Origin of the sequence: Saccharopolyspora elongata, assembly GCF_004348985.1 — a bacterium.
GTDB classification, from domain to species: Bacteria; Actinomycetota; Actinomycetes; order Mycobacteriales; family Pseudonocardiaceae; genus Saccharopolyspora; species Saccharopolyspora elongata.
In genome coordinates this window covers 1-57,287 of the sequence record NZ_SMKW01000029.1, presented here as the reverse complement: position 1 = coordinate 57,287, position 57,287 = coordinate 1, and the positions used below count along the sequence as shown (strand labels likewise).

The window sequence follows — 57,287 nt, the reverse complement described above, 5'->3', positions numbered from 1 at the left end:
CCGCCGACAACGCCCGCGGGTTCGGTGGAGACCCGGACCGGCTGCTGATCGCCGGCGACAGCGCGGGCGGGAACCTCGCCGCTGCCGCCTGCCTGATGGCCCGGGACAACGGAGGGCCAGCGGTGGCCGGCCAAGTGCTGATCTACCCCGTGCTCGACCCGTCGTGCGACACCGGCAGCTACCGCGAGTACGGCACCGGTTACGGGAACACCAGGGCCGCCATGGAGTGGTACTGGCGCCAGTACCTGCCGGCGGACGGCGTGGCCGGGCCCCGGCACCAGGTCGTCCCGCCCGCCGCGCACACCTTGCGCGGCCTGCCGCCCGCCGTCGTCGTCACCGCGGGCCTGGACCCGCTGTCCGACGAGGGAAGGGCGTACGCGGCCGCGCTGGCCCGGGACGGAGTTCCGGTGACGCACCGGCACTATCCGGGCCTGTTCCACGGGTTCCTGACCATCATGTCCCTGCGGGCCGCCCGGTCGGCCCGCGATCTGCTGTGGCACGACCTGTGCGCAGCTACGGAGCAAGGAGCAACGTCTTGACCATCGGAGCTCACAGCGCGGTGCGCGACGTCCTGGTCGTCGGCGCCGGATTCGCCGGTCTGTACGCCGTGCACGCGTTCCGGCGAGCCGGATTCGACGTGATCTGCCTCGAAGCAGGCGAGGACGTCGGCGGCACGTGGTTCTTCAACCGCTATCCCGGCGCCCGCTGCGACGTGGAGAGCATCGACTACTCCTACTCGTTCGACGAAGACCTGCAGCGCGACTGGGTGTGGACCGAGCGCTACGCGACCCAGCCGGAGATCCTCTCCTACATCCGCCACGTCGCGGACCGGTTCGACCTGCGCTCGCACGTCGAGTTGAACAAGCGGGTCGTGGCCGCGGACTTCGACGAGAGCGCGTCGCGGTGGGCGGTGCGCACCGAGGACGGGGACGAGCACCTCGCGCGGTACGTCCTGTTCGCCACCGGTTCGCTGTCGGCCCCGAACAAGCCGGACATCCCCGGCGCCGACACCTTCGCCGGCGAGACGTACTTCACCGCGCGCTGGCCGGAGCCCGGCCCGTCTCTGCGGGGCAAGCGCGTCGGCATCATCGGCACGGGCTCGTCGTCGGTCCAGTCGGTGCCGATCCTCGCCGGGGAGGCCGACTCGCTCACCGTTTTCCAGCGCACGCCGAACTACAGCGTGCCCGCGCTGAACCGGCAGCTCACCGACGCCGACCAGCGCCGCATCCGCGAGGAATACCCGGCGCGGCGGGCGAAGGCGCGCATGAGCGGCGGCGGATCGCCGCACCAGCCGCACCCGAAGCGCGCGGCCGAATGCACCCCGGAAGAGCGCGAGGCCGCGCTGGAGGCGGGGTGGCGCAACGGTGGTGTGCTGTTCGGCAAGACCTTCCCCGACCAGTTCACCGACATCGAGGCGAACGACTTCGCGCGCGAGTTCGCGGAGCGGAAGATCCGGCAGATCGTTGCGGACCCGCGCACCGCCGAGGACCTGATCCCCACCGACCACCCCATCGGGACCAAGCGGATCTGCACCGACTCCGGGTACTTCGAGACGTTCAACCTGGACAAGGTCGCGCTGGTCAACCTGCGCCGGGAACCCATCACGCGGATCACCGGCGCGGGCATCGAGACCAGCGCGGGATTCCACGAGCTGGACGTGCTGGTCTACGCCACCGGGTTCGACGCGATGACAGGCGCGCTCACGCGGATCGACATCACCGGCCCGCGCGGCGACCGGATCCAGGACGCGTGGGCCGAGGGGCCGGTCACCTACCTCGGCGTGCAGATTCCCGGCTTCCCCAACCTCTTCACCGTCAACGGCCCCGGCGCGCCATCGGTGCTGTCCAACATGGTGCTGACCGCGGAGCAGCAGGTCGACTGGCTGGCCGAGCTGATCCGGCACGCCGACGAGACCGGGGCCGCCCAGGTGGAAGTGCGCGACGACGCCGCGGTGAAGTGGACCGATCACGTCCAGCAGGCGGCGGACGCCACGCTGTTCCCCCGGGCCAACTCCTGGTACCTCGGCGCGAACATCGAGGGCAAGCCGCGCCGGTTCATGCCCTACGTGGCAGGGCTGGGCGCCTACCGCGAGCGCTGCGAGGCGATCAAGGCCGACGGCTACGAGGGATTCGTGTTCACGGCTCGCTGACGGTGGAGCGGCGGGGGCGACCCCGCCGCTCGCGCGGCCTACGGGACAACGAGGTACCGGCAGATGGCCCCTCCGGCGCTGCGGACGCGCGCCACCCGACCGCAATTTCAATGGAAATCGGACCTTCGATTTCCATTGAAATTGCGGGAGTTGTCCACAGGCGTCGGCGTGTCGTGGCCCGCCGAAGGTCTGGAAGGTCAGCAGGGCCGGGCCGTCTTCCTGTTGGTTCCGGCCTTCGAGGTCTGTGGGGGGTGGGGCAACTCGGCTTCGCCGTGCGCGTCTCGCCGGACGATTTCGTCGTTGCTGACCGGGTTTCGCGCCAATTTGCGAATCGGTGCTCGCCGCTGCTGTCGCGGCGAGCACCGATTTTCGTGTCAGGCCGCGGTGATCGCCGCGAGGACGCGGGCGCGGTGGGTCGCCGTGGTGCCCCAGGCAGCGACCAGGGCGCGCACCTTCGTGATCCACAGACCGAGATCGTGCTCCAGCGTGTAGCCGATCGCGCCGTGCACCTGCAGCGCCGTGCGGGCAGCGAGGTAGGCCGCATCGGAGGCGGCGACCTTGGCCGCCGACACGTCCCGCGCGGCATCGGCCGACCCCACCGACACCGCCGCGCCGTGCAGCAGCGGCCGGGCGAAGTCGAGCGCCACGCGGACATCGGCGAGCGCGTGCTTGAGGGCCTGGAACTCGCCGATCGCCCGGCCGAACTGACGCCGGTTCTTGGCGTACTCCACGGCTTCCTCGAGCAGGCGCTCGCCGGCGCCCAGCAGCTGGGCCGAGCAGGCGAGCGCGGCAGCGTCAAGAGCGGCGGCGACCGCGCCGGTCGGCAGCGCGGCGAGCCGGTCCTTCGCCGTCACCTCGAAGAGCCTGCGGGTGCTGTCCACGGAACGCCGCAGCGATCCCGCTTCCGCGAGGTTCAGCTCGTCGCCGTCGACCAGCAGGACGCGGTCGGCGACATCGGCGTCGAGTGCGAAGGGCGTGCCGGGCGGCGCGGCGAGTGTGACCACCCGGCTTCCGGCGGCCAGCTCCGCGAGCGATTCCGGGTCGGTCGCCTGCAGCAGCGCGGGCGCGACGACGACGGACTCGATGTAGGGCCCGGGCACGAGGTGGCGGCCGATCTGCTCGAACGCGACGACCAGGTCGATCGGCGACGCCCCGAGCCCGCCGGCATCCTCCGGGACGCACAGGGCGTGCACGCCGAGATCGGCCAGGCGCTGCCAGATCTTCCGCCCGGACGCCGCATCGCCCTCGCCCCACGCGCGGGCCGCGCCCGGCACTTCCGCGGTGCCGAGGAAGTCGTCCAGCGACCGGGAGAAGGCGAGCTGTTCGTCGTTCAATGCGAACCTCATCGGGCGCGGCCCTCCTTCGGCAGGCCGAGCAAGCGCTCGGCCACGATGTTGCGCTGGATCTCGTTCGTCCCCGCGTAGATGGGCCCCGACAGCGAGAACAGGTAACCGTCCAACCACGCGCCGTCGGCCGCCGCGTCCGGGCCGCGCAGCTCGGACTCCGGGCCGAGGAGATCCAGTGCGGTCTCGTGCAGCGCGACGTCGAGTTGGGACCAGAACAGCTTGTTCACGCTGCCGTGCGCGCCGATGTCGCCGCCGCCGGAAAGCCGCGTGACCGTGCCCCACGTGTAGAGCCGGTAGGCCTGCGCCGCGATCCACGAGTCGACCACGCGGTCGCGCAGGTGCGGCTGGTCCGCGCCGCGCTCGCGCCACAGCGCCACCAACCGGTCGGCTGCCGCGCAGAACCGGCCCGGTGAGCGCAACGACAGGCCGCGCTCGTTGCCCGCGGTGCTCATGGCCACCCGCCAGCCGTCGCCCGGCGCGCCGAGCACGTCGGCATCGGGCACGAACACGTCGTCGAAGAAGATCTCCGCGAAGCCGGGGTGCCCGTCCAGCTGCGGGATCGGCCGGATGGTGATGCCATCGGCGTTCAACGGGAACAGGAAGTAGGTCAGCCCGCGGTGCCTTTCGGCGTCCGGGTCCGAGCGGAACAGGCCGAACCCGCGGTCGGCGAAGGGCGCCCGCGAGCTCCAAGTCTTCTGCCCGTTGAGCACCCAGCCGCCGCGTGCGTCGTCGCGCGTGGCCGTGCTGCGGATCGACGCGAGGTCGCTGCCGGCCTCGGGCTCCGACCACGCCTGGGCCCAGATCTCGGTGCCGTCCGCCATCGACGGCAGGTACCGGTCCCGCTGTTCCCGGGTGCCGTGCCCGAAGATGATCGGGGCGAGCAACGAGATCCCGTTCTGCGCGACGCGCACCGGCGCGCCGCTGCGGTAGTACTCCTCTTCGAAGAGGACCCACTCGATCATCGAGGCGTCCCGGCCGCGGTACTCCGCCGGCCACGAGACGACCGACCAGCGGGCCTCGGCGAGGGTGGCCTCCCATTCCCGGCGGGCCGCGAACCCCTCGGCGGAATCCAGCGGCGGCAGCGGCTTCGCCGGGACGTGGTCGTGCAGCCAGGCCCGGGCTTCGTCGCGGAAGGCCAGCTCCTGCGCGGTGAAGTCGATGTTCATGCGTCCTTGTCTTTCCGCTCGGCCGCGTCGCGCATCTTGCGCGCGTCCATCCCGGCCAGGGAGTCGCCGCCGACCTCCGCGTTGTGCGCGTGCGCGGCGTGGTGCAGGCCGAACACCGAGTCCATGCCGGCCCGCATGCCCTGCAGGTCCTCCGCCTGGTTGATCGCCTTCTTGGTCAGGGCGAGACCGAAGCCCGGCATCGCGCCGATGCGGCCGGCGAGGTCGAGGGTGAAGGATTCCAGCTCGGCCCGCTCCACGACGTGGTTGACCATGCCCAGCTCGTGCGCGCGCTGCGCGGGCATGCGGTCGCCGGTGTAGAGGAACTCCTTGGCGGCGCGCGGGTTCATGACCCACGGGTGGGCGAAGTACTCGACGCCCGGGATGCCCATCTTCACCACCGGGTCGGCGAAGAACGCGTCGTCGGAGGCGACGATGAAGTCGCACGACCAGGCGAGCATCAGCCCGCCGGCCACGCACGCGCCGTGCACCATCGCGATCATCGGCTTCGGGATCTCCCGCCACCGGCGGCACATGCCGAGGTAGACCTCCGACTCGCGCGCGAAGCGGCGGTCCACGCCCTCCCGGCCGGTGTGGTCCCACCAGATCACGGCCTTGCGGTCGAAGCTCTGGTCGGCGTCGCGCTCCGGCGTGCCGATGTCGTGCCCTGCGCAGAAGTGCTTGCCGTTGCCAGCGAGCACGATCACCTTGACCTCGTCGTCGTCCACGGCGCGGCTGAACGCTGCATCGAGCGCGTAGGTCATCTTCGAGTTCTGCGCGTTGCGGTACTCGGGCCGGTTCAGGGTCACGAGGGCGACCGCGCCTCGGCGTTCGTAGGTGACCACCGAGTCGTCGCTGGTACTGGGCATGCTCCTTCACGTCCTTTCCCAAACAAGTGCTTGGTTTGCTACCCTACGGGAGATCGCCGGTCCTTGGCCAGGACCCGCGGTCATCCGCTCACAGCAATCGGTTCGGGAGCCGCAGTGACGTCGTCGAAGAAGGAACAGCCCACGCCGGAATGCCCGCCGGCCCACCGCCTGCTCGAAGGCAGGACCGTCGTGGTCACCGCCGCCGCGGGGGCCGGGATCGGGGCCGCCGCCGCCCGCCGGTGCCTCGAAGAGGGCGCCAAGGCCGTCGTCATCGGCGACACGCACGAGCGGCGCCTCGCCGAGTCGGAGAAGGCGCTGGCCGGCGAGTTCGGCGGCGACCGGGTCGCCGCGGTCGTGTGCGACGTGACCGACGAGGCGCAGATCGACGCGTTGTTCGACGCGGCCGAGGCGTTCGGCGGCGCGGACGTGGTGATCAACAATGCCGGTCTTGGCGGCACTGCATCCGTGCTGGAGATGACCGACGAGCAGTGGCACAAGGTCCTCGACGTGACGCTGACCGGCACGTTCCGCTGCGTCCGGGCGGCCGGCAAGCGCATGGTCGAAGCAGGCAAGAAGGGCGTCATCGTCAACAACGCCTCGGTGGTGGGCTGGCGCGCGCAGGAGGGGCAGGCCCACTATGCGGCGGCGAAGGCCGGCGTGATGGCGCTGACCCGATGCGCCGCGATGGACCTGGCTCCGCACGGCATCCGGGTCAACGCGGTCTCGCCCAGCCTGGCCATGCACCCGTTCCTGGCGAAGGTCACCAGCGACGAGTTGCTCGCCGAGCTCAAGGGCCGGGAGGCGTTCGGCCGCGCGGCCGAACCGTGGGAGATCGCCAACGTGATGGTCTTCCTCGCCAGCGACTACGCGTCGTACCTCACCGGCGAGGTCCTGTCCGCCAGCAGCCAGCACGCCTGAGCGCCCGCCGCCGAACGCCTTTCCGGCATCGGTAGCGGGCGTTGCGCGGGCGAGCCGAGCGGCATCGCCGCTTCGAGGGCCAAGGGGCCGTTTCGGCAGGGACGCGGGTACGTGTGAGGCCTGGTCGCCTGGAGCGCTGGGCGCCGGTTTCGCGCGAAAACGGCATTCCGCGTGAGGGTGGGTGCCGGTTTCGCGCGAAAACGCCACCACGGCACCTTCGGGGTGAGCCTGCCCCGAGCTTTTCCGGAATCGCCCCAAGACCGGGGCCGGGTTCGAGAACCGGCGCCAAGACACTTCGATCCGAGGAGAACTCCGTGACCGAGGCCTACATCGTCGACGCCGTCCGCACTCCCGTCGGGCGGCGCGGGGGAGCGCTCGCCGGGATGCACTCGGCGGACCTCGGCGCGCACGCCATCCGCGCGCTCGTGGATCGCACCGGGGTGGACCCCGGCGCGGTCGACGACGTCATCTTCGGCTGCTGCGACACGATCGGTTCCCAGGCCGGGGACGTCGCGCGGACCGCGTGGCTGGTGGCCGGCCTGCCCGACCACGTGCCGGGCGTGACCGTCGACCGGCAGTGCGGGTCGAGCCAGCAGGCCGTCCACTTCGCGGCGCAGGGCGTGCTCTCCGGCACCGCCGACCTCATCGTGGCGGGTGGGGTGCAGAACATGTCCGCCATCCCGATCTCGGCCGCGATGATCGTCGGCCGGCAGTACGGCTTCAGCACGCCCTTCGCCGAGTCGCCCGGCTGGCTCAAGCGCTACGGCGACCAGGAGGTGTCGCAGTTCCGCTCGGCCGAGATGATCGCCGAGCGCTGGAACATCTCGCGGGCCGACATGGAGGCCTACGCCTACGAGAGCCACCAGCGGGCAATCGCCGCGATCGACGGGGGCCGGTTCGCCGCGGAGATCGCGCCGGTCGACGACTTCGACACCGACGAGGGACCCCGGCGCGACACCAGTCTCGAGAAGATGGCGGGCCTGCAGCCCGTCGCGGGCGGTGAGCGGATCACGGCGGCGGTCGCGTCGCAGATCAGCGACGCCTCGGCCGCGGTCCTGATCGCCTCGCCGCGCGCGGTCGAAGAGCACGGCCTGACTCCGCGTGCGCGCATCCACCACATCTCGGTGCGCGGCGCCGACCCGGTCTGGATGCTGACCGGCCCCATCCCGGCGACCAGGCACGCGCTGGAGCGGACCGGGATGGCGATCGGCGACTTCGACCTGTTCGAGGTCAACGAGGCGTTCGCGTCCGTCGTGCTGGCGTGGGCGAAGGAGACCGGCGCGGACCTGGCCAGGACGAACGTCAACGGCGGCGGGATCGCGCTCGGCCATCCGATCGGGGCGACGGGCGCCCGGTTGATGACGACGATGCTGCACGAGCTGGAGCGCCGCGGCGGGCGGTTCGCGTTGCAGACGATGTGCGAGGGCGGCGGCCAGGCCAACGTCACGATCATCGAACGCCTCTAGCACCTGTTCGAGAACTCGTTCTGCACATCGGCACAGGTGCCGTCGTTTCCGTGGCTGATCGCCTGGGCTGGGGGATTCCGGGCTGGCGCACTCCCGGCGGCACGCGTCGCCGGGGCCGTCCTCGTTCGCCGGTTCGGCGGCCGATGGCCTGTTCTCCGCAATTTCAATGGAAATCGGAGGTCTGATTTCCATTGAAATTGCGGACCACCCCGGCGGTGGGGGTGCCGCCGGCCTGAACTCCTGAAGTGGTAGCCGCGGTCGAGGGATCCCGTGGGGCGCTTTCTCGATCGCGTTGCGCGGGCCGGGGCTGCGCCGGTCAGGTGCTTGAACCAAGCGCTTGCTTGTTATCGGGATCGTGTGGTTATCTGGGCGCATGACGGAGCACGACGGGCCGACGGCCGGCATCTGCGCGGGACGGGTCGCCATCATCACCGGTGCCGGGCAGGGCCTCGGCCGGGCGCACGCCCTCGAATTCGCGCGCCACGGCGCCAAGGTCGTCCTCAACGACATGTCCCCGTCCGTCGAGGACGTCGCCGCGGAGGTGCGGGCCGCGGGAGGCGAGGCGGTCGCGGTCGTGGCCGACATCGCCGACTGGGCGGCCGCCGAGGGCGTGATCGACCTCGCCGTGAGCACGTTCGGCAGGCTCGACACCCTCGTCAACAACGCGGGCATCAACCGGGACCGGATGCTGGTCAACATGAGCGAGTCCGAGTGGGACCAGGTCATGACCGTCAACCTCAAGGGGCATTTCGCCCCGCTGCGCCACGCGGTCGCGTGGTGGCGGGACCAGGCCAAGGCGGGCAACCGGATCGCCGCCCGGGTGGTCAACACGTCGTCCGGGGCCGGGCTGATGGGCAGCGTCGGCCAGGGGAACTACGGCGCGAGCAAGGCAGGCATCGCCGCGCTGACCCAGGTCGCCGCGGTCGAGTTCGCCCGCTACGGCGTGGTCGTCAACGCCATCGCCCCGTCGGCGCGGACCCCGATGACGGAGGCGGTCTTCGCGGAGAAGATGGCCAAGCCCGCCGACGGCTTCGACGCGATGGACCCGGCGAACGTTTCCAGCCTCGTGGTGTGGTTGGGCAGCGACGAGGCCACCACGACCGGCCGGGTCTTCGAGATCGAAGGCGGCGAGGTCTCCCTCGCCGACGGGTGGCGGCACGGCCCGCCCGCGGTGAAGGACGGCCGGTGGGAGCCGCGGGAGCTGACGGCGGTCATCGCCGACCTGGTCGCGAAGGCCGAACCGCCGACACCCGTGTACGGGGCCTGACGATGACCAACGGTGATGAGGAATTCCGCGCCGAGGTGCGCGAATGGCTGGCCGACGAGCTGACCGGCGAGTTCGCCGACGTCGTCGGTCTCGGCGGTTCGGGCCGGGAGGACGAGGCGCTCGACCGCAGGCTGGCGTGGGAACGCCGGCTCGGTTCGGGCGGCTGGATCGGCCTCGGCTGGCCCGTCGAGCACGGCGGCCGCGGTGCTTCCCTGGCGCAGCAGGTGATCTTCCACGAGGAGTACGCGAGGGCAGGTGGGCCCGGGCGTTTGCTGCACATGAGCGAGCAGCTCGTCGGCCCGACGATCCTCGCGTTCGGCTCCGACGAGCAGAAGCGGCGCTTCCTGCCCGGAATCCTGTCGGGCGAGGCGCTCTGGTGCCAGGGCTACTCCGAGCCGGGTGCGGGATCCGACCTCGCAGGTGTCCGCACGCGCGCGGTGCGCGAGGGGGACGAGTACGTCCTGAACGGGCAGAAGGTGTGGACCTCGCTCGCGCACGTCGCCGACTGGTGCTTCGTGCTCGCGCGCACCGATCCGGGGTCGAGCCGGCATGCGGGCCTGTCCTACCTGCTGGTCCCGATGGACCAGCCCGGCGTCGAGGTGCGGCCGATCCAGCAGATCACCGGCACCAGCGAGTTCAACGAGGTGTTCTTCGACGACGCCCGGACGCCGGTGGCCAACCGGGTCGGCGACGAGGGCGACGGCTGGCGGGTCGCGATGGGCACGCTCGGCTTCGAACGCGGCGTCGCCACGCTCGGCCAGCAGATCGGCTTCCAGCGCGAGTTCGACCACGTCGTCGAGCTCGCCAGGGCAGGCGGCACGCTGGCCGATCCGGAGCTGCGCCAGCGCATTGTGCAATCGTGGATCGACCTGCGGGTCATGCGCTACACCGCGGTGTCGACGCTGCGGTCGGCCGGCAGTTCGGTGTCCGGGTTCGAGGCGTCGCTGTCCAAGCTGCAGTGGGCCACGTGGCACCGGGACCTGGGGGAGCTGGCCGTCGATGTCGTCGGGTCGGCGGCGCTCACCGTCGACGAGCCCTACGACCTCTCGCCCGAGCAGACGGCATTCCTGTTCAGCCGGTCGGACACGATCTACGGCGGCTCGAACGAGATCCAGCGCAACATCATCGCCGAGCGCGTTCTCGGGCTGCCTCGCGGATGAAACGGAGTACCCGGTGAGCGAGAACGAAGACCTGCGCGAAGAGATGCGCAAGGCGGTCGCCGACTTCCTCCGCGCCGAGTCGGACCGGCGGGCGGCGATGGACGGCGACGACGGCTACGACCGGGCGCTTTTCAGGCGCGGCGTAGCGGACCTGGGGCTCGGCGGGCTCCCGGTGCCGGAGCGGTTCGGCGGCCTGGGGCTCGGGTTCGCCGAGGCCGCTGTGGTGATCGAGGAATTCGGGCGCGCCGTCGCGCCATCACCGCTGCCGGACACGCTGATCGCCGGGACGCTGCTGGGCGAGTCGGCCAACGTGGGGTCGCTGGGTGAACCCGGCGTGGCCTTGCTCGAGAGGCTCGCCGAGGAGCCGGTCGCGATCGCCGTGGCCGGCCTCACCGAGACACCCGGTCGCGGGCCGGTCGTGGCGGCCGGCGGAGGGCTGTCGGGCGTGGTCGGTGCGGTCCCGCACGGCGCGGCGGCGGACGTGTTGCTGGTGATCAGCGGCGAAGGGGACGACGCCGCTGTCCATCTCGTGTCCCCGGAGCAGCCGGGAGTGACCCGCACGCCGCGCCGGGCGCTGGACCACACGCGCCGGCTCGCGGACGTCGAACTCGCCGGTGCTCGCGCGGACCGCCTGTCGCCCGAGGGCGATGGCGGGGCCCTCGCACGCCGGCTGATCGCCCTCGCCCGGATAGCGTTGGCCGCCGAGTCCGCCGCCGCGGCGCAGGCATGCCTCGACGAGACCGTGGGCTACCTCAAGGTGCGGGAGCAGTTCGGGCGGGCGATCGGCTCGTTCCAGGCGCTCAAGCACCGGTGCGCCGATCTCGCGGTCGCGGTCCACGGCGCCGTCGCCACCGCGCAGTACGCGGTGCGGTTCGCCGCCACCGGTGAGGCGACCGACGAGCTGGGCGACGACCTGGCGACCGTCGCCGCGGTGGCGAAGGTGGTCGGCGCGGACACCCTGATGCGGGTGGCCGCGGATTGCCTGCAACTGCACGGCGGCGTCGGGTTCACCTTCGAGCACGATCTGCACCTGTACTTCAAGCGGGGCAAGGCGAATCAACTGCTCGCCGGGTCGGGACCGGCGTTGCGTCGGCAGCTGGCCGCACGTCTGTGAACGGGATCCCGGACAGCGGGACCGGCGCTGGGCCTGCGCGGCGAATCGCGCAAACGTAGCGGTGTGCTTGCATCGATGGCCAATTCCGGGAATTCCAACGATCTTTCGATCGCCGATGCGGTCGACCGCCTCAGCAGGGCCGAGCGGACGGGAATCCCCGCCGAGCCGGTGCGGGACGTTCTCGGCGACACGGACATCGCGCTCGCCTACGCCGTGCAGCAGGAGCTCGCGCGGCGGCGTGAGGCCAGGGGAGCGGTGGCGGTGGGCAGGAAGATCGGGCTGACCTCGCCCGCCGTCCAGCGGCAGATGGGCGTCGAACAGCCCGACTTCGGAGTGCTCTTCGCCGACATGGACGTCTCGGGCCGGGCCGTGATCCCGTTCCACCGATTGCTGCAGCCGAGGGTCGAGGCGGAGATCGCCTTCGTGCTGAAGGCGGATCTGGCCGATGGCGAGCTCGACGAGGAGCAGGTCCGCGCCGCGGTCGACTACGCCGTGCCGGCGCTGGAGATCGTCGACAGCCGGATCGCCGGATGGGACATCGCGATCACCGACACCATCGCGGACAACGCCTCCAGCGGGCTGTTCGTGCTGGCCGAGCACCGGCTCGCGCTCGACGAGTTCGAGCCGCGGGAGGCGGCCATGCGGCTGTACGCCGACGACGAGTTGGTCTCGGAGGGTGACGGGGCCGCGTGCCTCGGTGATCCGCTCGCCGCACTCGCCTGGCTGGCCCGGACGGCGTTGTCCTTCGGCGATCCGCTGCGCGCCGGGCAGATCGTGCTCTCGGGAGCACTGGGCCCGCTGGTCCCGGTCGCACCGGGCATGCGGTTCCGCGCCGTCATCGACCCGCTCGGCGAGGTCACCACGACGTTCTCCGCGAAAGAAGCATGACGGCGCACGGGCTTCCTCGTCGAGGGAACCCGTTGCGGTTCCAGCAGTTCCGGTCGCAGATGCTCCGCGGGGACCGGCTACGCCAGGTATCGCGCGAGGAGCAGCCGGGCCGCCAGCCGCATGTCGGCCTCCGCCTGCTTGATCGTCGTCTTGCGGCTGAGGCTGGAGATGAGCACTCCCCACCAGCTGAACACGAGCAGGCGGACGGTGCTGCGGTCTTCCTCGCTGGGTGCGGACTTCCCGAGGGTGCGGAGGATGGCGTGGGAGAGCGCCGAGTCGTTGTCCGGATACCCGCTCGGGTCCGTGGTGTAGCTGGCGGCGGTGCTCTGGACCATCGCCGCGCACAGCAGGGGTCGGCGGAGCAGCTCGCGGCTCAGCGCCACCAGGACCTCGCCGATGTCGGTGACGACGTCTTCGCCGCCGATCGGCCAGAGCTGTTCGACGAACTTGCCGAGCTGCGCCTCGAACACCGCGGTGAACAGGTGCGTCTTGGACGGGAAGTAGCGGTAGACCGTCCCGATCGCGACACCGGCGTCCTTGGCGACCTCGTGCATCTGCACGCGGTCGAAGTCCGCCGTGGCACCGAGTTCCGCGGCGGCGTCGAGAATGCGATCGCGGCGCGCGACCTGGCCTTTCGACACCGGCGATGCGGGAGGCCGCACATCGGCGATTCTGGCCACTGTTCCCCCTGTTCTGGCCGCACGTCCGGATGCTCCGGTTTCAGGATAGAGGCGGCGGTGGTGCGTGGTTTACGCGGCGGACGTCAGATCCGGTGGCTAGAGCCAGTCGCCGCCGTCTCCGACGGTGAGGAAGCGGGTCATCGCCTCGCTCGACCACGTCTGCTGGGGGGCCGCCAGGTCGGGCCGCGGCAGGGCGGGGCCGGCGAAGAACTCGTTCGACACGGCGTGCGCCGCCTGCATGAGGAGGGGCGCGACCCGTTCCATGGGCGTTTGCACGTCGCCCACCACGGAGATCGCCGCCGCGGGACCTTCCTGGCCGCGCAGTGCGATACCGATGCAGCTGACGTGGGCGAAGCACTCGCCGCGTTCGAAGGCCAGGCCGCGACGGCGCCTGATGCGATCCAGTTCCTGGTGCAGGATGCCCAGATCGCCGATGCTGCGCGGGGTCCGGCGCACCGCGTCGGCGTACTCGGTGTCGATCCGCTCCGGGGGCAGCCAGGCGAGCATCGCCTTGCCCAGCGCCGTGCAGTGCGCCGGAGCCCGGCCGCCGACGCGCGAGGGCACGTCGACCGCGGACCGCCCGCCCACCTTGTCGAGGTAGTACACCTCGGTGCCGGAGAGGACCGCCAGGTGCACGACCAGCTTGGTGCGGATCGCCAGGTCGTGGAGCACCGGTGCCGCCGCGCTGCGCAGGGCGTTCTGCCCGATCTCGCGGCCACCGAGCCCGAGCGCTCGTTTGCCGAGCCGGTAGCCGGACGTTGTGTGGTCGAGCCAGCGCAACCGGACCAGCTGGTCGAGGATGCGGTGGGCCGTCGAGCGGGGCAGACGGGTCCGCCGGGTCACCTCCTCCAGGTTCCGACGGGTGTGCGGGTGTTCGAACAGGTCCAGGATCAGCGTCATCCGCTCCACCATGGACGGCGGTACCGGCTCCTCGACTGCCGACTCGGCATTCATCCTCAACGTTGAGGTCATGCCACACCTCCCGCGACCGCAAAATGGAATTGATTCTAAAACAAGCTAGCAGCGACTCGGGCCGACGAAAAGTGCCTGAACGATGACTGCGGCGGCCATCCCACCCGAATGATCCCGTTGTCCGAGGGATGGCCGCCCGCTGTCAGCGCGCGGCTCGGGTCTCGGCCGGCGCGTGTCGCGATGCGAAGGCGTGGATGCTGGCGACGACGTGGTCCAGTTCCTCCTGGGTCGTGCCGTGGCTCATGCCCAGGGACATGCCTCGCTCGAAGACCTCGTCGGCGACCGGCAGCCCGTCGAGCGGCTGCCGGAACTCGACTCCCCGCATCATCGGATGCCGGGTGACGTTGCCGCTCCAGACCGTTCGGGTGTCGATGCCCGCGGCCTCCAGGGACTCCTGCAGGTCGCTGCGGGTGAACCCGGCGTCGGGCTTGACGAGCACCGGGTAGCACAGCCACGCGGTGTGGAAGTCCGCCAGCTGGCGGGGGAGGGAGAACAGGGTCGGGTAGCTGCCGAAGGCGGCGCTGAACGCCTCGAAGATCTCGGCGCGGCGGGCGAAGTTGCGGTCCAGCTTCGCCAGCTGCTGCAGGCCGAAGGCCGCGCCCAGTTCGGAGGGCTCGAAGTTCCACGGCAGGACGTCGAAGATGAAGTCGTTGTCGTAGGCGACGCCGTCGAGGTCCTCGCGGAACACCCGTCCGCTGCCCGCCGAACCGAACAGGTGCGGCTCGGAACGACGGCCCCAGCGTCGCAGCATGAGTCCCCGGTCCCGCAGCCGTTCGTCGTCGAGCGTGACCATCCCGCCGTTGCCTGCGCAGGTGATGATGTGCGCCATGGCGAAGCTGGTGACCGTGATGTCGCTGCGCAGGCCGGTGGGCGTGCCGCGCAGCGTGGTGCCGATGGCGTCGCAGGAATCCTCGATCACCTTGAGGTCGTGCCGGTCGGCGATGTCGCGGATGGCATCCCAGTCCGGGGCGTTGCCCGCGAGGTTCGGGATCAGCAGCGCCCTGGTCTTCTCGCTGATCATTTCCTCGATCTTGCTCACGTCGACGTTGTAGGTGTCCGGTTCGACGTCGACGAAGACCGGCACGAGGCCGGGGCGCACGAGAGGGGAGACGTCGGTGGAGAAGGTGAGCGGCGAGGTGATCACCTCCGCTCCCGCGGGCAGGCCGAGGAGCTCGACGGCGAGGTAGATCGCCGAGGAGCCCGAGTTGCACATCAGCCCGAGCCGCTTGCCGTACAGCTCGGCGACCCGGCGCTCCATCTCGGCGACGTTCTTGCCGATCTTCAGCGCGAGCGGGCCGCCGTGCAGCACCTCCAGCACGGCGTTGATCTCCGCCTCGTCGTGCACGCTCCGCGCGTAGGTGACACGTTCGACCATGGAAACCTCCGGTTGTCGTGAATGGGCGGCGGTGGGCCTGGGGACGCGCGGATCGCCGGACATCGGCCGCGACCCCGTCGGCACCGCTCGGCGCCGGTGGCCGTGGCGACCGCCGGGATCGCCGCGAACTCCTCGGTCGCGGCGGGCGGAGCGCAGGAGTCCCACCAAGCGCTTGATTGGGATGTCCCGCTCAACAGGACCACATACTGGTGTGGAACCGCCCGGTTGTCTACCGTCGCGAGGGGCCGGCGTCGATTTCTGCGGAGGAACCAGGTGTTCTGGCGCCACCCGTGATCGCGGCCGCGGCGGCCCGCGTCCATCGTGGACGAAGTCGCGGCCGGTGCTGTTCCGGCGGCGACCACACCCGGTGGTGCCGTGGACTTCCGGGCGAGATGACCCGAACGATGTCGTTGGAGGGAGTTCCGTGCCCACTCAGCAGGAGGTGTTCGGCGGGGGTCTCGCCGTGGTGACGGGTGCCGGTTCCGGGCTCGGTGCCGGATTGGCCCGACACCTCGCCGGGAACCTCGGCATGACGGTGATCGCGGCGGACGTCGACGAGCCGGCCGTGCGCGCCATCGCCGACGAGGAGCACGGCAGTGGTGGCCGCGTGGTCGCGCACGTCGTAGACGTCCGGGATCCCGGCGCGATGATGCGGCTCGCCCGCCAGGTGCGCGACGAGTTCGGCCCGGTCCGGCTGCTGATCAACAACGCCGGGGTCGAGCAGGTCGGCTACCTGTGGGACGTCCCGCCGGAGAGCTGGCGGCGGGTCGTGGACATCAACATCAGCGGGGTATTCCACGGGGTCCGGGCCTTCCTGCCCGCCATGATCGAAGACGAGCGGCGCAGCCACGTGCTGACGATCGCGTCGGTCGGTGCCGTCACGACGTTGCCCCTGCAAGCCCCGTACATCATGAGCAAGCACGCCGTGCTGGGCATGATCGAGTGCCTGCACCAGGAGATCGCCCAAGTCGGCGCCGATGTCTCCGTCGCGGCCGTGCTGCCGGGGCCGGTGGCGTCCAACATCTTCAGCGCCGCGGGCGGCGTCGAATCCGGTGACGTCGCGGCCGCGGAGGAGCACCGGCAGGCCATGATGGCCATGCTCGAGGAGGCCATCAGCGCCGACGAAGCTGCGGCGATGATCATGGAGCAGGCGGCGCAAGGCGAGTTCTACATCGTCACCCACCCCGAGACCGTGCACGCGGCCATGGCGGCGCGTGCCGACCGGCTCACGCGCCGTCGCGCCCCTGAGCCCCACCGGAGCCGGTTCGGCCGGCGCGATTGATCGGTGGATCGAGCCCATCCCGTTGAGCGGGAGCAGCTCTTCACCGCCGGTGCGCAGCGGTGGTGGGCTGCGGCATCGCAGTACCGCACCAGGACGAGGAGACTTCGATGCCCACGAGCACACCGCCCGCTCCCGCGGCCGCCCACGACACGATCGTCGACCTCGTCGTGGCCGGCTCCGGTACTGGGATGGCCGCGGCGCTCGCGGCGCGAGAACTGGGGCTCGACGTGCTCATCGTCGAGAAGACGGACTACGTCGGCGGGTCGACGGCCCTTTCCGGTGGTGCGTTCTGGATCCCGGCGAGCTCCCTGCTGGCGGCGGAGGGGGCGGTCGACTCGCCCGAGCGCGCCGAGCTCTACCTGCGCTCCGTCGTCGACGGCAGCTCGCCGGACCAGCGGTGGGAGAGCTTCCTGCGCCACGGCGAGGAGACCGTCCGGATGCTGCAGCGGACCACGCCGATGCGCTTCATGTGGAGCAAGGGCTACTCCGACTACCACCCGGAGCTGCCCGGTGGCACCGCGGCCGGCCGCAGCTGCGAGTGCAAGCCGTTCGACCTCGCGGTCCTGGGCGCCGAGCGGGCCCGGCTGCGCCCCACGGGCCTGAAGTCCCCGGTGCCGATGCCGATCACCGGTTTCGACTACAAGTGGATGAACCTCATGACCCGGGTTCCGCGACGCGCGGTTCCGCGCGTGGTGCGGCGGGTTTCCCAGGGCATCGGCGGAAAGCTGCTCGGCCGGGAGTACGTCGCGGGCGGTCAGGCGCTCGCGGCCGGCTTGTACGCGGGTGTCCTGCGGGCCGGGATTCCGGTGTGGACCCGGACCTCGGTGCAGCGGTTGACCACGGAGGGCGACCGGGTGACCGGCGTGGTGCTGGAGCAGGACGGGCGCGAGGTGACGGTGCGGGCACGGCGCGGTGTCGTGCTCGCGGCCGGCGGTTTCGACCACAACATCGCGCTGCGCCACGAGTTCCAGTCGGAGGCGCTCGAACCCGGCTGGAGCCTGGGGAACGAGGGGAACACCGGAGACGCCATCCGGATCGGGCGGGAGGCGGGAGCCGACGTCGACCTGATGGACCAGGCGTGGTGGTTCCCGGCCGTCGCGCCGTTGCCCGGGGCGGCGCCCCTGGTGCTGCTCGCCGAGCGGTCGCTGCCGGGTTCGCTCATCGTCGATCGGCACGGCCGCCGGTTCGTCAACGAGGCGACCGACTACATGAGCTTCGGCCAGCGGGTCCTGGCGCGGGAGCGGGCCGGCGACGCCGTCGGGTCGATGTGGATGGTGTTCGACCAGCGCTACCGCAACAGCTACGTGTACGCGGCCGGGCTGTTCCCGCGGATGCAGCTGCCGGAGAGCTGGTACGCCGCCGGCATCGCGCACCGGGCGGACGATCCCGCCGATCTGGCCCGCCGGACCGGGTTGCCGGTCGAGGGGCTCGTCGCATCCCTGCGCCGGTTCAACGAACTCGCGGCCGCCGGCGTCGACGAGGACTTCGGCCGCGGCACCAGCGCCTATGACCGCTACTACGGCGATCCGACCGTCGCGCCGAACCCGAACCTGCGCCCCCTGCAGGGACAGCTGTACGCGGTGCGGATCGTCCTCAGCGACCTCGGCACCTGCGGAGGGCTGCGAGCGGACGGGCACGGGCGGGTGCTGCGGTCGGACCGTTCCCCGATCGACGGGCTCTACGCGATCGGCAACACCGCGGCGAACGCGTTCGGCACCACGTATCCGGGAGCCGGGGCGACCATCGGTCAGGGGCTCGTCTACGGCACCGTGGTGGCGCGCCACGCCGCAGGCCGGGAAGTTCCGGTTGTGCCCGCATCCTCCGACTGACAACGATGCCGACTCCCTCGAAAGCGGTGGAGTGAACGGCCTGTTCGCCTCGTCTATCGGGACGAACGGTCCGTTCACTCCACTCCCAGCGGTGCCCGCCGACGCGGGACGGATGGAGCGAACGGACCGTTCACCTCACCTATCGAGGCGAACAGGCCGTTCACTCCTCACCGGCTGGCGAGGATGCACCGCTGCGCGAAACGGGTTCGCAATCGCCGTCCCGCCGCGATCTCCGCCCCGGACAGGTCGCTCGCCGCGTCGCTGGCCGCGAACAGCGTCGCCTGGGCGATCTCCTCCGGCTCGCCGATGCGTTGCAACGGCGCGTCGACGTAGTGCTGTTGCAGCGCCTCACCGGACTCGCCGGCGGGATTTCCCACCGCGGTGTTCATCCCGCCGGGATGGATGGTGCACACGCGGATCCCGGACGGCCCCAGCTCGTACGCCAGTGACCGGGACAACCCGCGCACCGCCCACTTGCTGGCCGAGTACGCGGCCAGGCCGTTGACGCCGCGGAGCCCGTCCACCGACGAGGTGTTGACGATCACGCCCCGCCCCGCCGCCTTCATCGTCGGCACCACGGCCTTGACGCCGAGCAGGACGCCGAGCACGTTGATGTCGAGCACCTGCTGGGTGTCCGCGACCGACAGTTCTTCGATCTCCGCGCAATGCAGGATTCCCGCGTTGTTGACGAGGATGTCGATGCCGCCGAACCGGTCGGCGGACGCGGCGACCAACTCGCGCCAGTCCGCCTCGTCCCGGACGTCGATCTGCTGGAACATCGCGCGCGAACCGATCTCGTCCGCGACCTGCTTCCCCGCGTCGACGAGCACGTCACCGAGCACCACGGCAGCACCTTCGGCGGCGAACAGCCGCGCGGTGGCGGCTCCCAAGCCCTGCGCGGCGCCGGTGATGATGGCCACCTTGCCATCGAGTCGTCCCATCGGATTCCCTTTCACTGGCGCATTGAGGTTTTTCCAGGCTCATTTTTGGGTGGCGGTGCGGGTAGCGGAACCTCAGAGGCTCCCTGGACTGTGGGTGCCCCTCCTGATGTATGCCCAATACACGGCGGAGGGGCCGTCCTCGCCGGGAGAACCCCGGAGGGGTGGGCACCATGAACCCGCGGCGGTGCCAGTTGCGGAGGTGGGCCCGAAAGCGCCTCCGGCGCTTGGCGACAGCGTGCGCGGCCACGGCACGTCGGGTACCGCAGTCACAGCTGCCCACCAAGACGAAAGAAGCGGAATGGCCCGAATTGGGCGGGATCGCCGGCTCCTGCGCCACCCGAGAGCACCAGGCTTCCAGCCTCGCCCGCCGAATGCTCGCAGGCCTCCCGCTCACCGGGAATCCGCACCGCACCGGGCCCTTGGGCGCTCCCACCCGAGCGCTTGCTCAGCTGCGCGGGCGGGAAATGTCCGTCTTGGTCAGTGGGATCGAATCGGCACGGCGGAGCCGTCCGGGAGCATCGTGATCCCATGGCGACGGACGAGACTTCGAACCGCTGGGACGACGAGTGCGACGTGCTGGTGATCGGTTCCGGCGGCGGAGCGCTGACCGGGGCCTACACCGCGGCCCGGGAGGGGCTCTCGGTGATCGTGGCCGAGGCGACCGACAAGTTCGGCGGCACCACGGCGTATTCCGGCGGCGGCCTGTGGTTCCCGGGCAACGCGGTGCTCCGGCGGGCCGGTGACCAGGACACCCTGGCGGACGCCAAGACCTACTTCCGCGCGGTGGTGGGGGATCGCACGCCCCGGGAGCTGCAGGACGCGTTCCTGGACAACGGCGGACGGCTGGTCGACTACCTGGAAGCCGACGACGACTTCGAGTTCCTGGTCTACCCGTGGCCGGACTACTTCGGGTCCGCCCCGAAGGCGAGCGCGACCGGCCGGCACATCATGCCGACGCCGCTGGAGCCTGAGCGGCTCGGCGCCTTGCGGGACTCCCTCCGGCCGCCGCTGGACGTCGACCGGGCGGGCAATCCGCCGGCCGACCTGCTCATCGGCGGGCAGGCGTTGATCGGCAGGCTGCTCCTCGCGCTGTCCAAGCAGGACGGCGTTCGGATGCGCCGCGGCGCGGTCTGCGACGAGCTGGTGCGCGAGGGCGACGTCGTGGTCGGTGCCGTGGTCGACGAGGGTGGCCGGCGGCGCCGGATCCGCGCCCGCAGGGGCGTGCTGATCGCCTCCGGCGGATTCGAGCGGAACCAGCAGATGCGGACCGAGCACCAGGTTCCGGGGGCGGCGCGCGATGCCATGGGGCCGTCGGGCAACCTGGGCAAGGCGATCCAGGCCGGCATCGACGCCGGCGCGGACACCGACCTGATGTCGGAGGCGTGGTGGTCGCCCGGCATCACCCACCCCGACGGGACGTCGACGTTCTCGCTGTGGTTCACCGGCGGGATCTTCGTCGACGACAACGCGGAGCGCTTCGTCAACGAGTCCTGGCCGTACGACCGGATCGGCCGCGTCGTCATCGACCGCATCGGCGACGGCAGCGTGACGCTGCCGTTCTGGATGATCTACGACGACCGCGAGGGTGCGCGGCCGCCGGTGCGCTCGACCAGCGTCCCGATGGGGGAGACCGAGGACTACGTCGACGCCGGCCTGTGGTTCAGCGCCGACACCCTGGGCGAGCTCGCCGAGCAGATCGGTGTCCCGGCCGAGAACCTGGCGCGGACGGTGGCGCGGTTCAACGCGTTCGCGGCCGCCGGAACCGATGAGGACTTCCACCGCGGTGCCGAGCCGTACGACCGGGCGTTCGCCGGGGACGGCTCGCCGCTGGTCCCCATCGAGAAGGGACCGTTCCACGCCGCTGCGTTCGGGATCTCCGATCTCGGCACCAAGGGCGGGCTGCGCACCGACGCGCGGGCCCGGGTGCTCGACACGTCTGGAAGCGCGATCCCGGGCCTCTACGCCGCGGGCAACTCGATGGCGGCGGTCAGCGGCACCGCGTACCCGGGTGGGGGCAATCCGATCGGCTCGTGCATGGTGTTCAGCCACCTCGCCGCGCTGGACATGCTCGCACGATGACCACGACCGGCGGGTCGTGCTGACTGCCGCGTTGCGCAAACGGGCCCTCCCTGACGCGTGGAGCGCCGGGGGAGCACCCCGCTCGAAGGTTTCCGAATTCGTTGATCGCCGCGAGCTGCGGGCCGGTTTCCGGAGAACCGGTTGCGGCCCCAACCCGCGGCACCCGCCGCGACCTCGCTCGACGGAAACGCGGCCTTCTCCTTGACGCCTCCCCTGCGCGTGGTTAACCTTCCCGCCATCAAGCAAGCGCTTGGGCAATTCGCGGAAAAACGAAGCGGGCTGAACGCTGAACGCCCGCCGGGTCCGCGCGCCGCCCGGTGCATTTCGGGCGGAGGTCGTCGCCACCGCGGCTGCCGGTCAACGTCAAGGACGACGCAGGAGGAAAGGCATGTCGAGCGTTCCCGTGGATGCGACGCCGTCGGCGGCCGAGGAGCTGCTGGCGATCTCGGAGATCCAGTCCCTCTTCGCCAGGCGCCTTCGCGTGATGGACACCAAGCAGTGGGACCGCTACGCGGAGTGCCACACCGACGACGTGGTCAGCGAGTCCTACGCCGACGTTCCGGACGCGAACCGGCCGCAGGCGGACGGCCAGGGGAACAAGGTGGTCGGCGCCGAGGCGCTGACCAAGGCGATCTCCGGGCTCCTCGACGGCGACACGAAGGTCACCACGGTGCACCACGGGCACATGCCGGAGATCGAGCTCACCTCCCCGACCACGGCGCGCGGGATCTGGGCGATGGAGGACGAGCTCTGGTGGCAGCACGGTGACGTCACCGAGCACATGCACGGCTACGGCCACTACCACGAGGAATACCGGAAGGTGGAGGGACGGTGGCGGATCAGCTACCGCAAGCTCACCCGCCTCCGCGTCACCAAGACGCCCGGGTTCTTCGGGTACCTCCGCGGCCGGCTGTAGCGGGCGCCCTGCCGTACGACACGCGGCGTTCCTCCTCGATCGCCGTGCGGTGCGACCGGTGAACGGTCCACATAGGAAATTCCCCATTGGTCGGGTATCGGCTGGAGGCCCCCGATGAACTCGCAGGAACCAACCCCGACGGGTGCCGGCCCGTCTTCCGTCGGGTCAGCACAATTGCGCAAGGTGGCGCTTTCCAGCCTGCTGGGGACCGTCATCGAGTACTACGACTTCCTGCTCTACAGCACGATGGCGGCCCTGGTGTTCGGGAAGCTCTACTTCCCGGCGCTCACCCCGGGCGTCTCGACCGTCGCGGCCTTCGGGACGTTGGCGGCCGGCTACGTGGCACGTCCCCTGGGCGGGCTCCTGTTCGGGCATTTCGGCGACCGGCTCGGGCGCAAGTCGATGCTCGTGGTGACCATGATGCTGATGGGCGGCGCCAGCTTCCTCATCGGCGTCCTGCCCACCTACGACAAGATCGGCTTCGCCGCCCCGGTGTTGCTCGTCCTGCTGCGCATCGTGCAGGGCGTGGCGGTCGGCGGGGAGTACGGCGGCGCGGCGCTGATGGTCATCGAGCACGCCGACTCCAGGCGCCGAGGGGCGTGGGTCGGGATCATGCAGCTCGGCTCGCCGTTCGGCTTCCTGCTCTCCACCGCCGCGGTCACGCTGGTGACCCTCCTGCCGAGCGAGGCCTTCCTCTCCTGGGGCTGGCGGGTGCCCTTCCTGCTGAGCGCGGTGCTGCTGATGATCGGGCTGTACGTCCGGCTGAGCGTCGTCGAAAGCCCGGTGTTCCGCGAGGCCGCTGCCGCCGCGGAATCCCAGGCGCAGCCCAAGGTGCCCGCGCTGCAGCTGCTGCGGCAGCCGCGCGCGCTCGTCCTGGCGTGCGCCGCCGGTATCGGGCCCTTCGCGCTCACGGCCCTGACCAGCTCGCACATCATCGCCTACGCCACGGGGCTCGGGTACCAGATGTCCGATGTCATGCGGGCGCTGCTGTTCACGGTGTCCGTCTCGATCGTCTGCATCCCCTTGTTCTCCGCCTTGTCCGACCGGTTCGGGCGGCGCCGCGTGGTCATGGTGGGCGCGGTCGGCACGGTGCTCTTCGCGTTCCCGCTCTACGCCATGGTCGACAGCGAGTCCGTGGTGGTCATGACGGTCGGGCTGATGATCGCCCAGGTGCTGCAGAACCTGATGTACTCGCCGCTGGCGCCGATGCTCTCGGAGATGTTCGGCACCCGCGTCCGGTACACGGGTGTCTCGCTCGGCTACCAGCTCGCCAGCCTGCTCGGCGCCGGCTTCACCCCGCTGATCGCCACCAGCCTCGTCGCCGCCACCGGGGGTTCGAGCCTGCCGCTGACCGCCATCGCGGCCCTGTCGGCGGCGATCACGATCGTGTCGATCTGGCTCATCGCCGAGACCAGGGGCCGCGACCTCACCGACGACGGCCCGGCCGTCGCGGGCCGATCGGATTCCGGTGCGACGATGGAGGAAACGCGATGAGTGCCAAGACATCTCCGAAGACGCCCGTGCTGGTCACCGGCGCGGCATCCGGGATCGGCGCGGCCTGCGCCCGCACCCTGGCGGCCGCCGGTCGACCGGTGGTGCTGTGGGATCGAGACGAGCAGGGCGCGACCGCCGTCGCGAAGCAGATCGAGCACGACCACGAGACGCCGGTCGCCGTGTCCGGGATCGATGTCGCCGACGTGGCCCGGTACGACGACGCCCTCGGCGAAGCCCGACGGGCCGTCGGCAGGATCGGCGGTTTCGTCCATGCCGCGGGCGTTGTCGACTCGACGCCGGTGACGAAGTTGTCGCGCGAGGCGTGGCAACGCGTCCTCGACGTCAACCTCACGGCGTACGCCTACGCGGCCGCGGCGCTCGCCGAGGACCTCGAGGCGCAGCCGGGCTCGGCCATCGTCGCGATCTCGTCCATCAACGCGACCCTCGGGCAGGCGAACATCCCGTCCTACAGCGCTTCCAAAGCGGGAGTCCTCGGGCTGACCCGGTCGCTGGCCGCGCAGTTCGGCCCGGCCGGGGTCCGGGTCAACGCGGTCTGCCCCGGGTACATCGAAACGCCGATGCTGGAGCGCAGCCTCGCCGACACCCGGCGCATGGCCCGGATGCGCGGCGATGCGATGCTCGGCCGCGTCGGGCAACCGGAAGAGGTCGCCTCCGTCGTCCGCTTCCTGCTCAGCGACGAAGCCAGCTTCGTCACCGGCAGCACGATGTTCGTCGACGGCGGCGTCACGGCGAGCGACCGCCTCGGCTCACTCGCCGACTGACGCCGAGAGGGCTGAGCTGATGGCCGCCCGTTGTCCTTGCTGATCAGGCTGGGGCAGCGGGCGGCCTGCACGCTCTTCGAGCCGTGACCGCCGCTCTTCGGCTGCGCACCCAGGCGGTCACAGCATCGTCCGGCTCCCGGACGCCGGGATCGCGGCGATCCCGGCGTCCATCGAACGCAGTCCTCCCGATCGCGCGGCGGCCGTTCAGCGGATCGTGTTGCCCGCGTCCACCGGGAAGTTCGCGCCGGTCACGTACCGGGCTTCGTCGGAGGCCAGGAACACCAGCGCGTTGCTGATGTCGATCGACTGGACGCGTTCCACCGGAAGGGTGTTCATGAACAGCGGCCCGAGATCCGGCCGCTTCTCCAGGAGCGTCGGCAGCACCGGCGAGTGCCCCTGCGGCGTGTCGACGCCGGTGGGGTGGATCGTGTTCACCCTGATGCCCCGGTCGGCGAACTCCAGCGCGAGCGATCGCGCGATGCCGACCACTGCGTGCTTCGCCGCCACGTAGGGCAGGAAGAAGGGAAGTCCCTTGAGGGACGCGGTGGAACCGGTGATCACGATGCTGCCGCCGCCCGAGGCGAGTAGGTGCGGGATGGCTGCCGCGCAGGTGTTCCACACTCCGGTGAGGTTGATGTCCAGCGTGGTCTGCCAGATCTCGGGGGTCAGGTCCTCGGACGGCTGCGTGGTGCAGATCGACGCGTTGGCCGCCACGATGTCGAGCCCGCCCAGCTCGGCAACACCCGCGTCGAGGACGGCCGCGAGTTCATCCGCGTCTCGCACGTCCGCAACGGCGGCGTGGATGCGCCGGCCGTGCTTCTCGACCAGGCGGACGGTCTCGGCCAGTCCCTCCTCGGTGCCCATGGGGTACTTGACGATGTCGAGTTGCCGGCAGATGTCCACGGCGATGATGTCCGCGCCCTCCTCGGCCGGCCGCACGGCATGGCTGCGGCCCTGGCTCTGCGCGGCGCCGGTGATGAAAGCGACTTTCCCGGACAGCCTCATGGGTTTCCTCCTGAACGGTTCCGTCCTCGGCGGCACGGTGGCCCAGCGGCCCGGCGCGCTCTCGCGGTGTGGCGACCAAGCGCTTGCTACGTTATCAGCGCGGTGGCCCGTCGGACGAGGACTGGCGCTGCGATGACCGGCCGAGTGCCGGTTCGTCTTCGGTCGCGGTCCATGGCGACCACCGGAACCTGCGGGCGGGCCCGCGCCGGCCGAGATCGGTCTCGGTGAGCGGGAGGTCGACTGTTTTCGCCCCGCCCGGACTTCCCACCATTGATGAGCTTTGGCAAGACGGAGGCAAAGGAGTCCTCATGACGTCACTGCAGGCGGCGGGCGAGAACGAGGTGCGGGTGATCGAGGCGGCGGCGCCGCCGGTTCGCTACGCACGCGGCTGGCACTGCCTCGGCCTTGCCGACCACTACCGGGACGGAAAACCGCACGCGATCGAGGCGTTCGGCACCAAGCTGGTCGTGTTCGCCGACAGCAGCGGGAACTTGAACGTGCTCAACTCGTACTGCCCGCACATGGGCGGCGACCTGAGCCAGGGCGAGGTGAAGGGCGACGAGGTCGCCTGCCCGTTCCACGACTGGCGCTGGTCGGGCAGCGGGCGCTGCGCGAGCATCCCGTACGCGCGGCGGGTGCCGCCGCGGGCCCGCACGAAGGCGTGGACCGTGCTGGAGCGCAACGGGCAGCTGTTCGTGTGGAACGACCCGCAGGGGCAGCAGCCTCCGCCGGACGTGACGATCCCGGAGATCCCCGGCACGGATTCGGACGAGTGGACGTCGTGGACGTGGAACTCGCTGCGGATCGACGGATCGAACTGCCGGGAGATCGTCGACAACGTCGTGGACATGGCGCACTTCTTCTACATCCACTACTCGTTCCCGACGTACTTCAAGAACGTGTTCGAGGGCCACGTCGCCACCCAGACGATGCACAGCAAGGCCCGGCCGGACGTGAAGATCGGCACGAACTACTCCGACGACAGCAGCCTGCGTTCTAGCGCCTCCTACTACGGACCCTCCTACATGATCGACTATCTGTGGAGCGACGTGGGAGACCAGACGATCGAGACCGTGCTGATCAACTGCCACTACCCGGTGTCGCCCACGAGTTTCGTGCTGCAGTGGGGCGCGATGGTCAAGAAGCCGGACGGCATGTCCGACGAGGAGGCCGAGCAGATGGCCCAGGCGTTCGCCGCGGGGGTGGAGAAGGGCTTCCTGCAGGACGTCGAGATCTGGCAGAACAAGGCGGAGATCGACAACCCGCTGCTGTGCGAGGAGGACGGCCCGGTCTACCAGCTCCGGCGCTGGTACGAGCAGTTCTATGTCGACGTCGAGGACGTCCAGCCGGAGATGACCCAGCGGTTCGAGTTCGAGATCGACACCGAGCGGGCGATCCAGTTCTGGCAGGCCGAGGTCGATGACAACCTGGCCAACGGCCGGATCATCGTCGACGACAGCGCCCCCACCGCCTGATCGGCGCGATCCATGACCGACGAGGAGATTCCGCTCCAGCCCGTGTCCTGCCGCAGCTGCGGCACGTGCGTGCTGGTCAAGAAGAACAGCCTGGCCCACACGCTCGTGCAGTGGACGTCCGACACCGAGCAGTGCGTCGAGCTCGCGCAGAGCCCGACCGCCGACCGCGCAACGGTGCTGACCTGCCTGAAGTTGAGCGACAGCATCGAAACAGCGGTGCGCGATGGACGGATCCGCGTTCCGCAGCCGTGATCCCGGGAAGGCCGACTCCTCGCAGCCGGTGCGAGGAGTCGGCCGATCCGGATCACCGCCACCAGCCCGCCGCTGCGCGGGCCGACCACGAGGAGAGGACATCGGACATGCCGGAGCCGTCCGTCATCCGCGACGTCGTCGCGAGTTATGTGAAGGCCATCGGGACCGGGGGAGCGGCGGAGATCGCGGCGCTGTACGCGGAGGACGCCACGCTCGAAGATCCGGTGGGAAGTGAGCCGTTGCGCGGCCGGGGCGCGATCGCCGAGTTCTACTCGGCCATCGAGAACCTGCGCCGGGAGAGCGAGCTGATCGCGGTGCGGGCGGCCGGCGACAGCGCCGCGTTCCACTTCCGCGTGCGCACCGAGACGCCGGACGGGGCGGTCGAGGTCGAGCCGATCGACGTCATGACCTTCGACGAGGCCGGGCGGATCACGAGCATGCGGGCGTTCTGGAGCCCCGAGGACGTGCAGTCCGCCTCGTGACGGCGTCCGTTGCGGGGCAGGGGTTTTCGGTCGGCGGGATCAGGCGAGCCAGCGGTTGAGCGTCTCGACGACGCACGCCGGCTTGGCCTGGCCCTCCACCTCCACGGTGATCCGGATCGTCGCCTGGACCCCGCCGGGCACGTCGATGCAGGCGAGGACCTCGCCACGGCCGCGGATGCGTGATCCGGCAGGCACCGGCGCCGGGAAGCGGACGCGGTCGGCGCCGTAGTTGACCCCCATGCTGACGCCGCGCACCGACAGCAGCTGGGGCAGGAAGTAGTTGCACAGCGACAGCGTGAGGTAGCCGTGCGCGATCGTCGACCCGAACGCGGACTCGCGCGCCCGCACCGGGTCGACGTGAATCCACTGATGGTCCCCGGTGACGTCGGCGAAGCCGTCGATCCGCGCCTGGTCGATCGGGAGCCACGCGGTGGGGCCCAGCGTCGTGCCGACGGACGCGCGGAGTTCGTCGAGCCCGTCGACGGTGAACGGGGCCGCGCCCCCGGATTCCTCGGCCACCTGTTCCTGCCCTCCCGCCGTGCCCGCGGCACCGGCCAGCTCCATCTCGGCGCCGAGAGCATAGCTGGCCAAGCGTTTGCTTGGGAAGCTGTGCGGCGCGGACCCGTGTCACAGCCGCGCGAGTCCGGGCGCACAGGTCGGTCTCGGTCAGCGGGAGCAGCGGTGGGAGCGGCCCGGAAGCCGAACCTAGCGTCTAGCACGCCCTGGCACATCGGTGGCGGGTGCGGCCGTCTTGATCATTTCCGGAGGTGCCTGCATGGCGCACGATGTGGTTCGCAGAGTGGAGGAGGTCGCTGCCCGGCTCGCAGCGACTGCGGAAGAGACCGAGCGCCTCGGCAAGCTGGCGGACGAGAGCGTCAAGCTGGTGCGCGAAGCCGGGGTCATGCGGCTGCTGCAGCCGACCGACTTCGGCGGGCACGCAGCCCACCCGCGCGATTTCGCGGAAGCCGTGATGGCGGTGGCGAAGGCGTGCGGATCGACGGGATGGGTGTGCGGGGTGGGCGGCGTCCACCCGTGGGAGATGGCGCTCATGGACCGGCGGCTCCAGGAGGAGGTCTGGGGGGAGAACCAGGACACCTGGATCGCCTCCCCGTACATGCCCAGCGGCGTGGCCACCCCGACCGACGGTGGCTACGTCCTCCGGGGCCGGTGGCAGTTCTCCTCCGGAACCGACCACTGCGACTGGATCTTTCTCGGTGCACTGCTCGGCGACGCTGATGGCAAGCCGGCGCAGCCGGTGAAGACGATGCACGTGGTCCTGCCGAGGAAGGACTACACGATCGTCGAGGACTCCTGGGACGTCATCGGGTTGTGCGGCACGGGGAGCAAGGACGTCGTCGTCGACGGCGCGTTCATCCCGGCGTACCGGACCATCGACGCCGATGAGGTCGCCCAGGGCGAGCTGGCCGCCGAGCGCGCCGGCCGGACCGACACGGTGTACCGGCTGCCGTTCTGGACGATGTTCCCGCTGGGCATCACGGCGGCGGTCATCGGCATCGCGGAAGGCGCGCTCGCCTGCCACCTCGACTACCAGCGGGACCGGGTCATGGCGGCCGGGACCCGGGTCCGCGACGACCCGCACACGATGTACGCGATCTCCGAAGCCGCCGCGGAGATCGCCGGATCGCGCACGCAGCTGCTCGACGGCGTCAGCCGGCTCTACGACATGGTCGACGCTGGCCGGCCGATCAGCTTCGAGGACCGGTCGGTGGTGCGCCGGAACCAGGTGCGCTGCGCGTGGCGCGCGGTGTCCGCGGTCGACGAGATCTTCGCCCGGTCCGGTGGGAATGCGGTGCGCCGCAACAACGCGATGCAGCGCTTCTGGCGCGACGCGCACGTCGGCCTGCAGCACGCCATCCACATCCCCGGTTCGATCTACCACTCGAACGCCTTGACGTCGTTGGGCATCGAACCGGATGGGCCGCTGCGGGCGCTGATCTGAACCTAGCCGCGCCGACCACGTCCGGCGCCTATTGCACGGAGAGAGGAAGGACATGACCGACATCAGCTCACTGGGCTACGTCCGGATCCGCGCCACGGATATGGACGCCTGGCGGAAGTTCGCCTTCGAGACCATCGGTTTCGCCGAGGGCAGCGGGCCGGAAGAGGACGCGCTGTACCTGCGCGTGGACGAGCGGATCGGCCGGATCGTCGTCCTGCCCGGCGACGTGGACCGGGTGGAGGCCGTGGGCTGGGAGGTCCGCGACCACCTGGGCCTCCAGCGGGTCCAGGCCGCGGTCGAGGCGGCCGGGCTCGCCCCGAAGCCGCTGACCCTGGAGGAGGCCGATACCCGCCGGGTGGAGGCGGGAATCACCTTCGAAGCACCGGGCGGAACCCCGCTGGAGATCTTCCACGGCCCGGCGCTGGACCACAGCCCGGTCGCGACGCGGTTCGGGAACCGCTTCGTCACCGGGGCGCTGGGGCTGGGGCACGTCGTGGTGCCGGTGAGCGACCTGGACGAGGCGTACCGCTTCTACGCCGAGACGCTCGGTTTCCTGCCGCGAGGGGCGTTCCGGCTGCCGGCGCCCCCGGAGTACGGCCCGGTCCGGCTCCGGTTCATGGGCGTCAATGCGCGGCACCACAGCCTCGCGCTGCTGCCGTCGCCGGATCTCAAGTCCCCGGCCCTGGTCCACATCATGGTCGAGTGCGAGACCCTCGACGAGGTCGGACGTGCCCTGGACCGGGTCATGGAGGGCGGCTACCACGTGTCGTCCACGTTGGGGCGTCACACGAACGACAAGATGGTGTCGTTCTACGTCCGGACCCCGGGCGGCTGGGATCTCGAAGTCGGTTGCGCGGGCATGCTGGTCGACGAATCCGCCTACTCGGCGGAGGAGATCACGGCCGACAGCTACTGGGGCCACAAGTGGGACTTCAGCAGCTGACCTGACCCGACAACGAAGCGCGGCGCGGAGAAACCTCCGCGCCGCGCTTCGGCATTCTGCCCGCTGCCGCTCAACGGTGTTCCTGATCCGGGAGAGTGAAACCAGACGTGGACTGCGATGGCGGATGGGTTTCGCGCTCGTTGCGCGGGGTAGGCGGACGTCCGGGCGGCTGGCTTCGCGGTGGTGTTGGGCGGGACTGGCCTTGCTTTTCTTTTCGGGCCGGGCCGGTCCCGCCTTCAGGTCCGTAGACGTGCCCGAATCGCCACACGCGTCTTGCAGGCAAGTGCTCCGGCTCTCCAACAGATGTGTGGAGAGTCGGCTCGTGTCAGTCTCCGCGCATATCAGCCGATGCTGCGTGCTCGTGTGCAATGAGTTGCAGAGAGCGCTGCGGGAGAAGGAAGATCTTCCGAGTCCTCAGTGGATCTCACGGACATGAGCGCTTCTCGGGCCGACGGTCGGCGCGTCGCGCCGGTGAACTGCGGGCTCCGCGCGTGGGTACCCGAAGTTCGGCCGCGCGGAACATCTTCCGGCAGCGCTGTCGTCGTCGCGGTTGCAAGGCCCGTTCGAGTGCGGGCAGATCGACTTGTGGGCGTTGCGGCCGCCGCCGTAGCTTGGACGGATCGCGCAGCACCCCCGCGTCGTTGCGTTCCGGGCCGGGCATCGGGCCTGTGGGCACGCGGGTGACAACCGGATCAATATCAGGACTGCCGTGGGGCAACCGTTGATCAGCGGGAAGTGCACGATCCTGCTTCTGCACGGCAGCAGCCAAGCTGGGGGCAGAAACCGATGAGCTTCGCACCGAAGGACAGCCGACCCGGGCCCGTTGAGCCCGGCACGGAGTCCGCGCGGGCTCAAGCGGTTGCCGACGCGGTGCTCTACGAGGGCTACCTGCTCTACCCGTATCGGCGTTCGTCGGGGAAGAACCGCGTGCGATGGCAGTTCGGCATCCTCGCGCCGCGCCGGTGGGTCGAGGCGGATGGCCCGGTGCCGCCGGTGGTGGCGGGTTCGGTGGAATCGTGGCAGCAGCAGACGGAATGCCTGTTCCGGGTTCCGGGCGAGGCCGAAGAGGCCGAGGCCGACATCCGGCTCCGCTTCCTGCGGGTCGTGGCGCGAACCGCCGAACGCGCTGTCGACGGCGAATTCGTCCCGGTGGATTCGTTGGACGTCGACGGCACGCGGCACCTGTCGACGGAGGAAGCCGCGCCCCAGCAGTTCGATCTGCACGCGAAGCTGTCGGCGCTCCTCGATGGTGGACTTACCCGCGAAATCGAGCTTCCCGATGCCAAGGAGGCCGAGCCGCTCGGCGAAAGCGGGCGGATTCTGCGACGCTCGGAGGGCATCGCCGCGTCGCTGTCCGCCGTAGCCGAGGGGGTAGGAGACGGGGCCTACCGCCTGCGCGTGCGAGTCGAGAATCGCGATCGCGAGGTGGATGCCGATGCGTCCCGCCCGGCGGCGCTGCGGCGTTCGCTGGTGGCCACCCACTTGCTGATCAGCGGACGCGGACTGGAGTTCTGCTCCATGATGGACCCGCCGGGCGAGCTCTCGGCAGCAGTGGCTGCGAGTCGCAACATCCACGCGTTCCCAGTCCTCATCGGCGATGACGCCGACCTGGTGCTGTCATCGCCCATCCTGCTGCCCGATCACCCCGAGGTCGCCCCGGAAAGTCCGGGTGATCTGCACGACGCGACCGAGATCGACGAGATGTTGTCCCTGCTGACACTCGCGCTGACCGATGCGGAGAAGCGCGAAGCGCGGGCCACCGATCCTCGTGCCGCCGAGATCCTCGACCGTGTGGACGGCATGCCGCCGGAGGTCCTGGCGCGACTGCACGGCACGATGCGCTCGCTGCACGACGCCACCGGGGCACGAGGGGACGGCACGTGATGCAGCAGCACGACGCGGTCGACCCGATCGCACACGACCACCGCATGGTCGAGCAGCTGTGCGGGGACCACGACTCGCTCGACAGGTTGTGCGGAGGGGACGAGCGTGCCAGTGCGTTGCTGGACGAACTGCGCCAGAAGGAACTGCTCGGGTACGACCGGATACGAGATCGGTTGCAGGGGAGGCCCGCGACATGACTGCCGACGACGAGCTGGAGACGCGGAAGCAGGAGATGAGCCGCGCCGCGCGACGAAGTGGGTTCGAGGAGATCGACATCCTGTGGATCTCCGAGGGGATGAGCTGCGACGGCGACACCGTATCGGTGACGGCGTCGGGACAACCCGCGATCGAGGACGTGGTGCTAGGCCTCATTCCGGGGCTGCCGAAGGTCAATCTGCACAACAAGGTCCTCTCGCCCACGCTCGGTGGGGAGGACTTCCTCCAGCCGTTCCGCGCCGCGGCGCGCGGTGAGCTGGAGCCGTTCATCCTGGTGATCGAGGGCTCCATCCCGAACCAGAACATCATCGAAGGCGACGGGTACTGGACGTCGTTCGGCAACGATCCGGAGACCGGTGAGCCGCTGCCGCTGAACTGGTGGCTGGACCGCCTCGCGCCGAAGGCGTGGGCAGTGGTCGCGGCCGGCACCTGCGCGACCTACGGCGGGATCCACGCGATGGCCGGCAATCCCACCGGGTGCATGGGGCTCGCCGACTACCTGGACTGGGAGTTCAAGTCCCGCGGCGGCCTCCCGATCATCAACATCCCGGGGTGCCCGGTGCAACCGGAGAACTTCATGGAGACCTTGACGTGGTTGCTGTACCACGCCGCGGGAGCCGCGCCGGCGCCACCGCTGGACGAGAAGCTGCGGCCGCAGTGGCTGTTCGGCAAGACCGTGCACGAGGGCTGCGATCGGGCGGGCTACTACGAGCAGGCCGACTTCGCCAAGGACTACAACTCGCCGAAGTGCCAGGTGAAGGTCGGCTGCTGGGGTCCGGTGGTCAACTGCAACGTGCCCAAGCGCGGCTGGATGTCCGGGGTCGGCGGTTGCCCGAACGTGGGCGGCATCTGCATCGGCTGCACCATGCCGGGATTCCCGGACATGTTCATGCCGTTCATGGACGAACCGACGGGGGCGAGTCTGTCCGGCATCCTCGCCAAGCCCTACGGATCGTTCATCCGGCGGATGCGCGGCATCACCAACATGGTCGCGAACAAGGAACCGAAGTGGCATCACAAGCAGCCGGTGCTGACGAGTGGGTACAACCCCCGTTGGCGTCCGTAGGCAGTGGCTGACGACGAGAGCAGGAGAACCCGACCATGGCCGATCGCGGAACCAGCGCTGAACCGAAGCAGGGCAAGCTCGTCGAGATGAACTGGGATCCGATCACCCGGATCATCGGCAACCTCGGCGTGTACACCAAGATCGATTTCGCCAACGGCGAGGTCGCCGAATGCCACAGCACGTCATCGTTGTTCCGCGGCTACTCGGTGTTCATGAAGGGCAAGGACCCGCGTGACGCGGGGTTCATCACCAGCCGGATCTGCGGCATCTGCGGGGACAACCACACGGCGTGCTCCAACTACGCCCAGCAGATGGCCTACGGGGTCAAACCGCCGCCGCTGGCGGAGACGATCGTCAACCTCGGCGAAGCGGCCGAGTACATGTTCGACCACACGATCTTCCAGGACAACATGGTCTTCGTGGACTTCTGCGAGGCGATCGTCAAGGAGACCAACCCGGCGCTGCTGCGGCGCGCGGAGTCCGCCGAGGCCAGGAACCGGGATGTGCACGGCTACCGCACGATCGCCGACATCATGCGGGGGTTCAACCCCTTCGAGGGTGACTTCTACAAGGAGGCCCTGAAGATCAGCCGGGTGACCCGGGAGATGTTCTGCCTGATGGAAGGCAGGCACGTGCACCCGTCCACGATGTACCCGGGCGGGGTGGGGACGATGCCCGAGCCGACGACCTTCACCGACTACCTGTCCCGGTTGGTGCGGGTCCTGGACTTCGTGAAGAAGTCCGTCGCGCTCAACGACGACGTCTTCGACTTCTTCTACGAGGCGCTGCCGGGGTACGAGGAGGTCGGCAGGCGCCGGGTGCTGCTGGGGTGCTGGGGCGCGTGGCAGAACGCCGACGTCTGCGACTACCGCTACGAGACGATGAGCGAGTGGGGCAAGGCGATGTTCGTGACGCCCGGCGTCATCGTGGACGGCGAACTCGTCACGAACGACCTCGTCGACATCAACCTGGGCATCCGGATCCTGCTCGGGAGCTCGTTCTACGAGGACTGGGTGAACGAGGAACCGTTCGTGACCCGTGATCCCCTGGGGAATCCGGTGGACATGCGCCACCCGTGGAACCAGACGACCGTGCCCGTTCCGCAGAAGCGCGACTTCGACGCGAACTACAGCTGGGTGATGAGCCCGCGGTGGTTCGACGGGCAGAACCACCTGGCGCTGGACACCGGCGGCGGGCCGCTGGCACGGCTGTGGTCCACCGCGCTGAACGGTCTCGTCGACACGCCCTACGTCCGGGCGACCGGGTCGAGCGTGCAGATCTCCCTGCCGCGCAGCGACAAGCTTCCCGAGACGACGCTCGAATGGCGCATTCCGCACGACAAGGCGGGAAAGCCGCTGTCGAACACGATCGAGCGGGACCGGGCCCGGGTGTACTTCGTCGCCTACGCCGCGGCCATGGCGCTGCACTTCACCGAGCAGGCCCTGGAGCAGGTGCGAGCCGGCGACAGCCGGATCTTCACGGACTTCGAGGTGCCCGACGAGGCCATCGGATGCGGGTTCCACGAGGCGGTCCGAGGAGTGCTCTCGCACCACCTGGTGATCAAGGACAAGAAGATCGCGAACTACCACCCGTACCCGCCGACCCCGTGGAACGCCAGTCCGCGGGACAGCTTCGGCGTGCCCGGCCCGTACGAGGACGCGGTGGGCGGAACGCCGATCTTCGAGGAGAACGGCGCCGACGACTTCAAGGGCATCGACATCATGCGCACGGTGCGCAGCTTCGACCCGTGCTTGCCCTGCGGCGTGCACATGTACCTGGGAGGCGGCCGAGAGCTCCGGAAAGTGCATTCGCCCACCTTCGGAGGAGCGCATGCCTGACCGGAGCAGGCTCGACGACGCGGCGGTCCAGGAGCGGCTCGCCCGAGTCGATGACCTGCTCGCGACCGTCGAGCGGGCGCCGGGGCCGACCGCGGACGCGGCGATGGAATCGGTGCAGATCCTGATCGAGGTCTACGGCGAGGCATTGGGCAGGGTCGTGGACCTCGGCGGGCCGCTCGCCCGAACGCTCGCCCAGGACGAGTTGCTGAAGCACCTGATGGTCCTGCACGAGATCCATCCGGATCCGGTCGCCGAGCGCGTGCGGCAGGCCATCGACGATGTCCGCCCGCACGTTGAGTCGCGCGGCGGACAGGTGGAGCTGACCGAGGTGGCGGGCAACGTTGCGCGGGTGCGGCTGACCGGCGTGCACGGGGGTTGTTCGTCGACGTCCGCCGACGTGGCACGGGCGATCACCGAAACGGTGCTGGCCCTGGTGCCGGAGGTAGCGGAGGTCGATGTGGCGCAGCCGGCCTCGCCATCGATGATCCCGGTGGATGCCGTGCTGAGCCGTGCCAGGGGCGGCGCGCGGAGGCAGGCGTGAGGTCCGCGGCATTGGAGCGCCTGGTTCGGCAAGCCCGCCGGCGTGCGGAAGGGCAGCCCTGCGATGTCTGCGGCGCTCCGGTGCCCGACGAGCACCGCCACGTGCTGGACCTGGGGCGGGCCGAGCTCATGTGCGCCTGCCGGGCATGTTCGGTGCTGTTCGACCGGGATGCCGCCGGCGGCGATCACTTCCGGCTCGTGCCGCAGCGGCGGCAGCGGTTGGATCCCGTGTCCACTGGAAGCCTGGGCGTCCCGGTCGGGTTGGTCTTCGTCACGGTGAAGTCGGACGGCACCGTGGTCGCCCATTACCCCAGCCCGGTGGGAGCCACGGAGTGGGAGGTCGATCCGTGCGTTTGGGAGGAGGTCGTGGACCGGCACGCACAGCTCGGGACGATGGCCCGGGAGGTCGAGGCGCTGCTGGTGAACACCGCACGCGGGCAGCGGGAGCACTGGATCGTTCCCATCGAGGACTGCTTCCGGCTGGTCGCCGTGGTGCGCCAGGAGTGGAGCGGGCTGTCCGGCGGTTCGACCGTGTGGCCGGCGATCGAGCGGTTCTTCGCGGAGCTGGCCGAAGACCGGAGGAGTTGCGATGGGTGAGATCAAGGTCGGCAAGCAGGACGTGAAGGTGGATACGCCCAGTCACGTCCCGGGGTTGCACCAGGGGAACCGGGGCCCGTCCCGGCGGCAGGCGGGGCACCACGCCGATGGCACGGCCGACGCCCGCCGTTCGACCGGGATCCACTGGAAGCACCACAACGCGATTCTCGAGACCATGCCGAACGTCTCGCCGGGTTGAGCGGGGAGGGAGAGCCGAATGGCGAGGAAAGTCCTTATCGCGCAGGCAGTCTTGATCGGCGCGGGATTGGTGGCGCTGTTGGTGAGAGAACTGCCCGGGTTGGTGCGAGAAGTCAGGATGTGGCGGATGGCCATCAGCTTCCGCGGTGGCGCGCGCGGGAAAGGCACGACCTAGCGGCGATCGATCTGTGGAAGGCGATGGTATGGGGAAGGCACGTGTGGTGTCGGATGCCGTGCTGCGCGAAGGACGTTCTCCCGAACGGGGGAGCATGACGGGATCGCGGATCCTGGTCGCAGGCGTGGGAAATGTCTTCCTGGGCGACGATGGGTTCGGCGTCGCGGTCGCCGCCCGGTTGGCGGAAGACCCGCCGACGAGCGCGACGGTCGCGGACTTCGGGATCCGGGGCATGCACCTGGCGTACGAGCTGATGAACGGTTACGACGTGCTCGTCCTGGTCGACGCGGTGGCGCGTGGCGAGGTGCCGGGAACCGTCTCGGTGCTCGAACCCGACCTTGCGGCGATCGAACCTGCGGCCGGCGTGGACGGCCACGGCATGAACCCGGACTCGGTGCTCGGCTGCTGCGCAGGCTTCGGCGTGCCGCTGCGCAGAGCTCTGGTCGTCGGCTGCGAGCCCGCGGACTGCTCCTACCGGTGGGGGCTCACCGAGCCGGTGGCGGAGTCGGTCGATGCGGCCGCGGCCGTCGTTCGCGAGCTCGTCGCCGACCTGGACACCGTGCGGGGGACGCCGTGACCTCCGGCGCCGAACCACTTCCGGCCGTCGGGATGCGGGTCCGGCTGCGGCCTTCCCGGCGCGCCGACATCGTGGACATCGCGCTGGCGGGAAGGCTTGCCGAAGTGGACGGCGTCGAGTACGGGGCGGACGGCCGGGTTTACGTGCTCGTGTCGCTGGTCGGCGACACCGCGGCGGACCTCGGTCGCATGAGCCAACTGGGCCACCGGTTCTTCTTCGACCCGGACGAGCTCGAGGCGGTTTCCGATGCGGGTGAGCACCGGGTCCTCATCGCAGGCCTCAACGACGCCGTCAAGCCGGGCGAATGCGAGGTGCGCAGGGTTGTCGAGCACCTGCGCGGATGCGACCTCCCGCCCGGGGTGCGCGTCGCTGATTTCGGTGTTCGAGGGCAGGACCTGGCGCGGGCGCTCGAGGAGTTCGACGCCGCTGTCGTGCTGCGCGCCGGGCCGATCGGGGAGGTCAGCTGCATCGGCCTCGCGGATCTGCCGTCGACCCAGCCTCTTCCACCGGCCCACCGGTGCGGGCAGGTCATCGTGGTCGGTTGCGGCGACGCGGAACGCGGTGAACCGGACTGTGGAACGCGCATCGCCGGTGTGGTCCTGTCCGTTGTGGACGATGTGCTCGCTGGTCGCCCGATCCGGGAGTCGAGCGCCGGCGAAGGGGTCGTTTCAGATCGAGTACGCGGGCACGCGTGACGTGACCGCCGGGGACGCAGGGCGGCGATTTCACGCGAAATCGCCGCTCCGCGTGGGGGCTGGACGCCGATTTCGCGAAATCGCCCTCGATGCCCGGTCGGGGGCGGCGGCCTGCACGACATGTGAAAGCGACTCGAATGTCGTTGAGGGAAAAGCAGATCGAGTTGTCCCGGCCCACGACCGCCTTTAGCGTCTCAGGCGCGGCGCAGGTTGCGCGCGGCGCAGGAGTCGAACTCGCTCCGGCGCGCAAGCCGCTTCGGGGGCGCCGCATGATCGCGAGTGAGGATGTGACCTGATGCCGTGGTCCGAGGAGGCCGCCGGGCGTGCCGTCGACGAGATCTTCGAACGGCGGGTGGCGCCGCTGCAGGCGTTGGTGGGGGACGCCGAGCAGGTCGCACGCGCGTGCCATGCGATGGCCACCCGGTTCCATGAGGGCGGCAAGCTCATCGTGTTCGGGAACGGCGGGCCGAGCACGGACGCCCAGCACGTGGCCGTCGAGTTCGTGCATCCCGTGATCGTGGGCAAGCGGGCGCTGCCGGCGATCTCGTTGACCGCGGACGTGGCAACGGTGACCGGCGTCGCCACCGGAGCGGGCCTGGATGAGATCTTCGCCCACCAGATCCGCCACCTCGCCGACCCCGGCGACATCGCCCTGGGCATCTCCACCGACGGTGGCTGCGGGAACGTGCTGCGCGGCCTGGCCGAAGCACGCCGGCAGGGCCTGCTGACCGTCGGCCTGCTGGGTGGCGACGGCGGACGCATCGCTCGCGCCGGGCTCGACCACGTGCTGATCGCCGCAGCGCGAGACCCGCGAGTGGTCAAGGAAGTGCACGTGACGACCTACCACATCCTCTGGGAACTGGTTCACGTGTTCTTCGAACACCCGGGCGCGTTGCGGCGGGAGGCGATCGCATGACGGCCGGAGAACCTGCGGAGACCTGCCGCGGGGATTCGTGCGTGACCTGCTCGGACGAGGTCGTCGCGGTCGAGGTCCTGCGGCTGCTGGACGACGGGCTCGCGGCCGTGGCCACCGAAGCGGGTGAGGAAGTGGTCAGCGTCGCGCTGGTACCGGCTCGTCCCGGGGACACGGTGCTGGTCCACGCCGGTGAGTCGATCGGGATCGTGAAGGGGTGACCGCTCGTGGATACCGGTACTGATGCCATGGGCTCGCTGTACCCGTTCTTGTCGAGGGCGGAGGGCGATGTCGATGCGGTGCTCGACGAAGTCCGGGTGTCCACACAGGACAAGGCGCGGGAGATCGTGCATCTCCGCGGCGCGGTCCTGGACCGGTACCGCGGCGAGATCATCGCGTGCGCAACCGCGATGGCGGACCGCTTCGCCCGCGGCGGCCGGTTGCTCAGCTTCGGCAACGGCGGCAGCTCCACCGACGCCCAAGACCTCGCCAGCCTGTTCCTGAGCCCGGGTGGCGCGGGGCACGCCCTCCCGGCGATCGGGTTGACCAGCGACATCGCGGTGGTCACGGCGCTGTCCAACGACATCGGGTTCGACGTGGTGTTCGCCCGCCAGATCGGTGCCTTCGGCCGCCGCCAGGACATCGTGGTAGGCCTGTCCACTAGCGGGAACTCCGCGAACCTGCTGCGGGCTTTCGAGGAAGCCGCGCAGCGCGGGCTGCTCACCGTGGGCATCGCCGGCGACAAGGGCGGCCGGATGGCCGAATCCGAGCACATCGACCACCTCTTCGTGGTGCCGTCCGCCTCGGTGCACCGCATCCAGGAGGCGCAGACCACGCTGTACCACGCGCTTTGGGAGATGACCTTGCTGGCGTTGGACGAAGCGGGAGGAGCGGCCGATGTGCCTGGCGATCCCCGGTGAGATCCTGGCGATCCTCCCGGACCGGCCGGACCTCGCCAAGGTCGAGGTGAGCGGAGTCCGCCGCAACATCAACATCGGGCTCCTCGAGGAACCACCGGAACCGGGGCAGTGGATCCTGATCCACGTCGGCTTCGCGTTGTCCACAATAGACGAAGCGGAGGCTCGCGCGGTACTGGAGTTCTTGGAGGGCTTGGGGCAGACCTACACCGACGAGATCGACGCGCTGCAGGATTCGCGCATCGAGTGAGTGGGGGGACCGATGCGATTCGTCGACGAGTACCGGGACGCGGACAAGGCGAGAGCGCTGGCCGCCGAGATCGCCGCGCTGTGCGAGCCGGGACGGCAGTACAAGTTCATGGAGGTCTGCGGCGGGCACACCCACACCATCTACAAGCACGGCATCGAGGACTACCTGCCGGAGAACGTGCAGCTGGTGCACGGACCCGGGTGTCCGGTGTGCGTGATCCCGATGGGCCGGGTCGACGACGCCATCCACATCGCGCGCCGGCCCGGGGTGCTCATGACCTCCTTCGGCGACATGATGCGCGTGCCCGGCAGCAACGGGAACTTCTTCGACTCCAACGCCGAGGACACCAACATCCGGATGGTGTACTCGCCGCTGGACTCGCTGAAGATCGCCCGGCAGGACCCCGACCGGCACGTGGTGTTCATGGCGATCGGGTTCGAGACCACCGCCCCGTCGACGGCGATGACGCTGCTGCGGGCCGAGCAGGAAGGGCTGGAGAACTTCTCCGTCTTCGGCAACCACGTGACGATCATCCCGGCGATCAAGGCGATCCTGGACTCCCCGGACCTGCGGCTGGACGGGTTCCTCGGCCCGGGGCACGTGTCGACGGTGATCGGCTGCCGGCCGTACGAGTTCATCGCCCGGGACTACGGCAAGCCGGTGGTGGTCTCCGGCTTCGAGCCGCTGGACATCATGCAGTCGATCTACCTGCTGCTCAAGCAACTGGCAGAGGACCGCTGCGAGGTGGAGAACCAGTACAAGCGCGTGGTGCCGTGGGACGGCAACACGACCGCTTTGGAAGCGATCGCCAAGACGATGGAACTGCGCCCGTACTTCGAGTGGCGCGGACTCGGCTTCATCTCGCACTCGGCGCTGCGGCTCCGCGACGCCTATGCGCGGTTCGACGCCGAGCGGCGTTTCGAGCTGCCGGGCGTGCGGGTGGCCGATCCCAAGGCATGTCAGTGCGGCGAGGTGCTCAAGGGCGTCCTCAAGCCGTGGGAGTGCAAGGTGTTCGGCACCGCTTGCACGCCGGAAACACCGATCGGCACCTGCATGGTCTCGCCGGAGGGCGCGTGCGCCGCGTACTACAACTTCGGGCGGTTCAGCCGGGACCGGGTCAAGGAGGCGAGCCGGACGTGAGCACCGAGCGCCGCGGCGAGCTGGCCGAACTCGACGCCGAGCAGCAGGTGCTCGACCGGATCGAGAAGGCCCGCCGCCGCAAGCCGAAGGTGAAGGAGGAGCGGATCACGCTCGCCCACGGATCCGGCGGGAAGGCGACGCAGACGCTCGTCGAGGCCGTGTTCCTGGAGGCGTTCCGCAACGAAGTGCTGGAACAGCTGGAGGACGGCGCGGAACTCGCGGTCGACGGGGGTCGGCTGGCGTTCACCACCGACTCGTTCGTGGTGTCACCGCTGTTCTTCCCCGGTGGGAACATCGGCGACCTGGCGGTCAACGGCACGGTCAACGACCTCGCGGTCTCCGGTGCGACGCCGCGGTACCTCTCGGCGGGCTTCCTGATCGAGGAGGGTTTTCCGGTCGCCGACCTGCTCCGCATCGTCGAGTCGATGGCGACCGCGGCGCGGGTGGCCGGCGTCGAGGTGGTCACCGGCGACACCAAGGTCGTGGAGAAGGGCAAGGCCGACGGCTGCTACATCAACACCTCGGGCGTCGGCGTTCTGCGCACCGGTCACCGGCTCGGTGTCCGCACGGCGCGTCCGGGCGATGCCGTACTGGTCTCGGGGCCGATCGGTGATCACGGCGTGACGGTGATGCTCGCCCGGGGCGAGCTGGACATCGACTCCGACGTGGTCTCCGACACCGCGCCGGTGCACGGGCTCGTCGCGGACCTGCTCACCGCGGTGCCGGAGGTCCGCGCGCTGCGTGACGCCACGCGCGGAGGTGTCGCGACGATCCTCAACGAGATCGCCCAGGCAGCTCAGGTGGCCGTCGTCGTCGACGAAGCGGCGATTCCGGTGCGCACCGAGGTCCGGGGCGCCTCGGAACTGCTGGGCATCGACCCGCTCTACGTGGCCTGCGAGGGACGCATCGTCGCGGTCGTCCCGGGTGGGCAGGCCGAGACGGCGCTGGAGGCGATGCGCGCCCATCCGCTGGGGGAGCAGGCCGCCTTGATCGGGCGCATCGGTGACGATCCACCCGGGCTGGTGCTGTTGAACACGACCTTCGGCGGCACCCGGATCGTGGATCTGCTGGTCGGCGATCCACTACCGCGGATCTGCTGAGCCTTGCACGAGCTCGGCATCACCCAGAGCATCGTGGACGCCGTCCTGGAGGCGGTGGACGAGCCGGTCATCGAGCGCGTGCACCTGGAGATCGGGCGGCTTTCCGGCGTGGTGCCGGATGCGATCCGGTTCTGCTTCGAGCTCGTCGCGGACGGCACCCGGCTGTCGACGGCCGACCTGGACATCGCAGAACCGGCCGGGCGCGGTGAATGCCGCTCGTGCGGACAGGAGATCGCGATGGACGAGCTGCTCGCGCGCTGCCCGTGCGGCGGCGTCGACATCGCGATCCTCGCCGGACAAGAACTTCGGATCAAGGCCGTGGAGGTGGGGTAGATGTGCGGCACGTGCGGCTGTGACGAGGAATCACCGCGGACGGTGGTCCTGGAGCAGCAGGTGTTGGCCAAGAACGACGGGCTCGCCGCCGAGAACCGGGACCGCGCGCAGTCCAGGGGGGTCGCCTTGATCAACCTGATGAGCTCGCCCGGTTCCGGCAAGACCAGCCTGCTGGCCCGTACCGTGCGGGAATTCGACGGCGCCCCGCTGGCGGTCGTCGAAGGCGATCAGGAAACGGGCCTTGACGCGGCACGATTGCGGGAGAGCGGATGCCCGGTGGTGCAGATCAACACCGGAACGGGATGCCACCTGGACGCGGCCATGCTGTCCGACGCCCTGCGCGCCCTGCAGCCGCCGGACCGTTCGGTGGTGTTCGTCGAGAACGTCGGGAACCTGGTGTGCCCGGCCCTGTTCGACCTCGGTGAGCGCGCCAGGGTGGTCCTCGCGTCGGTGACCGAGGGGGCGGACAAACCCCTGAAGTACCCGCACATGTTCCGCTCGGCGGACCTGGTGCTGCTCAACAAGATCGACCTGCTGCCCCACGTCGATTTCGACGTTGCCCGCTTCACCGACGCCGCGTCCACCGCCAATCCCGGCGCCCGGGTGCACCCCCTGTCGGTCACGACGGGGGAAGGCCTCGACGCTTGGTACACCTGGCTGGACAAGCAGGTGCTTGCCTGAGAGGACATTTCAGAACGGGTTTGCGTGGCGGTGCGGGTGGCGGCCCCCCTGCGGGAATTGCGGTCGCCGTCTGGACTCCGGGATCCCCGACTTGTGTATGTCCAATACACGGCGCTGGGGCTGTCCTCGCCAGACGACGTCTGAGAACCCGCGGCGGTGCGAGCTGAGTCCCACACCGCATGCGGCTGACGCCGCATTCCGAAACGACCCCTAGCGTCGTGCGCGGCACAGCGCCCCGGCGACGGCGGCCTGCCCCAGGCTGATCCCGCCGTCGTTGGGCGGAACCTGCGAATGCAGCAACGTGCGGAACCCGTTGCGGTCCAACAACATCGTCACGCGCTGCAACAGCACGAGGTTCTGGAAGACACCGCCGGAAAGGGCCACGGTGCCGATCCCGGTGGAATCCCGCATCCGGCCGCAAACGTCCACGACCGCCGCCGCCAATCCGTTGTGGAATCGCGCGGCGATCACCGGCAATGGCGTTGCGGCACGGAGATCGGCGACGACCGAACGAACCAGGTCCGAGCCGCGAACGCGCAACACCGGCCCGCCACTGATCGACACCGGGTATTCGCCCGCCTCGGTGGTGTCGGCGAGTTGTTCGAGTTCGATGGCGGCCTGCCCTTCGTAGTTGATCAGGTCCCGCACGCCGAGGATCGCCGCCACGGCGTCGAAGAGCCGTCCGGCGCTGGAAGCCGGCGGCGCGTGGCGACCCCATCGCGACAGCGCGGCGACTTCGGCCCAGTTCGCGTTGCGCTGCAGCACATCGAGATCCGGGGACAGGTTCCCGCACTCGGCGAGGTAGGCGACCGCGGTCCGCCACGGCTGCTTGATGGCGGTCGTTCCCCCGGGCAGCGGAACCGGTTCCAGATGACCCTGCCGCCGGAAGCCAGTCAGGTCGGCGACCAGGAACTCCCCGCCCCAGATCGAGCCATCGCCGCCGTACCCGGTCCCGTCGAACGCCACTCCGAGCACGGGGCCGGACTCGCCGTTGTCGGCCAGGCAGGATGCGATGTGCGCGTGGTGGTGCTGCACCCCGACCAGCTCGGCACCGTCCACTTCCGCCGCGTACTTCGTCGACAGGTACTCGGGGTGCAGGTCGTGGGCGACGACCCGCGGTTCGACGTCGAACAGCCGGCGGAAGTGCTCGATCCCGGCGGTGAAGGACCGCAGCGTCTCGTAGTTCTCCAGGTCGCCGATGTGGTGGGAGACGAAGACGTGCTCACCCTTGGCGACGCCGAAGGTGTTCTTCAGCTCGGCACCGCAGGCCAGCACCGGCTGCGGGAACGGCCACGGCAGCGTCACCGGTTCCGGCACGTAGCCGCGGGACCGCCGGACCGGCATCGTGCGGCCGCCGACCACGCGGACGACGGAGTCATCGGTGCGGACGTGGATGGGCCGGTCGTGGACCAGGAACGCATCGGCGATGTCGCCCAGCCGCGCGAGCGCGTCGTCATCGAGGTAGGCGATCGGCTCGTCGGAGACGTTGCCGCTGGTGAGCACGATCGGCCGGGGAAAGCGGCGCAGGAGCAGGTGATGCAGCGGGGTGTAGGGAAGCATGAGGCCCAGCTGGTGGTTCCCGGGCGCGACGCTCGGCGCGACCGGGGCGTCGGGAAGCCGGTTCAGCAGCACGATGGGGCGCCGCCGGGAGGTGAGCGCGGCTTGCTCCGCATCGTCGATAGCGCACAACGACCGGGCCTGCTCCACCGAGGCCACCATGACCGCGAAGGGCTTGTCCTCCCGGTGTTTGCGCTTGCGAAGGGTGGCAGCCGCATCGCTGTTGGTCGCGTCCACGGCCAAGTGGTATCCGCCCAATCCCTTCACGCCCAGTACTTCGCCGCGTGCCAAGACCGCCACCGCTTCGATGAGGGGGTCGCCCTGAAGGGCCACGCCGCCGCTGTCGGTCAGTCGCAGCCGCGGTCCGCAGTCCGGGCAGCACACCGGCTGGGCGTGGAACCGGCGGTTCGCCGGATCGCGGTACTCCGCCTCGCACCGGGCGCACAGGGCGAATCCGGCCATCGTCGTATTCGGACGGTCGTACGGAACGTCCCGAACGATGGTGAACCGCGGCCCGCAGTGGGTGCAGTTGGTGAACGGGTAGGCGGACCGCCGGTCCTCCGGGTCGGTGATTTCGCCCAGGCAGTCGGCGCAGGTGGCGGTATCGCTGGAGACGAGGGCCGCCCGCGATCCGGTCGAGTCGCTGTCGACGACCCGGAACCCGGTTTCGGCCACGGCCGCGACATCGGCGACGGAGATCCGGGCCACCACCGCCAACGGCGGAGCCTGCTCCCGGAGCATGCGGAGGAACCGCCGGATGCCCGACGCCGGCCCCTCCACCTCGACGAACACGCCGTGCACGTCGTTGCCGACGTGCCCGGCTAGCCCCAGGCCGGTCGCCAGCGAGTAGACGAAGGGCCGAAAACCCACGCCCTGCACGATTCCCTCGACCCGAACACGCTTCCGGACCAATTCGCCCATCGACCCAGTCTCGAACGAAGGACCACGCGACGCATCCGCGCGACTTCACCAGACGCGGACTCCGCTGGCGCACTTCCGCACGTGGATGGGCGGCGGCCACTCCCGCACACGGGTGCACCCGAGTCCCTCCAGACCCGCGCCGCCCGAGCACCAGAGCTGGTGGCTTGCAGAGCCGGTAAGGAGGCCTGCGGTCAGGCCCGGACCCTGTTCCTGGACGGCGCCGACCACGAGAACCCGTGTTCGACAAACACGAGACCATTCGAGCGTTGCGACGTGCAGGTGTGTTTCCGGAGGTCGGCAGGTTCGCCCACATCGCGTCCCGAACGCCACTTCTGAAATAGTCCACACCAGACCAGCTTGCGGCAGAAGGTGATTTTGCCTGCCAACCGAGTCATTCGGTCTCCTGGCGAACGATTCGATTCCAGCAGTTGGCGGGTGCTGCGGGCAGGGTGCAGATTCTCTTCTGAGGCGGGACTTTCGGCGCTATTGCCGGGAAACTCGGCGTGTTCGCATGGCTACAGGGCGACCGGGACACGTGTGGACGCAGATGGTGCGTGGCCACGACGCAGCGGTCGCTACGTGGGTACACCACCGCTCCGGCCCGCGGTCGGCCGGAACATGGCGGTGGCGGGCCGCGGGTGCGCTACGCATACCGCAGATCATCACCGGGACGGGATCCAGGGCTGGCGCAGGAGACAGACCTCGATGGGATACCAGATCGGGGTGGATCTCGGCACCACCTTCACCGCGGCGGCGGTCGCCGTGGAGGACCGGGTCGAGGTCGCCACGCTAGGTGAGCACGCGCCGAAGGTGCCGTCGGTGCTGTTCCTGACCGACGCCGACGACTTCCTCGTCGGCGAGGCCGCGCACCGTCGGGCGGCCACCGACCCCGGTCGCGTGGTCCGGGAGTTCAAGCGCCGGTTCGGCGACCCGGCCCCGATCATCTTGGGCGGCAAGCCGTTCTCCGCTGACGCGCTGATGGCCCGACTACTGCGCTGGACCGTCGACACCGTCGCCCGCGAACGGGGTGAGCCGCCCGCGCACGTGACGGTCTGCCACCCGGCGAACTGGGGGCCGTACAAGCAAGACCTGCTCGCCCAGTGCTTCCAGCTGGCCGACCTGACCGGGGCCACCACGGTGACCGAACCGGAGGCCGCGGCCATCTCCTACGCCTCGGCGGAACGGGTCGACGCCGGTGACACCGTCGCCGTCTACGACCTCGGCGGCGGCACGTTCGACGCGGCGGTGCTGGCCAAGCGCGAGCGCGGATTCGACCTGGTCGGAGCATCGCAGGGCATCGAACACCTCGGCGGTATGGACTTCGACGAGGCCGTGCTGACCCACGTCGTGCGCAGCACCGGGAAATCCCTGCACGGACTCGATCCGCGCGACGTGCACACCCGGCAGATCATCCTGCGCCTGCGCGCCGAATGCACGGCCGCCAAGGAAGCGTTGTCGGAGGACACCCAGACGGTCGTGCCGGTGCTGCTGCCTCAGGTCCAGACGCAGGTGCGGCTGACCCGGCAGGAGTTCGAGCAGATGATCCGGCCGAGCGTCGCCGAAACCATCCGGGACCTGCAGCGCGCACTGCGTTCGGCCGAGATCGCGCCGGAGGACCTGCAGAAGGTGCTGCTGGTCGGCGGATCCTCGCGGATCCCGCTGATCTCCCAGATGATCTCCGCTGAGCTGCGCAGGCCGGTGGCGGTCGACGCCTCCCCGAAGTACGCGATCGCGTCCGGCGCGGCCATCACCGCGCGCGAACGAGCCGCCAGCCGGCTCACCCCGGCTCCGCCGTCCGTAGCCGCGAGCCCGGCGCCGGCCGAGCGGAGCGCGCCCGCTGCCGCGGTGGGCCCACCGGTAGCCGCTCCTCAGGAGGCGCCGAGCGAGTCGGCACCGACGACACCGGTGCAGCCGGAGCCGGCGCCAGCGGAGCCGGCGCCGCAGCAGCGGGCATCGGCGGAGCCGGCGCCTGCCGAGGAGCCGGAACCCGCTCCAGCCGCGCCCGCATCCGGGGAAACGGCCGGTTACGTGCCCGAGACCGCACCGGTCGCACCGCCGAGTTCGCCGCTCAAGATGCCTTCGATGCCCGCGCTGCCGTCGCTGAAGGTCCCCGCAGCGCTGAAGGAGCCGCGGGCGCGAGTGATCACGCTCGTAATCGCTGTTGCCTTGTTGCTCGGGGGCGCGGGTTGGGGCGGCTGGACGTTGCTGTCAGGTCTGTCCGGCGCGCCTCCTCCGCCACCCGCGGTGGCACCTCCGGCCCCGGTGCCCACGCCGCAGCCCGTCCCGTACCAGCCGGGCGGTACCGATTCCGGAGGCAGCGGCGGTACGGGCGGTGGCACGGACGGCGGTTCCGGCGGTGGCACGGACGGTGGCACGGGCGGAGGTTCCGGCGGTGGCACGGACGGCGGTACGGGCGGAGGTTCCGGTGGCGGCACGGACGGCGGCACGGGCGGAGGTTCCGGTGGCGGCACGGACGGCGGTACGGGCGGCGGCTCGGGTGGCGGCACGGACGGCGGTTCCGGTGGTGGCTCTGGAGGCGGTTCCGGCGGCGGAACCGTGACCGACGACCCGCCGAAGCCCACCGACGAAAACCCTCCGACCGGCGATGGAGGAACTGACGGCACCAACAAGGGCACCCACAACCAGTGATGGCGTCCGGGTGGACGAGCACCCACGACACGAGGCGGGAAGACATGGACGAGGAGATGGTCGCTGACACGGGTGCCGGCGACGAGACCACGGACTTCTCTGCCGAGGAAACGACGGATTACACGGCAGCGGAAACGACGGACTACTCCGCCGAAACCGATATGTCGACCGAGACGGACTACTCGGCAGATACCGATTACTCAGCCGAGACGGACTACACCGCCGAGACGTCCGACTACGACACTGCCGAGACGTCCGACTACGACACTGCCGAGACGTCCGACTACGACACTGCCGAGACGTCCGACTACGACACTGCCGAGACGTCCGACTACGACACCGCCGACACGGCGGACTACGACACCGCCGGGGACTCAACCGACATCGCTTACATCGATCCATCCGATTACGCGGTCGACGAGCCGGCGGACTCCGGAGCCGAGACGACGGATGTGGCCGCGGAGACTTCCGATTACTCGACGGAGGACGTCTACCAACCTGCCGAGGAGACTTCCGACACCGGCGAGTACACGACCCTGGATTACAAGCTCCCGGAGGGTGAAACCTGGGCTTCCGAGGCGGAATACGAGCACCCCGGGGCCGGGGCACAGCCGGAGGTGGAACCGGCTGAGCCCGGCTACGAGAGTTTGGGACCGCATACCGAGTACGAGCACCCGGGGCGCGGGGCGTGGGATGACGTGCAGCCGGCTGAGCCGGGTTACGAAAGCTTGAAACCGCATACCGAGTACGAGCAGCCGGAGCGCGGGGCGTGGGATGACGTGCAGCCGGCTGAGCCGGGTTACGAAAGCTTGAAACCCCACACCGAGTACGAGCACCCGGACTACTCGACGACGCAAGATGCGGGCCTGGCAGCGGAACAGCAGGATCTCAGCCAGGAGGACCTTGACAGGCTGCGCGACCTCGACGCCCGCGGCGTAGCGGGTCCGACCGGGTACTTCGGCGGCGAGGACATGCGGGAGCCGCTCGGAGCCGGCACTGCGGCCGAGACGGGCGTCCAGGATGACTTCTCCGGCTACACCGAACCGGCCACCACCGAACCGGCCACTACCGAACCGGCGATGGACGAGACTTCAGGCGGCTTGCTCAGCGAGCCCGGGCAGGACCTGTGGGACACGGGGTACGACACGACCTTGGACACGTCCGGGCTCTGGGACGGCGGAGGCTGGAACACCGGGTTCGCCCCTGAGGGAACGTTCGGCGGGGGCTGGGACACCGGGGGCTTGGGTGCTGGTGGCTGGGACACCGGGGGCTGGACCACGACTACGACCACGACCACGACTACGACCACGCTGCCGTGGGCGCAGGGTGATCCGTTCTCGAATCCGGCGGTGCTCCGGATCGCCGAGCAGATCCTGCCCGACAGTGCGGTCGGCGGCTTGGACGCGCTGGGCGGTCCGGTCGGTGCCACGACCTCCGCCGCCGGTGGCGCGCTGGGGTTGGCCGGTGAGGCGCTGGGCAGCACCGACTGGGGTTCGTACGCCGGAGACACCCTGTCCGGGATGGGGTTCGGCGACTTCACCACGGTCGCCGACGACATGCTCGGCGGGGAGTGGGGTGACCTGGCCGGTTCGGTGACGACCACGATCGGCGACATCGGGCTCGGCGAGGTCGCTGGTGGTCTGCTCAGCGGGGACATCGGCGGGCTGGCCGACAACGTGGCCAGCGGGCTCGGTGTCGGCGATTTCGGCCAGGCGGCCACCGACTTCTACAACGGCGACTGGGGCGGTCTGCTCGGGACCGCGGCCGAGGAGATCGGTGTCGGCGATCTCGGCCCGATCGGCGACGTGGCCGGTGACGTGCTCAGCGGCGACTGGGGCGGGTTGGCCGGCGAAGCGGCTGGTGTGGCGGCCGACGCGCTCGGTGTCGGGGAATACGCGGACGTGGCCACCGAGGTCTTGAGCGGTGACTGGGGCGGCATGCTGGACACTGCGGTGGACGTGGGCGGCGGCGTGCTCGGCGTCGGCGGCCTCGCCTCGGGCGTCGACAACCTCCTCGAGGGCGACTACAGCGCGGCGGTCGGCGGAGTCGCGGGCGCGACGATCGGCGGGGTTTTCCTTGGGCCGCTGGGAGCCGCAGCCGGTGGCTGGCTCGGCAGCGAGTTCGGCGAATGGCTCGGCGACGCCGGTATCGACGATGCCATCGACGACGCCGCCGACGCGGTCGGTGACGCCGCCTGGGACGTGGTGACCGACATCGGATTCGACGACGAGCTCACGGACGTCTGGGATTTCAGCACGGAGGCGGTCAGCGACATCGGTGACACCTTCACCGATTTCGGCACGGCGGCGGGCGATGTGTTCGACGACGCCGCGGAGACGGCGACCGACGTGGTCGACGACGTCGGCGGTGCCCTGGAGGACGCCGGCGACGCCATCAGCGACTTCTTCGGGTTCTGACCGATGAACATCCACAGAGGACTTTGACGGTAACGGGGTCGGGTGGGCGGCAATGACAGGGCCATCGCAGCAACCCAAGCCCCCCGAGGGGGGCTCCGCGCACTGGGTGGACGGCGTCGAAGCCGTCCTGGCCGCGGCCAGCAGGCTCGCCGAGAAGAGCGGGCGCAAGGACTTGGTCCGGCGGTTGAACGCGGACCGGAAGCACTTGGCCGACCGGAAGAGGCGGTTGATCCGCATCGTCGTGGTCGGCGAATTCAAGAAGGGCAAGAGCTCGCTGGTCAACGCGTTGGTCAACGTGCCGATCTGCCCGGTGGTGGACACCGCGTCCACCGCCGTGCCGATGTCGATCACCTATGCCGAGAAGCCCACCGTCACGTTGACCTACCAGCCGAGCGGCAACGGCAAGAAGGAGGCCAGCCGGGTGGCCGCGCCGATGCGCGAAATCCCCAGGCAGGTCACCGAGGCTCCGCCGAACGACAAGGGCGGCAAGTTGATGTGGGTGGACGTGGGCATCCCGAACCAGCTGCTGTCGCAGGGCGTGACCTTCGTGGACACGCCGGTCGGCGGCCTGAGCGAGACGGCGGAGGCACCCACCTACGGCGTGCTGTCGGCCGCCGACGCGCTGGTGTTCGCCACCGACGCCGCGCAGGAACTCACCGCCACGGAGATCGAACTGCTCAAATCCGCGAAGAACCTCTGCCCGAGCGTGGTCTGCGCGGTGACGAAGATCGACCTCTATCCGCAGTGGCGGCAGATCGTCGAGCAGGACAAGGCGCACCTGCGCGCCGCGGGGCTGGAGGTCCCGGTGTTCCCGGTGGCCACCGCGTTGCAGGCGCAGGCCGCGCTCAAACGCGACAAGCGGTTGTTCGCGGAGTCCGGTTGCGTGCCGCTGCTGGCCTACCTCGGGCAGAAAGTGGTCGCCAACATCGAACGGCTCACCCTGACCGCGGTCACCGCGAACTTCCACGACGTGCTGGACCAGGTCGACCAGGTGCTGGCGGCCCGGCACAAGGCGTTGGCCGACCCCGAGCAGGGCAAGGAGCTCGTCGCGAAGCTGCAGGAGGCGGGCAGGAAGGCCGCGTCGTTGCGCGCCGCCGGGGCGCGTTGGCAGCAGACGCTCGGCGACGGCTTCGGCAACATCTCGTCCGATGTGGACTTCGACATGCGGCGGCGGTTCCGGGACCTCACCAGGGAGGCCAACAAGGCGATCGACGAGGGAGATCCGGCGAAGACCTGGGAGGAGATCCAGGCGTGGATGCGGCGTCGGCTGACCGCGGAGGTGGTGGAGAACTACACGATGCTCCAGCAACGTGTCGCCGAGCTCGGCAAGTCGGTGGCCGAGCAGTTCGCCGAGGACCAGCAGGGCACCGAGGTCGAAGTGCGCGCGGAGGCCCCCACGGAGCTGATCAAGGAGCTGGAGGAGGCGGCCGGGGACGTCGAGATCGTCAAGGCCAGCCTGAAGACCAAGGGGATGCGCACCGGCATGCTGCTGTTCAAGACCGTGGGCCGGGTGGCGCTGATGTCCGGGATGAACCCGGTGTCGATGGCCTTCGGCGTTCTCAGCGGCGTCGGCGGACTGCGCTCCGGGGCCAAGCGCGACGTGCAGGAACGCCGCCAGAAGGCCAAGGCGGCGGTCAACCAGTACACCGAGGACCTGAAGTTCCACATCGCCAAGGACTCCAAGGACACCATCCGCCGGATGCAGCGCGAGATGCGGCAGGGCTATTCCGAACGCGCGGCGGAACTGCAGAACGCGGCGGCGCAGTCGGTGGCGGCGGCGAAGAAGTCGTTGCAGGCCGACAAGGACCAGCGGGAGCGCCGCCTGCCCGAGATGGAGCAGGCCCGCAAGTCCGTGGCAGTGCTGCGCAGGAAAGCAGAAACGCTCTTCCGGGCAAGTGGAGGCGGGGTGCGGGATGAACAACTCATCGCTCATCCAGCAGGTTGACGGGTTGATCCGGTCGGCGGCCACCGCCTACGCCGGCACCCCGGCCGAGGCATCGCTGCGGACCCTCGCGGTGCGGGTTCGGCAGCCGCTGCGGGTGGCCATCGCGGGCAAGGTCAAGGCCGGCAAGTCCACCCTGCTCAACGCGCTGATCGGCGAGGAGCTGGCGGCCACCGACGCGGGCGAGTGCACCCGCATCGTCACCTGGTTCCAGCACGGCGAAAGTTGTCGCGTGGTGCTGCAGCCCAGGCAGGGGGAGGCGCGCGAGGTGCGGTACGCCCGCCCGGACAGCCGCGCCATCCAGATCGACCTCGGCGGCGCCCGGGCCGCGGACGTGGAGCGGCTGGTGGTGGAGTGGCCGTCCACCGCGCTGCGCAACTTCATGCTCATCGACACACCGGGGATCGGTTCGGTGTCGACGGACATCTCCGAGCGGGCCCAGGACTTCCTGACCCCGGCGAACGGTCGGGTCACGCCGGCCGATGCGGTGCTGTACCTGATGCGCTACGCGCACCGCGAGGACATCCGGTTGCTGGAGGCGTTCCACGACGACGACATCGTGCAACCGACGCCGGTCAACGCAGTGGGCGTGCTGTCGCGGGCCGACGAGATCGGCGCGGGCAAGATGGATTCGATGGCGAGCGCGGCGCGCGTGGCCGATTCCTACCGGAAGAGCGAGCAGGTGCGCCGGCTGTGCCAGACGGTGCTGCCGGTGACCGGGCTGCTCGCCTACACCGGGCGCACCCTGCGCGAGGAGGAATTCCACGGGCTGGAGCTGCTGGCCAGGGCACCGGCCGAGGAACTGGCACCGACACTGGTTTCGGTGGACCGCTTCATCAAACTGGACTGCCCCGCCGAGGTCGACGCCGAAGGGCGGCGCCACCTGCTGGACCGCCTGGGCATGTACGGCCTGAGGCTGGGCATCGAACTGATCCGGTCGGGGAAGTGCGGCAATTCCGCGCAGCTGGCCGCGATGCTCATCGAGAACTCCGGGCTGCGGCAGCTCGTCGCGGCGCTGGGCACCCAGTTCGCGGCCCGGGCCGAAGTGCTCAAGGCCCGGTCGGTGTTGCAGGCGCTGGGCTCGGTGCTCCGGCAAATGCCCTTGGAGGGAAACAAAAAACTGGTCGCGGAGGTGGAGCGGGTGTGGGCCGGCGCCCATGAGATCGCCGAGCTCCGGTTGCTCAACTCCCTGCGGCAAGACCCCGCCGGGTTCACCGAGGAGGAGGTCGCCGAAGCCGAGCGCCTGCTGGGAAGTTCGGGAATCGCCCCGGCCCGCCGCCTCGGGCTGGCGCCGGAGGCCGACCAGGGGGCGATCCGCAATGCCGCGCAGGAGGCGCTGGCCCGCTGGCAGCGCCGGGCGGAAAGCCCGGCGAGCCTGCGGCAGTCGGTCGCAGCCGCCCACGTCCTGATCCGCACCTGCGAAGGAATGCTGGGCGACCTCGTCGGGCCGACCGGGTGACCGCGGGGTGGTCGCGACCCGCTGCCGTACGGCAGCGGGTCGCTTGAGCAGAACATCGGTGCCCGTCGGGTCGGAACCCGTGCTGGAGCGCACGTTCGGTTCGGCGGGCCGGGAAGGAGGGTCCTGTGCAAGACGTGGGACCGAAAGCGAATCCTGGATATCCGAACGACAGCGGTGTCCCGTTCCCCGGGCCCGTCCAGGAAGGCGACTTCAGCGACGAGCACGCGGGCCAGCAGGCCGGAAAAGCGATCGGCGGCGTGATCGGGAGCGCTGCCGGTGCGGAGTTCGGCCCGCCCGGGTCGGGCTGGGCAGGTGGAGAGGTCGGCGGCGGAATCGGCGGCATCGTCGGGGAAGGCGTCGACGCGGTCCGCGGCATGGAGGTGGTGAGCGAAGAGGACCTCCCGCACGAAGTGGACCCCGCTGACGCGGGAGCCGCGGCCGCCGCGTCCGAGCAGGGCGCCGGCATGTGCCTCCCCGGCACGGACGACATGGGTGGAATGTCGGCGGATGCGAACATGTCGGGCGGCGGTTACTCCGCCGAACCGAACATGTCGATCGACCCGGGCACGCTCGACGGCGGCTACTCGGTCGATCCGAGCTCGCTCGATGGCGGCTACTCGGTCGACCCGGGCATGTCCGATAGCGGCTATTCCGTCGACCCGGGCATGACTGACGGCGGCTACTCCGCCGACCCGGGCATGTCCGACGGCGGCTACTCCATTGACCCGGGCTCGCTCGATGGCGGTTACTCGGTCGATCCGAGCTCGCTCGATGGCGGTTATTCCGCCGAGCCGGACATGTCCGACGACGATTCGGCGGACTATTGAGGAGATGATGACTTCAAAACCCGTCCTCGTCGAGGAAACGGGACGATGGCTCTGCTCGATGCAGCATGGGTCCCGCCCCCAATGTCATAACGCGAAGAGCCCTGTCGACGCATTCCATAGACAGGGCTCTACCGCGACGAGACCTTGGTGGCGATCGAGGTCGCCGATCAGTCGCGGCTCGTCGCCCATGAGGACCTGCGCAAGCTCGGTGCGGATTCGCATCCACTTCTGGAGCGTCTGGCTGATCGCCCCCAGACCGGCTGGAGGAGTACCGCACCCTGAGTCATGTCGGCGAGTGGTCGATGCTGGTCGACTTGCTGTCAGCGAGCCTGGTTACTCGGCAGATCCCGGCCAGCCCGTCTGAAGGGGACGCACTCGCCGCTCTGCTGAACTGGTTCCGCCCGGCCGCGGTCGCCGATCTCGCATACATCCGCGACCACGAGAACACGTCGCCTCGCTGAACATCACCGACCAGCCGTGAGCGGCCTGACAGTGACCTGCCGCGAGACCGTTTGGACCATCACGAAATGATCCCGCCGGAGGTTCCGGCAGGGATCTTCGCATCTACGGACAGTTTGAGAATGAATCGGCAAGGCAGGTTTACTGCGGAGCTGGGGACTGGGGCCTGACGTCGGTCATCAAGCTGAGCGCTACTGGAGTTCCTTGACCAGCACATCGAAAATCGGTGAGCCAGGCAACGGATTCCGCTTTTGTGCGACCTTCCGCCAGCCCCAACTGGCGTAGGCGTGCTGAGCGGGGCCAGCTGCGGGTTGCACCGTGAGCGTTGCTCGCTCTTCGGGCCGGTCTTCCAAGAGAAGGTCGTGGAGCCGGACAGCCACACCTGCACGCCTCCACGGACGGCGGACGAGTAGCTCGATCAGCACGAAGGTCCGTCCAGGCGGCTCGTCTGTCATGCCAGGTTCGACCTCGGTGGTGAGGTCGGTCCACCACGGGGCTTTCGGTGGCATGGTCAGGCCGAATGAGAAGCCAGCCATCTCGCCAGCCGAATCACGGGCAACTACCAGCCCAGCACCCGGCCGCTGATTTTGAACCGCGAAGCGGTCCTTGAACAGGCGGACGTGCTCGTCCCCGTACTGGTAGGGAGGTTCTGAGAACACCTCGCTGTAGACCTCGCCCAATTCGTCACCGAGCTGGCCTGCTTCCTCGACAGGAACACGACGAAACTCGACTTCACTCACTTCGGCTCGTTCTTTCTTCTGGGGAATGCGCTGTGTACGTGGTCCGCTACGTTAGACCGAAAGTCAACGACTGCCACCACGTCACCGTAGCGGGCTGCAAGATACTCAGAATGTGTCGCCAGACGGCTGATCGAGTGCGACGAGCTGAGCACTTGGGCTTGGCTCAGTGCACGTTGACCAAGTGCAGCCGCTTCCTCCGGCTCACCCTGGGCGAGCCGCACCTTGCTGAGGCGGAGATCGTCGAAGACTCGGCCGCGCAACCCCCTCTTTGTCAGGATGAGATGAGACACCTGGTGTGAGTGCCGGGTGCCGGAGCGAGGGCGGGATCGGAGATCCTGATAGACGTGTCCACTTCATCCGACAGGCCCGGCAAGCCGGCTCAGCAGCCT

The 57,287-nt window shown here is 69.8% G+C and carries 55 protein-coding genes (1 of these 55 running past the window's edge); 43 read left to right on the top strand and 12 right to left on the bottom strand.

What is annotated here, in order from left to right; translation table 11 throughout:
- Positions 1–539, top strand: the 3' portion of a protein-coding gene (locus E1288_RS21810; RefSeq protein WP_207954480.1) for an alpha/beta hydrolase. It extends 406 nt beyond the left edge of the window; 539 of the gene's 945 nt are visible here — the last part of the coding sequence; its start codon lies beyond the left edge, outside the window; its stop codon occupies positions 537–539.
- Positions 536–2,149, top strand: a complete 1,614-nt coding sequence (locus E1288_RS21805) for a flavin-containing monooxygenase (RefSeq protein ID WP_235883720.1) — start codon at positions 536–538, stop codon at positions 2,147–2,149. The genes E1288_RS21810 and E1288_RS21805 overlap by 4 nt, the downstream gene beginning before the upstream one ends.
- Positions 2,150–2,523: 374 nt before the next feature.
- On the opposite strand, the gene E1288_RS21800 is transcribed toward E1288_RS21805, so the two are convergent.
- From E1288_RS21800 to E1288_RS21790, 3 genes are read right to left on the bottom strand one after another with little or no spacing between them, the layout of a single operon-like run.
- On the bottom strand, positions 2,524–3,495 hold the full coding sequence (locus E1288_RS21800; protein WP_132487900.1) for an acyl-CoA dehydrogenase family protein: 972 nt from the start codon (positions 3,493–3,495) through the stop codon (positions 2,524–2,526).
- Complete coding sequence (locus E1288_RS21795) at positions 3,492–4,661, bottom strand: acyl-CoA dehydrogenase family protein (protein WP_132487898.1); 1,170 nt, start codon at positions 4,659–4,661, stop codon at positions 3,492–3,494. The genes E1288_RS21800 and E1288_RS21795 overlap by 4 nt, the downstream gene beginning before the upstream one ends.
- A complete protein-coding gene (locus E1288_RS21790) occupies positions 4,658–5,527 on the bottom strand; it encodes an enoyl-CoA hydratase (RefSeq protein ID WP_093266532.1) in 870 nt (289 codons plus the stop codon). The genes E1288_RS21795 and E1288_RS21790 overlap by 4 nt, the downstream gene beginning before the upstream one ends.
- Positions 5,528–5,641: 114 nt before the next feature.
- Between E1288_RS21790 and E1288_RS21785 the strand changes: the two genes are divergently transcribed.
- The 6 genes from E1288_RS21785 to E1288_RS21760 all read left to right on the top strand — a co-directional run bounded on the left by E1288_RS21785 (position 5,642) and on the right by E1288_RS21760 (position 12,340).
- The gene (locus E1288_RS21785) at positions 5,642–6,445 is read left to right on the top strand and encodes an SDR family oxidoreductase (RefSeq protein WP_132487896.1); all 804 of its coding nucleotides are present in this window, start codon (positions 5,642–5,644) and stop codon (positions 6,443–6,445) included.
- Between the two features lie 314 nt (positions 6,446–6,759).
- Positions 6,760–7,911: an acetyl-CoA C-acetyltransferase gene (locus E1288_RS21780; protein ID WP_132487894.1), complete on the top strand. Its 1,152-nt coding sequence runs from the start codon at positions 6,760–6,762 to the stop codon at positions 7,909–7,911.
- A 373-nt stretch (positions 7,912–8,284) separates the two neighbouring features.
- Positions 8,285–9,178, top strand: coding sequence for an SDR family oxidoreductase (locus E1288_RS21775; RefSeq protein WP_132487892.1), 894 nt, complete (start codon positions 8,285–8,287; stop codon positions 9,176–9,178).
- A 2-nt stretch (positions 9,179–9,180) separates the two neighbouring features.
- Positions 9,181–10,338 carry an acyl-CoA dehydrogenase family protein gene (locus E1288_RS21770; RefSeq protein WP_132487890.1) on the top strand — a complete coding sequence of 386 codons (1,158 nt, stop codon included), beginning with the start codon at positions 9,181–9,183 and terminating at the stop codon, positions 10,336–10,338.
- A 13-nt stretch (positions 10,339–10,351) separates the two neighbouring features.
- Positions 10,352–11,452 (top strand): acyl-CoA dehydrogenase family protein, encoded by a 1,101-nt coding sequence (locus E1288_RS21765; RefSeq protein ID WP_132487888.1) that lies wholly within the window; start codon positions 10,352–10,354, stop codon positions 11,450–11,452.
- 75 nt (positions 11,453–11,527) lie between these two features.
- Positions 11,528–12,340 (top strand): 2-keto-4-pentenoate hydratase, encoded by an 813-nt coding sequence (locus E1288_RS21760; protein WP_132487886.1) that lies wholly within the window; start codon positions 11,528–11,530, stop codon positions 12,338–12,340.
- A gap of 77 nt (positions 12,341–12,417) precedes the next feature.
- On the opposite strand, the gene E1288_RS21755 is transcribed toward E1288_RS21760, so the two are convergent.
- The 3 genes from E1288_RS21755 to E1288_RS21745 form a co-directional block, all read right to left on the bottom strand.
- Positions 12,418–12,981, bottom strand: a complete 564-nt coding sequence (locus E1288_RS21755; RefSeq protein ID WP_235883719.1) for a TetR/AcrR family transcriptional regulator — start codon at positions 12,979–12,981, stop codon at positions 12,418–12,420.
- 135 nt (positions 12,982–13,116) lie between these two features.
- Positions 13,117–13,992: an IclR family transcriptional regulator gene (locus E1288_RS21750; RefSeq protein ID WP_207954479.1), complete on the bottom strand. Its 876-nt coding sequence runs from the start codon at positions 13,990–13,992 to the stop codon at positions 13,117–13,119.
- 142 nt (positions 13,993–14,134) lie between these two features.
- Complete coding sequence (locus E1288_RS21745; RefSeq protein ID WP_132487882.1) at positions 14,135–15,367, bottom strand: DegT/DnrJ/EryC1/StrS family aminotransferase; 1,233 nt, start codon at positions 15,365–15,367, stop codon at positions 14,135–14,137.
- A gap of 424 nt (positions 15,368–15,791) precedes the next feature.
- Here E1288_RS21745 and E1288_RS21740 point away from each other — a divergent pair, with 424 nt between their 5' ends.
- Both E1288_RS21740 and E1288_RS21735 read left to right on the top strand, forming a co-directional pair.
- The gene (locus E1288_RS21740; protein ID WP_207954478.1) at positions 15,792–16,649 is read left to right on the top strand and encodes an SDR family NAD(P)-dependent oxidoreductase; all 858 of its coding nucleotides are present in this window, start codon (positions 15,792–15,794) and stop codon (positions 16,647–16,649) included.
- Positions 16,650–16,756: 107 nt separating this feature from the next.
- Positions 16,757–18,478, top strand: a complete 1,722-nt coding sequence (locus tag E1288_RS21735) for a 3-ketosteroid-delta-1-dehydrogenase (protein ID WP_132487878.1) — start codon at positions 16,757–16,759, stop codon at positions 18,476–18,478.
- Between the two features lie 167 nt (positions 18,479–18,645).
- Here E1288_RS21735 and E1288_RS21730 read toward each other — a convergent pair whose 3' ends face one another.
- Positions 18,646–19,419 carry a glucose 1-dehydrogenase gene (locus E1288_RS21730; protein WP_132487876.1) on the bottom strand — a complete coding sequence of 258 codons (774 nt, stop codon included), beginning with the start codon at positions 19,417–19,419 and terminating at the stop codon, positions 18,646–18,648.
- A 528-nt stretch (positions 19,420–19,947) separates the two neighbouring features.
- On the opposite strand from E1288_RS21730, the gene E1288_RS21725 reads away from it, so the two are divergent.
- From E1288_RS21725 to E1288_RS21710, 4 genes are all read left to right on the top strand, one after another.
- Positions 19,948–21,498 carry an FAD-binding protein gene (locus E1288_RS21725; protein WP_132487874.1) on the top strand — a complete coding sequence of 517 codons (1,551 nt, stop codon included), beginning with the start codon at positions 19,948–19,950 and terminating at the stop codon, positions 21,496–21,498.
- 388 nt (positions 21,499–21,886) lie between these two features.
- The gene (locus E1288_RS21720) at positions 21,887–22,414 is read left to right on the top strand and encodes a nuclear transport factor 2 family protein (protein ID WP_132487872.1); all 528 of its coding nucleotides are present in this window, start codon (positions 21,887–21,889) and stop codon (positions 22,412–22,414) included.
- Between the two features lie 183 nt (positions 22,415–22,597).
- Positions 22,598–23,908: an MFS transporter gene (locus E1288_RS21715; protein WP_235883718.1), complete on the top strand. Its 1,311-nt coding sequence runs from the start codon at positions 22,598–22,600 to the stop codon at positions 23,906–23,908.
- Positions 23,905–24,690: an SDR family NAD(P)-dependent oxidoreductase gene (locus E1288_RS21710; RefSeq protein WP_132487868.1), complete on the top strand. Its 786-nt coding sequence runs from the start codon at positions 23,905–23,907 to the stop codon at positions 24,688–24,690. The genes E1288_RS21715 and E1288_RS21710 overlap by 4 nt, the downstream gene beginning before the upstream one ends.
- 204 nt (positions 24,691–24,894) lie before the next feature.
- Here E1288_RS21710 and E1288_RS21705 read toward each other — a convergent pair whose 3' ends face one another.
- Positions 24,895–25,695 (bottom strand): mycofactocin-coupled SDR family oxidoreductase, encoded by an 801-nt coding sequence (locus E1288_RS21705; protein WP_165968205.1) that lies wholly within the window; start codon positions 25,693–25,695, stop codon positions 24,895–24,897.
- Between the two features lie 308 nt (positions 25,696–26,003).
- On the opposite strand from E1288_RS21705, the gene E1288_RS21700 reads away from it, so the two are divergent.
- The 3 genes from E1288_RS21700 (at position 26,004) to E1288_RS21690 (ending at position 27,904) form a co-directional block, all read left to right on the top strand.
- Positions 26,004–27,170 (top strand): Rieske 2Fe-2S domain-containing protein, encoded by a 1,167-nt coding sequence (locus tag E1288_RS21700; protein ID WP_132487866.1) that lies wholly within the window; start codon positions 26,004–26,006, stop codon positions 27,168–27,170.
- Between the two features lie 12 nt (positions 27,171–27,182).
- The gene (locus tag E1288_RS21695) at positions 27,183–27,422 is read left to right on the top strand and encodes a hypothetical protein (RefSeq protein WP_132487864.1); all 240 of its coding nucleotides are present in this window, start codon (positions 27,183–27,185) and stop codon (positions 27,420–27,422) included.
- Between the two features lie 107 nt (positions 27,423–27,529).
- Entirely contained in the window at positions 27,530–27,904 is a 375-nt protein-coding gene (locus E1288_RS21690) for a nuclear transport factor 2 family protein (protein ID WP_132487862.1), read from the top strand.
- 39 nt (positions 27,905–27,943) lie between these two features.
- On the opposite strand, the gene E1288_RS21685 is transcribed toward E1288_RS21690, so the two are convergent.
- Positions 27,944–28,495, bottom strand: coding sequence for a MaoC family dehydratase (locus E1288_RS21685; RefSeq protein WP_235883717.1), 552 nt, complete (start codon positions 28,493–28,495; stop codon positions 27,944–27,946).
- Positions 28,496–28,679: 184 nt separating this feature from the next.
- Here E1288_RS21685 and E1288_RS21680 point away from each other — a divergent pair, with 184 nt between their 5' ends.
- Complete coding sequence (locus E1288_RS21680; protein WP_132487860.1) at positions 28,680–29,864, top strand: acyl-CoA dehydrogenase family protein; 1,185 nt, start codon at positions 28,680–28,682, stop codon at positions 29,862–29,864.
- 52 nt (positions 29,865–29,916) lie between these two features.
- Positions 29,917–30,807 carry a VOC family protein gene (locus tag E1288_RS21675; RefSeq protein WP_132487858.1) on the top strand — a complete coding sequence of 297 codons (891 nt, stop codon included), beginning with the start codon at positions 29,917–29,919 and terminating at the stop codon, positions 30,805–30,807.
- A 414-nt stretch (positions 30,808–31,221) separates the two neighbouring features.
- On the opposite strand, the gene E1288_RS50390 is transcribed toward E1288_RS21675, so the two are convergent.
- Positions 31,222–32,289: a hypothetical protein gene (locus E1288_RS50390; RefSeq protein ID WP_408013684.1), complete on the bottom strand. Its 1,068-nt coding sequence runs from the start codon at positions 32,287–32,289 to the stop codon at positions 31,222–31,224.
- A gap of 129 nt (positions 32,290–32,418) precedes the next feature.
- Between E1288_RS50390 and E1288_RS50385 the strand changes: the two genes are divergently transcribed.
- The 17 genes from E1288_RS50385 to hypB all read left to right on the top strand — a co-directional run bounded on the left by E1288_RS50385 (position 32,419) and on the right by hypB (position 43,927).
- The gene (locus E1288_RS50385) at positions 32,419–32,691 is read left to right on the top strand and encodes a hypothetical protein (RefSeq protein ID WP_408013682.1); all 273 of its coding nucleotides are present in this window, start codon (positions 32,419–32,421) and stop codon (positions 32,689–32,691) included.
- A complete protein-coding gene (locus E1288_RS21665) occupies positions 32,688–32,888 on the top strand; it encodes a hypothetical protein (protein ID WP_132487854.1) in 201 nt (66 codons plus the stop codon). The genes E1288_RS50385 and E1288_RS21665 overlap by 4 nt, the downstream gene beginning before the upstream one ends.
- 35 nt (positions 32,889–32,923) lie before the next feature.
- Entirely contained in the window at positions 32,924–33,973 is a 1,050-nt protein-coding gene (locus E1288_RS21660; protein WP_207954487.1) for an NADH-quinone oxidoreductase subunit B family protein, read from the top strand.
- A 35-nt stretch (positions 33,974–34,008) separates the two neighbouring features.
- The gene (locus E1288_RS21655; protein ID WP_132487850.1) at positions 34,009–35,811 is read left to right on the top strand and encodes a nickel-dependent hydrogenase large subunit; all 1,803 of its coding nucleotides are present in this window, start codon (positions 34,009–34,011) and stop codon (positions 35,809–35,811) included.
- Complete coding sequence (locus E1288_RS21650) at positions 35,804–36,352, top strand: NifU family protein (protein WP_132487848.1); 549 nt, start codon at positions 35,804–35,806, stop codon at positions 36,350–36,352. Before E1288_RS21655 ends, E1288_RS21650 begins: the two co-directional genes overlap by 8 nt.
- On the top strand, positions 36,349–36,948 hold the full coding sequence (locus E1288_RS21645) for a DUF5947 family protein (protein WP_132487846.1): 600 nt from the start codon (positions 36,349–36,351) through the stop codon (positions 36,946–36,948). The genes E1288_RS21650 and E1288_RS21645 overlap by 4 nt, the downstream gene beginning before the upstream one ends.
- Positions 36,941–37,147 carry a hypothetical protein gene (locus E1288_RS21640; RefSeq protein ID WP_132487844.1) on the top strand — a complete coding sequence of 69 codons (207 nt, stop codon included), beginning with the start codon at positions 36,941–36,943 and terminating at the stop codon, positions 37,145–37,147. The genes E1288_RS21645 and E1288_RS21640 overlap by 8 nt, the downstream gene beginning before the upstream one ends.
- Before the next feature lie 202 nt (positions 37,148–37,349).
- A complete protein-coding gene (locus E1288_RS21635) occupies positions 37,350–37,898 on the top strand; it encodes a hydrogenase maturation protease (RefSeq protein WP_456320506.1) in 549 nt (182 codons plus the stop codon).
- Positions 37,895–38,593: a hypothetical protein gene (locus tag E1288_RS21630; protein ID WP_132487842.1), complete on the top strand. Its 699-nt coding sequence runs from the start codon at positions 37,895–37,897 to the stop codon at positions 38,591–38,593. Before E1288_RS21635 ends, E1288_RS21630 begins: the two co-directional genes overlap by 4 nt.
- 295 nt (positions 38,594–38,888) lie before the next feature.
- Entirely contained in the window at positions 38,889–39,509 is a 621-nt protein-coding gene (locus E1288_RS21625; RefSeq protein WP_132487840.1) for a D-sedoheptulose-7-phosphate isomerase, read from the top strand.
- The gene (locus E1288_RS21620; protein ID WP_132487838.1) at positions 39,506–39,727 is read left to right on the top strand and encodes a hydrogenase assembly protein HupF; all 222 of its coding nucleotides are present in this window, start codon (positions 39,506–39,508) and stop codon (positions 39,725–39,727) included. The genes E1288_RS21625 and E1288_RS21620 overlap by 4 nt, the downstream gene beginning before the upstream one ends.
- Positions 39,728–39,754: 27 nt before the next feature.
- A complete protein-coding gene (locus E1288_RS21615) occupies positions 39,755–40,426 on the top strand; it encodes a D-sedoheptulose-7-phosphate isomerase (RefSeq protein ID WP_132487998.1) in 672 nt (223 codons plus the stop codon).
- The gene (locus E1288_RS21610; RefSeq protein WP_132487836.1) at positions 40,404–40,673 is read left to right on the top strand and encodes a HypC/HybG/HupF family hydrogenase formation chaperone; all 270 of its coding nucleotides are present in this window, start codon (positions 40,404–40,406) and stop codon (positions 40,671–40,673) included. The genes E1288_RS21615 and E1288_RS21610 overlap by 23 nt, the downstream gene beginning before the upstream one ends.
- A 12-nt stretch (positions 40,674–40,685) precedes the next feature.
- A complete protein-coding gene (hypD, locus tag E1288_RS21605; protein WP_132487834.1) occupies positions 40,686–41,813 on the top strand; it encodes a hydrogenase formation protein HypD in 1,128 nt (375 codons plus the stop codon).
- Positions 41,810–42,913 carry a hydrogenase expression/formation protein HypE gene (gene hypE, locus E1288_RS21600; protein WP_328592468.1) on the top strand — a complete coding sequence of 368 codons (1,104 nt, stop codon included), beginning with the start codon at positions 41,810–41,812 and terminating at the stop codon, positions 42,911–42,913. Before hypD ends, hypE begins: the two co-directional genes overlap by 4 nt.
- Positions 42,914–42,916: 3 nt before the next feature.
- Positions 42,917–43,246 carry a hydrogenase maturation nickel metallochaperone HypA/HybF gene (locus E1288_RS21595; protein WP_132487832.1) on the top strand — a complete coding sequence of 110 codons (330 nt, stop codon included), beginning with the start codon at positions 42,917–42,919 and terminating at the stop codon, positions 43,244–43,246.
- Entirely contained in the window at positions 43,247–43,927 is a 681-nt protein-coding gene (hypB, locus tag E1288_RS21590) for a hydrogenase nickel incorporation protein HypB (protein ID WP_132487830.1), read from the top strand.
- Between the two features lie 210 nt (positions 43,928–44,137).
- Here hypB and hypF read toward each other — a convergent pair whose 3' ends face one another.
- Positions 44,138–46,405, bottom strand: coding sequence for a carbamoyltransferase HypF (gene hypF, locus E1288_RS21585; RefSeq protein ID WP_132487828.1), 2,268 nt, complete (start codon positions 46,403–46,405; stop codon positions 44,138–44,140).
- 705 nt (positions 46,406–47,110) lie between these two features.
- On the opposite strand from hypF, the gene E1288_RS49865 reads away from it, so the two are divergent.
- The 7 genes from E1288_RS49865 (at position 47,111) to E1288_RS47100 (ending at position 56,160) form a co-directional block, all read left to right on the top strand.
- Positions 47,111–49,054: an Hsp70 family protein gene (locus tag E1288_RS49865; protein ID WP_165968204.1), complete on the top strand. Its 1,944-nt coding sequence runs from the start codon at positions 47,111–47,113 to the stop codon at positions 49,052–49,054.
- Between the two features lie 44 nt (positions 49,055–49,098).
- A complete protein-coding gene (locus E1288_RS21575; RefSeq protein WP_132487824.1) occupies positions 49,099–51,471 on the top strand; it encodes a hypothetical protein in 2,373 nt (790 codons plus the stop codon).
- 52 nt (positions 51,472–51,523) lie between these two features.
- Entirely contained in the window at positions 51,524–53,416 is a 1,893-nt protein-coding gene (locus E1288_RS21570) for a dynamin family protein (RefSeq protein WP_132487823.1), read from the top strand.
- Complete coding sequence (locus E1288_RS21565) at positions 53,385–54,872, top strand: dynamin family protein (protein WP_132487821.1); 1,488 nt, start codon at positions 53,385–53,387, stop codon at positions 54,870–54,872. The genes E1288_RS21570 and E1288_RS21565 overlap by 32 nt, the downstream gene beginning before the upstream one ends.
- Positions 54,873–54,997: 125 nt before the next feature.
- A complete protein-coding gene (locus E1288_RS21560; RefSeq protein ID WP_132487819.1) occupies positions 54,998–55,699 on the top strand; it encodes a hypothetical protein in 702 nt (233 codons plus the stop codon).
- Positions 55,700–55,846: 147 nt separating this feature from the next.
- Positions 55,847–55,981 carry a hypothetical protein gene (locus tag E1288_RS49860; protein WP_268951852.1) on the top strand — a complete coding sequence of 45 codons (135 nt, stop codon included), beginning with the start codon at positions 55,847–55,849 and terminating at the stop codon, positions 55,979–55,981.
- Positions 55,982–56,001: 20 nt separating this feature from the next.
- Positions 56,002–56,160: a hypothetical protein gene (locus E1288_RS47100; RefSeq protein WP_165968203.1), complete on the top strand. Its 159-nt coding sequence runs from the start codon at positions 56,002–56,004 to the stop codon at positions 56,158–56,160.
- Positions 56,161–56,349: 189 nt separating this feature from the next.
- Here E1288_RS47100 and E1288_RS21555 read toward each other — a convergent pair whose 3' ends face one another.
- On the bottom strand, positions 56,350–56,898 hold the full coding sequence (locus E1288_RS21555) for a GNAT family N-acetyltransferase (RefSeq protein ID WP_132487817.1): 549 nt from the start codon (positions 56,896–56,898) through the stop codon (positions 56,350–56,352).
- Between the last annotated feature and the right edge of the window lie 389 nt (positions 56,899–57,287).

Coding starts and splice junctions, on each gene's coding strand:
- E1288_RS21800 (WP_132487900.1), bottom strand. CDS start 3,495: ATGAGGTTCGCATTGAACGACGAACAGCTCGCCTTCTCCCGGTCGCTG.
- E1288_RS21795 (WP_132487898.1), bottom strand. CDS start 4,661: ATGAACATCGACTTCACCGCGCAGGAGCTGGCCTTCCGCGACGAAGCC.
- E1288_RS21790 (WP_093266532.1), bottom strand. CDS start 5,527: ATGCCCAGTACCAGCGACGACTCGGTGGTCACCTACGAACGCCGAGGC.
- E1288_RS21775 (WP_132487892.1), top strand. CDS start 8,285: ATGACGGAGCACGACGGGCCGACGGCCGGCATCTGCGCGGGACGGGTC.
- E1288_RS21770 (WP_132487890.1), top strand. CDS start 9,181: ATGACCAACGGTGATGAGGAATTCCGCGCCGAGGTGCGCGAATGGCTG.
- E1288_RS21760 (WP_132487886.1), top strand. CDS start 11,528: ATGGCCAATTCCGGGAATTCCAACGATCTTTCGATCGCCGATGCGGTC.
- E1288_RS21750 (WP_207954479.1), bottom strand. CDS start 13,992: ATGACCTCAACGTTGAGGATGAATGCCGAGTCGGCAGTCGAGGAGCCG.
- E1288_RS21745 (WP_132487882.1), bottom strand. CDS start 15,367: ATGGTCGAACGTGTCACCTACGCGCGGAGCGTGCACGACGAGGCGGAG.
- E1288_RS21735 (WP_132487878.1), top strand. CDS start 16,757: ATGCCCACGAGCACACCGCCCGCTCCCGCGGCCGCCCACGACACGATC.
- E1288_RS21730 (WP_132487876.1), bottom strand. CDS start 19,419: ATGGGACGACTCGATGGCAAGGTGGCCATCATCACCGGCGCCGCGCAG.
- E1288_RS21725 (WP_132487874.1), top strand. CDS start 19,948: ATGGCGACGGACGAGACTTCGAACCGCTGGGACGACGAGTGCGACGTG.
- E1288_RS21720 (WP_132487872.1), top strand. CDS start 21,887: ATGTCGAGCGTTCCCGTGGATGCGACGCCGTCGGCGGCCGAGGAGCTG.
- E1288_RS21710 (WP_132487868.1), top strand. CDS start 23,905: ATGAGTGCCAAGACATCTCCGAAGACGCCCGTGCTGGTCACCGGCGCG.
- E1288_RS21705 (WP_165968205.1), bottom strand. CDS start 25,695: ATGAGGCTGTCCGGGAAAGTCGCTTTCATCACCGGCGCCGCGCAGAGC.
- E1288_RS21700 (WP_132487866.1), top strand. CDS start 26,004: ATGACGTCACTGCAGGCGGCGGGCGAGAACGAGGTGCGGGTGATCGAG.
- E1288_RS21695 (WP_132487864.1), top strand. CDS start 27,183: ATGACCGACGAGGAGATTCCGCTCCAGCCCGTGTCCTGCCGCAGCTGC.
- E1288_RS21690 (WP_132487862.1), top strand. CDS start 27,530: ATGCCGGAGCCGTCCGTCATCCGCGACGTCGTCGCGAGTTATGTGAAG.
- E1288_RS21680 (WP_132487860.1), top strand. CDS start 28,680: ATGGCGCACGATGTGGTTCGCAGAGTGGAGGAGGTCGCTGCCCGGCTC.
- E1288_RS21675 (WP_132487858.1), top strand. CDS start 29,917: ATGACCGACATCAGCTCACTGGGCTACGTCCGGATCCGCGCCACGGAT.
- E1288_RS21660 (WP_207954487.1), top strand. CDS start 32,924: ATGAGCCGCGCCGCGCGACGAAGTGGGTTCGAGGAGATCGACATCCTG.
- E1288_RS21655 (WP_132487850.1), top strand. CDS start 34,009: ATGGCCGATCGCGGAACCAGCGCTGAACCGAAGCAGGGCAAGCTCGTC.
- E1288_RS21650 (WP_132487848.1), top strand. CDS start 35,804: ATGCCTGACCGGAGCAGGCTCGACGACGCGGCGGTCCAGGAGCGGCTC.
- E1288_RS21640 (WP_132487844.1), top strand. CDS start 36,941: ATGGGTGAGATCAAGGTCGGCAAGCAGGACGTGAAGGTGGATACGCCC.
- E1288_RS21635 (WP_456320506.1), top strand. CDS start 37,350: ATGGGGAAGGCACGTGTGGTGTCGGATGCCGTGCTGCGCGAAGGACGT.
- E1288_RS21625 (WP_132487840.1), top strand. CDS start 38,889: ATGCCGTGGTCCGAGGAGGCCGCCGGGCGTGCCGTCGACGAGATCTTC.
- E1288_RS21620 (WP_132487838.1), top strand. CDS start 39,506: ATGACGGCCGGAGAACCTGCGGAGACCTGCCGCGGGGATTCGTGCGTG.
- E1288_RS21615 (WP_132487998.1), top strand. CDS start 39,755: ATGGGCTCGCTGTACCCGTTCTTGTCGAGGGCGGAGGGCGATGTCGAT.
- E1288_RS21610 (WP_132487836.1), top strand. CDS start 40,404: ATGTGCCTGGCGATCCCCGGTGAGATCCTGGCGATCCTCCCGGACCGG.
- hypD (WP_132487834.1), top strand. CDS start 40,686: ATGCGATTCGTCGACGAGTACCGGGACGCGGACAAGGCGAGAGCGCTG.
- hypB (WP_132487830.1), top strand. CDS start 43,247: ATGTGCGGCACGTGCGGCTGTGACGAGGAATCACCGCGGACGGTGGTC.
- hypF (WP_132487828.1), bottom strand. CDS start 46,405: ATGGGCGAATTGGTCCGGAAGCGTGTTCGGGTCGAGGGAATCGTGCAG.
- E1288_RS49865 (WP_165968204.1), top strand. CDS start 47,111: ATGGGATACCAGATCGGGGTGGATCTCGGCACCACCTTCACCGCGGCG.
- E1288_RS21575 (WP_132487824.1), top strand. CDS start 49,099: ATGGACGAGGAGATGGTCGCTGACACGGGTGCCGGCGACGAGACCACG.
- E1288_RS21570 (WP_132487823.1), top strand. CDS start 51,524: ATGACAGGGCCATCGCAGCAACCCAAGCCCCCCGAGGGGGGCTCCGCG.
- E1288_RS21565 (WP_132487821.1), top strand. CDS start 53,385: ATGAACAACTCATCGCTCATCCAGCAGGTTGACGGGTTGATCCGGTCG.
- E1288_RS47100 (WP_165968203.1), top strand. CDS start 56,002: ATGCTGGTCGACTTGCTGTCAGCGAGCCTGGTTACTCGGCAGATCCCG.